The organism is Cellulomonas aerilata (genome assembly GCF_007991755.1).
GTDB classification, from domain to species: Bacteria; Actinomycetota; Actinomycetes; order Actinomycetales; family Cellulomonadaceae; genus Pengzhenrongella; species Pengzhenrongella aerilata.
In genome coordinates this window covers 1-57,345 of sequence record NZ_BJYY01000017.1, presented here as the reverse complement: position 1 = coordinate 57,345, position 57,345 = coordinate 1, and the positions used below count along the sequence as shown (strand labels likewise).

The 57,345-nt window shown below is 74.8% G+C and carries 48 protein-coding genes, 4 tRNA genes and 1 riboswitch (1 of these 53 only partly in view); of the genes, 31 read left to right on the top strand and 21 right to left on the bottom strand.

All coding sequences use genetic code 11. The annotated features are described in order from the left end of the window. The 3 genes from CAE01nite_RS13980 to CAE01nite_RS13970 all read left to right on the top strand — a co-directional run. Positions 1-660, top strand: partial view of a hypothetical protein gene (locus tag CAE01nite_RS13980; protein ID WP_146905795.1) — the end only. 828 nt of this gene lie to the left of the window's left edge; only the last 660 of its 1,488 coding nucleotides appear in the window; its start codon lies off the left edge, out of view; its stop codon occupies positions 658-660. A 117-nt stretch (positions 661-777) separates the two neighbouring features. After that, positions 778-1,767, top strand: a complete 990-nt coding sequence (locus CAE01nite_RS13975; RefSeq protein ID WP_146905792.1) for a hypothetical protein — start codon at positions 778-780, stop codon at positions 1,765-1,767. 24 nt (positions 1,768-1,791) lie between these two features. After that, the gene (locus tag CAE01nite_RS13970; protein ID WP_146905789.1) at positions 1,792-2,790 is read left to right on the top strand and encodes a glycosyltransferase family 2 protein; all 999 of its coding nucleotides are present in this window, start codon (positions 1,792-1,794) and stop codon (positions 2,788-2,790) included. 125 nt (positions 2,791-2,915) lie between these two features. On the opposite strand, the gene CAE01nite_RS13965 is transcribed toward CAE01nite_RS13970, so the two are convergent. From CAE01nite_RS13965 to CAE01nite_RS13950, 4 genes are all read right to left on the bottom strand, one after another. After that, complete coding sequence (locus CAE01nite_RS13965; RefSeq protein ID WP_146905786.1) at positions 2,916-3,881, bottom strand: hypothetical protein; 966 nt, start codon at positions 3,879-3,881, stop codon at positions 2,916-2,918. 244 nt (positions 3,882-4,125) lie between these two features. Beyond that, positions 4,126-6,078, bottom strand: coding sequence for a hypothetical protein (locus CAE01nite_RS13960; protein ID WP_146905783.1), 1,953 nt, complete (start codon positions 6,076-6,078; stop codon positions 4,126-4,128). Positions 6,079-6,430: 352 nt separating this feature from the next. Continuing rightward, positions 6,431-7,690, bottom strand: a complete 1,260-nt coding sequence (locus CAE01nite_RS13955; RefSeq protein ID WP_146905780.1) for a hypothetical protein — start codon at positions 7,688-7,690, stop codon at positions 6,431-6,433. A gap of 17 nt (positions 7,691-7,707) precedes the next feature. Next, positions 7,708-7,782, bottom strand: a riboswitch (cyclic di-GMP riboswitch). Between the two features lie 74 nt (positions 7,783-7,856). Beyond that, positions 7,857-9,449 (bottom strand): lipopolysaccharide biosynthesis protein, encoded by a 1,593-nt coding sequence (locus CAE01nite_RS13950; RefSeq protein WP_186816590.1) that lies wholly within the window; start codon positions 9,447-9,449, stop codon positions 7,857-7,859. Between the two features lie 452 nt (positions 9,450-9,901). On the opposite strand from CAE01nite_RS13950, the gene CAE01nite_RS13945 reads away from it, so the two are divergent. The 3 genes from CAE01nite_RS13945 to CAE01nite_RS13935 all read left to right on the top strand — a co-directional run bounded on the left by CAE01nite_RS13945 (position 9,902) and on the right by CAE01nite_RS13935 (position 13,313). Continuing rightward, on the top strand, positions 9,902-10,969 hold the full coding sequence (locus CAE01nite_RS13945) for an NAD-dependent epimerase/dehydratase family protein (RefSeq protein WP_222595935.1): 1,068 nt from the start codon (positions 9,902-9,904) through the stop codon (positions 10,967-10,969). Between the two features lie 101 nt (positions 10,970-11,070). After that, positions 11,071-12,120: an NAD-dependent epimerase/dehydratase family protein gene (locus tag CAE01nite_RS13940; RefSeq protein WP_222595934.1), complete on the top strand. Its 1,050-nt coding sequence runs from the start codon at positions 11,071-11,073 to the stop codon at positions 12,118-12,120. A 212-nt stretch (positions 12,121-12,332) separates the two neighbouring features. Then, a complete protein-coding gene (locus CAE01nite_RS13935; protein ID WP_146905769.1) occupies positions 12,333-13,313 on the top strand; it encodes a glycosyltransferase in 981 nt (326 codons plus the stop codon). Positions 13,314-13,396: 83 nt separating this feature from the next. Here the strand turns inward: CAE01nite_RS13935 and CAE01nite_RS13930 are convergent, their stop codons facing one another. The 7 genes from CAE01nite_RS13930 to CAE01nite_RS18635 form a co-directional block, all read right to left on the bottom strand. Further along, positions 13,397-14,275, bottom strand: coding sequence for a hypothetical protein (locus CAE01nite_RS13930; protein WP_146905766.1), 879 nt, complete (start codon positions 14,273-14,275; stop codon positions 13,397-13,399). Between the two features lie 223 nt (positions 14,276-14,498). Then, positions 14,499-15,716, bottom strand: coding sequence for a CDP-glycerol glycerophosphotransferase family protein (locus CAE01nite_RS13925; protein ID WP_146905763.1), 1,218 nt, complete (start codon positions 15,714-15,716; stop codon positions 14,499-14,501). 317 nt (positions 15,717-16,033) lie between these two features. Continuing rightward, positions 16,034-16,801: an IspD/TarI family cytidylyltransferase gene (locus tag CAE01nite_RS13920; protein ID WP_146905760.1), complete on the bottom strand. Its 768-nt coding sequence runs from the start codon at positions 16,799-16,801 to the stop codon at positions 16,034-16,036. 270 nt (positions 16,802-17,071) lie between these two features. After that, positions 17,072-17,911 carry an alpha/beta fold hydrolase gene (locus tag CAE01nite_RS13915; RefSeq protein ID WP_146905757.1) on the bottom strand — a complete coding sequence of 280 codons (840 nt, stop codon included), beginning with the start codon at positions 17,909-17,911 and terminating at the stop codon, positions 17,072-17,074. Between the two features lie 17 nt (positions 17,912-17,928). Beyond that, the gene (locus CAE01nite_RS13910; RefSeq protein WP_146905754.1) at positions 17,929-18,996 is read right to left on the bottom strand and encodes an ATP-dependent DNA ligase; all 1,068 of its coding nucleotides are present in this window, start codon (positions 18,994-18,996) and stop codon (positions 17,929-17,931) included. 110 nt (positions 18,997-19,106) lie between these two features. Further along, positions 19,107-20,222: a glycosyltransferase gene (locus CAE01nite_RS13905; RefSeq protein WP_146905751.1), complete on the bottom strand. Its 1,116-nt coding sequence runs from the start codon at positions 20,220-20,222 to the stop codon at positions 19,107-19,109. Between the two features lie 108 nt (positions 20,223-20,330). After that, positions 20,331-21,209, bottom strand: coding sequence for a DUF2599 domain-containing protein (locus CAE01nite_RS18635; protein ID WP_246131220.1), 879 nt, complete (start codon positions 21,207-21,209; stop codon positions 20,331-20,333). A 319-nt stretch (positions 21,210-21,528) separates the two neighbouring features. Between CAE01nite_RS18635 and CAE01nite_RS18225 the strand changes: the two genes are divergently transcribed. From CAE01nite_RS18225 to purM, 8 genes are all read left to right on the top strand, one after another. After that, the gene (locus CAE01nite_RS18225; RefSeq protein ID WP_186816589.1) at positions 21,529-23,403 is read left to right on the top strand and encodes a hypothetical protein; all 1,875 of its coding nucleotides are present in this window, start codon (positions 21,529-21,531) and stop codon (positions 23,401-23,403) included. Positions 23,404-23,500: 97 nt separating this feature from the next. Then, positions 23,501-25,855: a phosphoribosylformylglycinamidine synthase subunit PurL gene (gene purL, locus CAE01nite_RS13890; protein ID WP_146905749.1), complete on the top strand. Its 2,355-nt coding sequence runs from the start codon at positions 23,501-23,503 to the stop codon at positions 25,853-25,855. Positions 25,856-25,925: 70 nt separating this feature from the next. Next, on the top strand, positions 25,926-27,023 hold the full coding sequence (rsgA, locus tag CAE01nite_RS13885; RefSeq protein ID WP_246131219.1) for a ribosome small subunit-dependent GTPase A: 1,098 nt from the start codon (positions 25,926-25,928) through the stop codon (positions 27,021-27,023). 150 nt (positions 27,024-27,173) lie between these two features. After that, positions 27,174-29,333, top strand: a complete 2,160-nt coding sequence (locus CAE01nite_RS13880) for a putative bifunctional diguanylate cyclase/phosphodiesterase (RefSeq protein WP_146905746.1) — start codon at positions 27,174-27,176, stop codon at positions 29,331-29,333. 9 nt (positions 29,334-29,342) lie between these two features. Further along, a complete protein-coding gene (locus tag CAE01nite_RS13875) occupies positions 29,343-29,723 on the top strand; it encodes a sterol carrier family protein (RefSeq protein ID WP_146905743.1) in 381 nt (126 codons plus the stop codon). A gap of 42 nt (positions 29,724-29,765) precedes the next feature. Further along, the gene (locus CAE01nite_RS13870) at positions 29,766-30,254 is read left to right on the top strand and encodes a hypothetical protein (protein WP_146905740.1); all 489 of its coding nucleotides are present in this window, start codon (positions 29,766-29,768) and stop codon (positions 30,252-30,254) included. 91 nt (positions 30,255-30,345) lie between these two features. Next, entirely contained in the window at positions 30,346-31,893 is a 1,548-nt protein-coding gene (gene purF, locus CAE01nite_RS13865; RefSeq protein ID WP_146905737.1) for an amidophosphoribosyltransferase, read from the top strand. 20 nt (positions 31,894-31,913) lie between these two features. After that, positions 31,914-33,053, top strand: coding sequence for a phosphoribosylformylglycinamidine cyclo-ligase (purM, locus tag CAE01nite_RS13860; RefSeq protein ID WP_146905734.1), 1,140 nt, complete (start codon positions 31,914-31,916; stop codon positions 33,051-33,053). A gap of 101 nt (positions 33,054-33,154) precedes the next feature. Here purM and CAE01nite_RS13855 read toward each other — a convergent pair whose 3' ends face one another. Then, entirely contained in the window at positions 33,155-33,361 is a 207-nt protein-coding gene (locus tag CAE01nite_RS13855) for a DUF3073 domain-containing protein (RefSeq protein ID WP_146905732.1), read from the bottom strand. A 484-nt stretch (positions 33,362-33,845) separates the two neighbouring features. Here CAE01nite_RS13855 and CAE01nite_RS13850 point away from each other — a divergent pair, with 484 nt between their 5' ends. The 4 genes from CAE01nite_RS13850 to CAE01nite_RS13835 all read left to right on the top strand — a co-directional run bounded on the left by CAE01nite_RS13850 (position 33,846) and on the right by CAE01nite_RS13835 (position 37,602). Beyond that, positions 33,846-34,052, top strand: a complete 207-nt coding sequence (locus CAE01nite_RS13850) for a BldC family transcriptional regulator (RefSeq protein WP_146905729.1) — start codon at positions 33,846-33,848, stop codon at positions 34,050-34,052. Between the two features lie 133 nt (positions 34,053-34,185). After that, a complete protein-coding gene (locus CAE01nite_RS13845) occupies positions 34,186-35,934 on the top strand; it encodes a DNA-3-methyladenine glycosylase 2 family protein (RefSeq protein WP_146905726.1) in 1,749 nt (582 codons plus the stop codon). Between the two features lie 52 nt (positions 35,935-35,986). Beyond that, complete coding sequence (locus CAE01nite_RS13840) at positions 35,987-36,619, top strand: methylated-DNA--[protein]-cysteine S-methyltransferase (protein ID WP_146905723.1); 633 nt, start codon at positions 35,987-35,989, stop codon at positions 36,617-36,619. Further along, on the top strand, positions 36,616-37,602 hold the full coding sequence (locus CAE01nite_RS13835) for a DMT family transporter (protein WP_146905720.1): 987 nt from the start codon (positions 36,616-36,618) through the stop codon (positions 37,600-37,602). Before CAE01nite_RS13840 ends, CAE01nite_RS13835 begins: the two co-directional genes overlap by 4 nt. A 41-nt stretch (positions 37,603-37,643) precedes the next feature. On the opposite strand, the gene CAE01nite_RS13830 is transcribed toward CAE01nite_RS13835, so the two are convergent. The 5 genes from CAE01nite_RS13830 to CAE01nite_RS13810 form a co-directional block, all read right to left on the bottom strand. Further along, positions 37,644-37,904, bottom strand: coding sequence for a DUF3618 domain-containing protein (locus CAE01nite_RS13830; RefSeq protein WP_146905718.1), 261 nt, complete (start codon positions 37,902-37,904; stop codon positions 37,644-37,646). After that, complete coding sequence (locus tag CAE01nite_RS13825) at positions 37,901-38,323, bottom strand: phage holin family protein (protein ID WP_146905716.1); 423 nt, start codon at positions 38,321-38,323, stop codon at positions 37,901-37,903. The genes CAE01nite_RS13830 and CAE01nite_RS13825 overlap by 4 nt, the downstream gene beginning before the upstream one ends. A 198-nt stretch (positions 38,324-38,521) precedes the next feature. Further along, positions 38,522-38,594: transfer RNA gene (locus CAE01nite_RS13820), tRNA-Phe, on the bottom strand. A 40-nt stretch (positions 38,595-38,634) separates the two neighbouring features. Beyond that, positions 38,635-38,708, bottom strand: a tRNA-Asp gene (locus tag CAE01nite_RS13815). A 38-nt stretch (positions 38,709-38,746) separates the two neighbouring features. Further along, positions 38,747-38,819, bottom strand: a tRNA-Glu gene (locus CAE01nite_RS13810). 264 nt (positions 38,820-39,083) lie between these two features. Here CAE01nite_RS13810 and CAE01nite_RS13805 point away from each other — a divergent pair. Further along, complete coding sequence (locus CAE01nite_RS13805; protein WP_146905713.1) at positions 39,084-39,446, top strand: metallopeptidase family protein; 363 nt, start codon at positions 39,084-39,086, stop codon at positions 39,444-39,446. A 47-nt stretch (positions 39,447-39,493) separates the two neighbouring features. Continuing rightward, positions 39,494-40,423: an LLM class flavin-dependent oxidoreductase gene (locus CAE01nite_RS13800; protein WP_146905710.1), complete on the top strand. Its 930-nt coding sequence runs from the start codon at positions 39,494-39,496 to the stop codon at positions 40,421-40,423. Positions 40,424-40,457: 34 nt separating this feature from the next. Here the strand turns inward: CAE01nite_RS13800 and galE are convergent, their stop codons facing one another. Further along, complete coding sequence (gene galE, locus CAE01nite_RS13795; protein WP_146905707.1) at positions 40,458-41,429, bottom strand: UDP-glucose 4-epimerase GalE; 972 nt, start codon at positions 41,427-41,429, stop codon at positions 40,458-40,460. Between the two features lie 155 nt (positions 41,430-41,584). Here galE and CAE01nite_RS13790 point away from each other — a divergent pair, with 155 nt between their 5' ends. Genes CAE01nite_RS13790 through CAE01nite_RS13765 form a run of 6 tightly spaced genes read left to right on the top strand, consistent with a single transcriptional unit; the run spans position 41,585 to position 47,057 of the window. Then, positions 41,585-42,799 (top strand): polyprenyl synthetase family protein, encoded by a 1,215-nt coding sequence (locus tag CAE01nite_RS13790; protein WP_146905704.1) that lies wholly within the window; start codon positions 41,585-41,587, stop codon positions 42,797-42,799. Next, positions 42,799-43,734 carry a phytoene/squalene synthase family protein gene (locus CAE01nite_RS13785; protein WP_146905701.1) on the top strand — a complete coding sequence of 312 codons (936 nt, stop codon included), beginning with the start codon at positions 42,799-42,801 and terminating at the stop codon, positions 43,732-43,734. The genes CAE01nite_RS13790 and CAE01nite_RS13785 overlap by 1 nt, the downstream gene beginning before the upstream one ends. Continuing rightward, positions 43,731-45,425, top strand: a complete 1,695-nt coding sequence (crtI, locus tag CAE01nite_RS13780) for a phytoene desaturase family protein (protein WP_146905698.1) — start codon at positions 43,731-43,733, stop codon at positions 45,423-45,425. Before CAE01nite_RS13785 ends, crtI begins: the two co-directional genes overlap by 4 nt. Then, on the top strand, positions 45,422-45,769 hold the full coding sequence (locus CAE01nite_RS13775) for a lycopene cyclase domain-containing protein (protein WP_146905695.1): 348 nt from the start codon (positions 45,422-45,424) through the stop codon (positions 45,767-45,769). Before crtI ends, CAE01nite_RS13775 begins: the two co-directional genes overlap by 4 nt. Next, positions 45,766-46,188 (top strand): lycopene cyclase domain-containing protein, encoded by a 423-nt coding sequence (locus CAE01nite_RS13770; RefSeq protein WP_246131217.1) that lies wholly within the window; start codon positions 45,766-45,768, stop codon positions 46,186-46,188. The genes CAE01nite_RS13775 and CAE01nite_RS13770 overlap by 4 nt, the downstream gene beginning before the upstream one ends. After that, positions 46,185-47,057 (top strand): prenyltransferase, encoded by an 873-nt coding sequence (locus tag CAE01nite_RS13765; RefSeq protein ID WP_146905693.1) that lies wholly within the window; start codon positions 46,185-46,187, stop codon positions 47,055-47,057. The genes CAE01nite_RS13770 and CAE01nite_RS13765 overlap by 4 nt, the downstream gene beginning before the upstream one ends. Positions 47,058-47,198: 141 nt before the next feature. Here the strand turns inward: CAE01nite_RS13765 and CAE01nite_RS13760 are convergent, their stop codons facing one another. Then, positions 47,199-47,477: a GlsB/YeaQ/YmgE family stress response membrane protein gene (locus CAE01nite_RS13760; RefSeq protein WP_146905690.1), complete on the bottom strand. Its 279-nt coding sequence runs from the start codon at positions 47,475-47,477 to the stop codon at positions 47,199-47,201. Between the two features lie 236 nt (positions 47,478-47,713). Between CAE01nite_RS13760 and CAE01nite_RS13755 the strand changes: the two genes are divergently transcribed. Next, positions 47,714-49,249, top strand: coding sequence for a mechanosensitive ion channel family protein (locus CAE01nite_RS13755; protein ID WP_146905687.1), 1,536 nt, complete (start codon positions 47,714-47,716; stop codon positions 49,247-49,249). Between the two features lie 72 nt (positions 49,250-49,321). Here the strand turns inward: CAE01nite_RS13755 and CAE01nite_RS13750 are convergent, their stop codons facing one another. Beyond that, positions 49,322-52,324: a PQQ-dependent sugar dehydrogenase gene (locus tag CAE01nite_RS13750; RefSeq protein ID WP_146905684.1), complete on the bottom strand. Its 3,003-nt coding sequence runs from the start codon at positions 52,322-52,324 to the stop codon at positions 49,322-49,324. Between the two features lie 144 nt (positions 52,325-52,468). Next, positions 52,469-52,541: transfer RNA gene (locus CAE01nite_RS13745), tRNA-Lys, on the bottom strand. A 238-nt stretch (positions 52,542-52,779) separates the two neighbouring features. Here CAE01nite_RS13745 and CAE01nite_RS13740 point away from each other — a divergent pair. From CAE01nite_RS13740 to CAE01nite_RS18830, 4 genes are all read left to right on the top strand, one after another. Beyond that, on the top strand, positions 52,780-53,970 hold the full coding sequence (locus CAE01nite_RS13740; protein WP_146905681.1) for an endo-1,4-beta-xylanase: 1,191 nt from the start codon (positions 52,780-52,782) through the stop codon (positions 53,968-53,970). 164 nt (positions 53,971-54,134) lie between these two features. Continuing rightward, positions 54,135-54,848, top strand: a complete 714-nt coding sequence (locus CAE01nite_RS13735; protein WP_146905678.1) for an alpha/beta hydrolase — start codon at positions 54,135-54,137, stop codon at positions 54,846-54,848. A gap of 31 nt (positions 54,849-54,879) precedes the next feature. Then, a complete protein-coding gene (locus tag CAE01nite_RS13730; protein WP_146905675.1) occupies positions 54,880-55,791 on the top strand; it encodes a cation diffusion facilitator family transporter in 912 nt (303 codons plus the stop codon). A gap of 263 nt (positions 55,792-56,054) precedes the next feature. Then, a partial coding sequence (locus CAE01nite_RS18830; RefSeq protein WP_222595933.1) for a polysaccharide deacetylase family protein occupies positions 56,055-57,345 on the top strand: 1,291 nt, incomplete at its 3' end.

Genomic DNA, 57,345 nt, shown 5'->3' with positions numbered 1-57,345 from the left:
ACCGCGGCACTCGTCCTGTCCGTCACCATCACGACCCTGCTCTGGGTGATCGTCGGGTTCCTCGTCGCAGCGGTGGTCGTCGGGCGGTTCCAGCGCGGCTTCATCGCGCTCGTCCTGGGCGCCGCGCTGTGCACCGCGCTGTTCTGGCCGTCGCTGGTGGCCCGGTACGAGCAGCAGACGACGCCGACGAGCGCGACGGGCATGAGTGACGGCGTGGTTCCGCAGACGCTCGCGTTCCGCATCCAGGTGTGGCAGAACGACTACATCCCGCTCCTGGCCGAGGCGGCGCCCCTCGGGCTGTCCGTCGGGCCGAACGACGTCGCGTTCAAGTTCACCGAGAGCCAGTACATCACCCTGATCCTGCGGGGCGGGGTGGGCCTCCTGCTGGTCACGGCCATCTCCCTGATCGTCCTGGCACGTCGGTCCTGGCGGGCCGCACGGATGGAGGACGGCTCGGTCCGGGCGGCGTCGGCGGCCGTGTTCGGCGTCCTGGTGTTCCTGCCGGTCGCCTGCCTCATCTGGCCCTACGTCACCAACGCCGGGACGCCGCAGTCGCTCTTCGCGGCGGCCGGGGCGGTGGTCGGGCTCGCCGGCAGCAGGCCGGAGCCGGCGGTGGCCCGGCAGCTCGCCATCCGGCGGCGGCTCGGCGCGAGCGCCTGAGCCGGTCGCCGTCGCGAGGCCCCCGGCCCGGCGCCGGGGGCCTCGCGCGCGCCGACCGCAGCCCGGTCGCGGCTCCACCCCACGCACCCCTTCGTGCACCAGCCTGAGGAGCGGCCCATGGTCGACACCGGAACGTCCGTCCGACCCGTCCACGACGACGGCTGGCCCACGGCCCCGCGCAGGGGCCGTCGCCTCGTCGTCACCGTGGTCGCCGCCGTCGTGGCGCTGGCGGTGCTGGCGACGGCGCTGCTGCTCGGCGTGCGCGCGTGGCGCGGCGGGGCGGAGCAGGCGGGGGTGCCGGGCCGGCTCACCTGGGCCCCGCCGACGCTCGAGGACCCGGTCACCGTGGACGTGACCGAGGACAACCGCGACCTCCAGCTCGAGCCCGACCAGGACTACATCGTCCGGATGCCGGACGAGCCGCTCGACGTGCGAGGTGGCCTGGTGATCGTCGGCGGCCGCGACGTCGTGCTCCGGGGCGGCGAGATCCGCATCACCGAGCCGGGCGAGGACACCACCGAGGTCCGTGGCCTGCTGCTCAAGGACCAGACCGGCACCGCCCACGTCGAGGGCCTGTACATCACCGGTCCGGAGCTCGCCGAGGGCATCGACCTGGACCAGCGCGTGGGCGGGACGGTCCAGCTGCAGAACATCCGCATCGACACCGTCCACGGCGCCGAGGAGAGCCACCACGCGGACGTCATCCAGTCGTGGGCCGGGCCGGCGGTGCTCCGGGTCGACCGTCTCACCGGTCGCACGAACTACCAGGGGCTCTTCCTCCTGCCCCGGCAGTTCCTCGAGGAGGACCCCGACACGGTCGACCTGCGGCACGTGAACATCGTCGGCGAGGGGGGCGCGCGCTACATGCTCTGGCGCGACGGCGGCGCGTGGGACGTCGACGTCCGGGACGTGTGGGTGGCGCCCCCGACGGACGGCGACTTCGCGGACGAGCGTGACCCGGAGGCGCTGACGTGGGCGACGGACGACGCGGAGGGCAGCTGGGCCGAGGTCCGGGTCGGCGTGCCGCCCGGCGGCGACTTCGTGCCGGACGGCCGCGCGGGGCTCGGGTACGAGTCGCCGGGCTACCTCGACGGCGACGGTGAGTAGCGTGCGGTCTGGCAGGATTCGGCCATGACCTCCCCTCTGCCGGATCCGGCGCGCCCGGACCCCGACATCTCCGTGCTCGTCCCCACCCGCAACCGGCGGGAGTCCGTCGTGGCCGTGGTCGAGGCGCTGCTCGCCGACGACGTGGCCTCCAGCGAGATCGTGGTCGTCGACGACGGCAGCACGGACGGCACCTCCGAGGCGCTGCAGGCTCTCGCCGAGCGGGACGCCCGGGTGGTGCCGCTGCGCCAGGAGCACGGCGGCAAGCGTGCGGCGGATGCCCGCGCCATGGCGCGCGCGCGAGGACGGGTCCTGGTCTTCCTGGACGACGACGTGCTGCCGGCGCCCGGTCTGCTGCGCGGGCACCTCGCCGCGCACGAGGGCCGGGACGACCAGGTCGTCGTCGGCTACATGCCGACCGCCGTCCCGGAGAACGCCACGGGCGCCGCCTTCGCGACGATCATGTACGCGCAGGAGTACGAGGGCCGCTGCCGGATCTACGAGAGCGACCCCACCGACGTCCTTCAGCACCTGTGGACCGGCAACGTGTCGATGACCCGGGCCGGCTACGAGCGGGCGGGCCTGGGCACCCTCGAGGAGTTCGGGTACCGCCACGAGGACCGCGAGACCGGGCTGGCCTGCGCGGCCGCCGGGCTGGTCGGCGTGTTCGACCGCAACCTGCGGTCGACGCACCGGCACTCGCGCACCGTGGACCAGTTCCTGCGGGACAGCTGGCGCGAGGGCGCCGGCCGCGCCGAGCTGTCGCTGCGGCACCCGGACTCCGCCGCCGAGGACGTCGACGTCTACACCGCGGGGCTGCCGGCGCCGGTGGCCGTGGTCGTGGGGGCGAGCCGTCGTCCGGCCGTGCGCCGCCTCGTGCTCGGAGCGCTGATCCCGGCGCTGCGCGCCAGCACCCGCGTGCCGGACCCGCGGGTCGCGGTCGCCGTCGCGCGGCTGGTGCGCCGCATCGTGCAGCAGCAGGGGACGCTGGACCACCTCGAGCGGGCCGGTCACCCCGCTCTCTGACAGAAGACAACGACGGGCACGGGGTAGGCGACCCCGTGCCCGTCCTCGTCCGGCGTCGTGCGGCGTGGATCAGCGGCGCCCGGAGCCGCTCGGTCCCGGGCGCCGCTGAGGGCCGTCCCGTCGGCTCAGAGGTAGCCGGGCGAGACGTACGCCGTGCCGGCGCGGGTCGCCGGCACGAAGTCGCCGGTGGACGGGGTCCCGACCTTGACGTAGCCGAAGCCGTAGGTGGTGTTGTCCGGGCGCAGCCACTGCCCCCGCGGGAGCCCGGTGATGGACGGCTTCCCCCAGACGTTCGTGATCTTCATCGGCCACGTCTTGCCGTCCCGCCACATCAGGTAGCCGCTGCCGGTCCGACCCACGATGTTGATGTTGCGCAGGTCGAACAGCTTGGGGCTCGGCGAGCCGAACTGCGTGGGCTGGAACATGAAGCCCTGGTAGGTCGTGTAGCCGGTCAGCCGGTCCACCCGCAGGGTCGCCGGTCCGCCCCACGTCTGCAGGACGTCGGCGTGGTGCCCGTTCAGGCTGCCGTACACGGTGTCGACGCGGATGTTCTGCAGCTGGACCGTGCCCCCGGCGCGCTGGTCGAGGTTGATGCCCTCCGCCAGGGTGCTGCCGGTGATCTTCAGGCCCTCGACGTGCAGCGTGCCCGTCTGGTTGACGAGGTACAGGCCGCGCTTGTCGTTGGCGACGGAGCTGGTCCGGGTGCTGCGGATCTCGCCGCCGATCAGGACGACGTTGCGACCGCCGGCGATGGTCAGGCCCCCACGGACGTCGAGCGGCGTCGTCGGCATCTTGATGATGTAGTCCCTGCCGGCGGCGAGGGACAGGTTGTGCTTCGTCGAGGAGACGGTCACCGTGGTGGGGCTGGTCAGCGCGGGCGGCCGCCACGTCAGCTTGGGCGACGTCGTGGTCGTGGCCAGGGCTGCGTCGAGGGTCCCGGCGGCAGACGGGGTCACCGCGTGGGCCGGCAGGGCGGCGGCGACGAGCATCGTCCCCAGGACTGCGGCGGCGGTGAGGCCGCCGGTCACCCGGGAGCGCAGGCTGGGCCGATGGGGTCGAGCGGCGGGCACGTTCGTGAGGCGTCGGGGCACGAGGACTCCGTGTCGTCGGAGGACCGTGCAGCGCACGGTCCACAGGGGAGGGCAGCACTTGCCCCCCGACAAGGTGCCCCCGATGGGCGCGGTCACGGTACGGGCACGATTCGGTCTCAGGCAAGACGCAAACCGCAATCACGTTGTACGTTGAGAGATTTCGCACGTCGGGGCAGCGGACGGGTTTCCCCGTCCGCTGCCCCGGTGGGCCGTGCTCCGTGCATCGCCGAGCGCGGTCGGGAGGTCAGCGGAGCGTGACGAACCCGTCGCTCGTGACGTTGCCCGTCCAGCCCACCACCACGACCTTCACGGTGTGGGTGCCGGAGGTGTCCCAGCTGCGCGTGAAGACGGCCGACCGGTTGACGGTGGTGGGCGACGCGAGGTCCACGGTCGCCTCCTTGACCCCGTCGACGTAGACGTCGGCGCGCCCGCCGGACGCCTCCAGCGACGCGATCCACGCGACGCTGCTGCCGGTGAAGCTGTGGCTCATCGAGGCGCCGCCCCGGTTGCTGCGCAGCGCCGTGCCGCCGAGGTACTGCGTGGTCCCCGTCCGCCACCAGTACTCGTACCGGGTGGTGTCGCCCTCCGGGACGAGGGTGACCGTGGCGTCGGCGGACGACGTCCCGACGTTGCCGGCGGCGTCGTGCGCCCCCACGGTCCAGGTCGAGGCCCCGGGGAAGGCGACGTGGTCGGCGGTGGTGACGTCCGGCGCGTACGCCCCCGTGACGGGCTGGAGCACGGTGGTGCCGCTGACGCCCACGTCGTCACCGACGGCCCATCGCACGGTCACCGGGACTGCGCCGGCGGCGCTGACGTCCCCGGTCCGCAGGCGCAGGACCGGCGCGGCGGTGAACGTCGGCGCCGTGGTGTCGGCGACCGTGGCGGCTGCGCAGCCGAGCGCGGTGTCCTCGCCCGAGCCGATGTCGACCGCGACGGCGCAGACCTGGTGCGTGCCGGCCGGCAGGGGCACGACGGTGTCGAAGCCGGTGAGCGGGGCGGCGCCGGGCTCGGACCCCGTGGTGCGCGCTCGGTCGGCCACGACACGGCGGGTCGTGCCGCCGACGGAGAGGTCGACGGACACCGGGCCGGTGGTGTCGCGGTCCGTGGCCCAGCCCGTGACCCGCAGACCGCCGGGGACCGGCGTCACGGCCTCCAGTGCGCCCACGGGCGGGTTGACCGCGACGACCTCGGCGAGCACGTCCCGCGCGGGGTCGGTGGCCGGGGGCGTCGTGGTGGCGTAGCCGGGGGAGGTGTAGCCCAGGCCCACGTCGGCGAGCGGGACGAACTCGCCGACCGGGGGCGCGCCGACCTTGACCAGCGGCCAGCTGGCGGTGCCCTGCGCCGTGCCCTTGGGCCACAGGAACCCGTCGCGCCAGGACGGGTTCCTCGGGGCGACGTACACCTCGGAGACGGTGAGCGGCCAGGCCTTGCCGTCGCGCCAGATCATGTACGCGCTGTCCGGGGTCCCGTGGATGTCGGTGCGGCGCAGGTCGTAGAGCTCGGGCTGCGCCGCGCCGTACTGCGTCGGCAGGAAGAACAGGCCCTGGTACTGGGTGTGGCCCGTGAGGCCGTCCACCCGCAGGATCCGCGGGCCTGCCCAGGTCTGGATGACGTCGGCGTGGTGCCCGGCCTCGTAGCCGTGCACGAGGTCGACCCGGATGTTCTGCAGCTGCACGGTGGCCTGGGCGGCGTCGATGTTGATGCCCTCCTCCAGGCCGGGGCCCGTGATGTGCAGCCCCTCCACGTGCACCGTCCCGGTCTGGCCCTTGAGGAGCAGGCCGCGTCCCGCGTGCACCGTGCCGGTGATGGCCTCGGCGGGGAGCTCGATCCGGCCGCCGATCAGCACGACGTTGCGCCCGCCGCTGACGATCAGGCCGTCCAGCCCGGTCAGCGGTGTCGCGGGCATCGAGACGACGTAGTCCTTGGTGTCGTCGAGCTTCAGGTGCCGGTTCGTGGCCGAGACCTTCACCGTGGTGGGTGCGGTCAGTGCCGGCGGCTGCCAGGTCAGCGGCGAGCGTGTGCTCGGGACCGACGACGTCGCAGGGGTGGACGGGGCGGCGTCCGTGGCGGTCGCACCCCCGGCCGGCACGCCCACGAGCGTGACGGCGGCCACCAGAGCGGCGGCGGCACGGCGCAGCGGGCGGGTCGCGGGTCGCCGAGGGGTGCCGCTGCGGTGGGACGTGAGCGTGCGGAGCATGGGAACAGTCCTCGGGTGGGCGGTGACGGCTGGGTCCAGCCGCTCACCCGACCCATCGGTCCCCGGGGTCCCGATTGAGCGCTCGACGTCCGGGGGCGGACGGCAGCGGGGGTTGTTCACACGGTCGGCAGAGCCCGTTACCGCGTCCGGGGGACGGCCGTTCGGGGGGTGCGCGTCGCCCGGTCGCTCGGTGACGAGACGGGTCACGGGTGCCGCGCGGCGAACCGGGCCGGCTCTCGGCCCGCACGGGCTCCCGACTGCCTGGGGACGCGACCGCCCGGGGACGCGACGAGGCGGCCCGCCGGAGCGAGCCGCCTCGTGGTGGAGCTGCGGCGTCGCCGCCGCCGGGGTGTCAGCGGGTGTAGCCCGGCGACGCGTAGCCCAGCCCGGCCCTGCCGACGGGGACCATGTCCCCGGTGGCCGGCTTGCCCGAGAGGACGCCGGACCAGTTGCCCATCAGGTACTGGCCGCGGCCGACCCCGACCTGCGAGGTGGAGGCCCAGACGTTCTGGGTCGTCGCGGGCCAGGTGCCGTTGTCACGCCAGAAGAGGTACGCGCTGCCGGTCGTGCCGACGATGTTGACGTTGCGCAGGTCGAACAGCTGCGGCGCCGCCGTGCCGAACTGCGTCGGGAGCAGGAACAGCCCCTGGTAGTTGGTGTAGCCGGTCAGTCCGTCGATGCGCAGGACCTTGGGGCCCGCCCACGACTGGATGACGTCCGCGTGGAGCCCCGCCTGGGTCCCGTGGACGGTGTCCACCCGGATGTTCTGCAGCTGGACGGTGGCGCCCAGGCGCTGGTCGATGTTGATGCCCTCGGCGAGGGTGCCGCCGGTGATCCGCAGCCCCTCGATGTGCACGGTGCCGGTCTGGTCCTTGAGCAGCAGGCCTCGCAGGGACTCGGAGGTGGTGCCCACCTGGGAGATCTTGACCTCGCCGCCGATCAGCACGACGTTGCGGCCGCCGCTGAGGATGAGCCCCTTGAGGCCCTCGAGCGGGGTGCTGGGCATCTTGATGATGTAGTCCTTGCCGGCCTCCAGGCGCGGCTGGCGGTTGGTGGCCGAGATGGTGATGGTGGTCGGGCTCGTCAGCGCGGGCGGCGCCCACGTCAGCGTCCTCGCCGTGGTGGTGGCGGTGTCGGCGGTCGGGGTGCCCGAGGTCACCACGGCGGTGCGGCACGGGAAGGTCTTGTCCTGGCCGGGCCCGACGTTGACCACCGTGACGCAGACCGTGTGGCTGCCGGTCGGCAGGGGCAGCACCGTCTCCCAGCCCGTGGCAGGTCCGAACTGCGGGAACACCTTCGGGACGTCGGGCCGGGCGACGCCGGTCTGGATCTGGGTCGTGGCGCCCCCGACGGTGATCTTCACCGTGAGCGCGCTCGTCGTGTCGGCATCGGCGGCCCAGCCGCGGACCTTCAGCCCGCCGGACACGGCCGTGGCCCCGTCGAAGTTGCCGTGGGGCGGGCCGGACGGGATCGTCTGGGCCTGCGCGGCGGTCGCGGTCACACCGGTGAGGAGGGCGCCGGCGACGGTGGCGGCCGCGAGGCCCGCCGTCAGGCGCCGCGCCGTGGACAGCGCGCGCGAGGCGCGGGCGTGCGGGGACAGCGTTCGGTGCATCGTCTTCTCCGTGTCGTTTCGGTGGCCTGGCGAACCGCGTGGGTCCCATGGCTTTGCGTCCCCGCCTCGCGACGGGTCTGCCCTTTCGTGGACACAGAAGTGATCGGCCGAACGGGTGGACGTGGAGGTGAAATCCGGTGTGACCTGTGCCACAACCGCTCGAGGATCAGGCCGCCTTGGTGCGTGACCTGCGCTGCAGGACCCCGCGGGCGATCCCGACCAGCTCCATGGCGACCGGGCGGGCCACCAGCATGACGACGCCCGCGTAGACGACCAGCCCGACGACGACGGCGAGGGCCACGTAGGCCACGCCCTCCAGGCCGAGCAGCGCCTCGGCCGCCACGACGGCGGCAGCGGCCAGGCCGCCGGCCAGGAACACCGCGGCGGTGGGCGCGAAGCCGCGCGCCGGCACGTGGAGCAACCGGCGCACGAGCAGGAGCCGGACCGGGACGGCCAGAGCCATCGAGATGCCGACACCGATGGCCAGCTTCACCAGGTCGTCGTGGAACATCACCGCTAGCGTCAGCTGGATGACCAGGAACACCGTGGTCACCCACAGCTCGGCGCCCGGGTGGCCCGTGGCCAGCAACGCCGACCGGTCGAAGTTCCCGACGGTTTGCAGCAGGGCCGACAGGGCCAGGATCGACGCCACCGTCGTGGTCGGGGTCCACTGGTCACCGAAGACCGCGGGCACGACGTCCTTGCTGACCAGCGACGTCAGGACCAGCGCGGGCACGAGCACCAGGGCGGTCAGCGCGCGGGTGGTCCCGACGGCGCGGGCCAGCCGCTCGGGCGCGTCCTGCAGGCGCGCGAACAGCGGGTGCGCCACCGCGCCGACCACGGACGAGAACACGTCGACGACGACCCCGACGAGGCGGCCGGCCACCGTCCAGAACCCGAGGGTCGTGGGGCCGGCGAGCGCCCCGATGATGAAGAGCTCACCCTGCGTGCGCACCTGGGTCTGCAGGTTCACCGCCAGCGCCTTGCTGCCGTACGCCGTCATCACGCGCGCCTCGGCACGGTCGAAGTACCAGCGGGGACGGAAGTCGCTGGTGACCCACAGCGCGATGAAGGACACGACCGCGCGGGTGAGCGACTGCCCGACCAGGGCCCACACGCCCGCCCCGCCGACGGCCAGCCCGATGGCGACCGCGATGGAGATCGCCGTCGCGGTCATCTGACGCATCGCGAGCTGCTTGAACCGCATCTCGCGGGACATGAGCGCCGCGGGCACGACGGACATCCCGGCGATGAAGAGGTACACCGCGAGGGCCGGGAGCACACGGCGCAGCTCGGGCACGTCGAGCAGCTCGCTCGCCGGCGGCGCGAGGGCCACCAGGCCGACGGAGAGGAGCAGCGCCATGGAGGAGCTGACGATGAAGGCGGTGTGCACCGACGCGTCCGTCAGCTTCTTCTTCTGGACGAGATAGCCGGCGAAGCCGCCGTCGGCCACGGTCTCGAGGAAGCTGATGAAGGTCATGGCGAGCGCCACGATCCCGAACGCGAGGGGAGAGAGCAGATTCCCCAGGACGATGAAGCCGACCAGGGTGCTCAGCCGCACGGACCACTTCTCGACGGCGGTCCACAGCACGCCCGACACGGCACGCTCGCGCAGTCCGTCCCCGTCCCCGTCCCGGTGCCCGTCGGTCTGCGTGCGCCCGTCCGTGTTGGACGGGTCGGGCTCCGGCGGGACGAGCGGGGCCTGGTCGGGCTCGGGTGACGCGGCAGACCCCCCGGCGGGCGACGGGCGGTTCGTCACGCCGTCACCTGCGTCGGGGAGGCGACCGGCACGGCCCGGACCTGCTCGCGCAGCCGGCACCACGGCAGACCGCCGAGCACACGGCGACGCACCTCAGAGAGCACCTGTCGTTCCCTTCGTCGTGGCACGGACGCCGTGAGCGGCGGTGCCTGGCACCGGCCCGGTGCCGGCTGCGCGGTCCCGCCGCGGCGATCCCGCGGCACCGGTGCAGCCTCCGACGGCCTCTCGTCGAGCCTCGTCCACGGGCGGGCGGTCGGCGGTCGTCCGCCGGAGTCTATCCGCTGGTACCGGACGCCCGGCGTCCGGAGCCGTCCGCCGGCGCAGGTTCACCCGCTCGAGCCGCGCCGGCCGCGCGTCCCACGGCCGGCGTGCGGCCGGCCGGGGCCGGGAGCCGTGCGCCGCGTGTCATGCTGGCGCGCCCTCATCCAGCCCGCCCTCCAGGAGCCCGCACCGTGTGGCACGAGTCCGACGTCGTCCGCGAGGACCTCCAGCGCACCTGCACGTCGCCCGCGGTCCCGTGGCAGGCGCTGCACGGCACCACGGTCCTGGTGACCGGCGCCACCGGCCTGATCGGCACGGCGCTGGTGAAGTCGCTGCTGTGGTACGAGGCCACCCACGGGGCGGGCCTGCGGGTCGTCGCCCTGGTGCGCGACCTCGGGAAGGGCGAGCGCACGTTCGCGGCCCCGCTCGCCGCGGGATCGCCCCTGTCGTTGGTCCGCGGCGACGTCGAGACCTTCGGAGCGCTCGAGCGGCAGGTCGACCACGTCGTGCACGGGGCGAGCGTCACGGCGAGCCAGGACTTCGTCGCCCGCCCGGTCGAGACCATCCGCACCGCGCTGCAGGGGACGGAGCGGGTCCTGGAGCTCGCGCGCGAGCACCGCGTCCGGTCGCTCGTGTACCTGTCGAGCATGGAGGTCTACGGCGCGCCGGACGGCAGCCGGCGGGTCACGGAGTCCACGTTCGACAGCCTCGACCCCATGCAGGTCCGCAGCTCCTACCCGGAGAGCAAGCGCATGGCGGAGGCGCTGTGCGCGGCCTACGCCGCCGAGCACGCCGTGCCGGCCAAGGTGCTGCGGCTGACCCAGACCTTCGGCCCGGGCGTCTCGCTCGGCGACACCCGGGTGTTCGCCCAGCTCGCCCGCAGCGCGGTCGAGGGCCGGGACGTCGTGCTGCACACCACGGGCGAGACGCGGCGGAGCTACCTCTACACGGCGGACGCCGTCACGGCCATCCTGACGGTCCTGCTGACGGGCGAGAGCGGCCAGGCGTACAACGCCGCGAACGAGGAGACGTACTGCTCGATCCGGGAGATGGCCGACCTCGTCGCGGCGACCGTCGGTCCCCGTCCCGTCCAGGTCCGTGTCGAGGCGGGGGACGTCCGGACGCACGGCTACGCGCCGACGCTGAAGATGGACCTGGACACCTCCAAGCTGCGGGCCCTGGGATGGCGTCCCACCGTGGGCCTGGAGGAGATGTACCGCCGCATGACCGCCGGCCACGTCGCGGGGCACGTCGCCTGACGGCGCCGCGTCCCCCGGGTCCCGAGGACGGACGAGGACCGGTGCCGGGCGTGCCATGCTGGCGACCGTCGACCGCACCACGTCGTGGAGGGAGTGCGCCTGTGTGGCCCGAGCACCACGTCGTCGCCGAGGACCTCGAGCGGATCTGCGCCGCACCGGAGGTGCCCTGGCAGTCCCTGCACGGCCGCACCGTCCTCGTCACCGGAGCGACGGGGATGATCGGGTCCGCCCTGACCCGCGCCCTGCTCTGGTACTCCCTCACGCACGACGCCGGCATCCGCGTGCTCGCCGTGGTGCGTGACGTGGCACGGGCCGAGCAGGCCTTCGCCTCGCCGCTGGCCGCCGCGGCTCCGCTGACGTTCGTCGCCGGGGACGTCCGGTCCTTCCCGACGCCGCGCGAGCCGGTGGACCACGTGGTGCACGGGGCGAGCGTGACCTCCAGCCGCGACTTCGTCACCCGCCCCGTCGAGACGATCCGCACGGCCGTCGGTGGCACCGAGCGGGTCCTCGAGCTGGCGCGGGACAAGGGGACGACCTCCGTGGCGTACCTGTCGAGCATGGAGGTGTACGGGTCGCCGGACGGCAGCCGGCGGATCACGGAGTCGACCTTCGACACCCTCGACCCGATGCAGGTCCGCAGCTCGTACCCGGAGAGCAAGCGCATGGCCGAGGCCCTCTGCGCGGCCTACGCGACCGAGTACGGCGTGCCGGCGACGGTGGTCCGCCTCGCCCAGACGTTCGGGCCCGGCTTCGCGCTCGACGACGCGCGGGTGTTCGTCCAGTTCGCGCGCAGCGCGCTCGAGGGCCGGGACATCGTCCTGCACACCGCCGGGGAGAGCGAGCAGTGCTACCTCTACACGGCTGACGCGGTGACCGCCGTCCTCACGGTCCTGCTGGCGGGTGAGGTCGGTCAGGCCTACAACGCCGGGAACGAGACCACGTACTGCTCGGTCCGGGCGATGGCCGAGCTGGTCGCGAGCCGCCTCGGGCCCGTGCCGGTCGAGGTCCGCGTGGACGCCGGGGACGCCGGCACGCGCGGCTACGCCCCCACCCGGAAGCTCCCGCTGGACACGAGCAGGCTGCGAGCTCTCGGATGGAGCCCGGCCGTCGGCCTGGAGGACATGTACCGCCGGATGGTGGCGGCCGGGTAGGTCGCCGCCCCCGCGGTGGGTGCCTCCCGCCAGCGCCGGGGGCACCATCGCTGGTAGAACCAGGGGTCGTCACTGCGGCCCTGCGCCACGACCGAGGAGGTCGCGACATCACCGACGTCCCGAACGAAAGGGCACGCATGGCCCCGCTCCATCGCTCACGCAGACCCCGCCCACCGGGGTCCGTGCGCGCAGCCTTCGCCCGGTCGTCGGCCATGTCCCTGCTGGACCGCATCTCGGCGCGTCGGTCCCGGACCACCAGGCCGGCGTTCGTCGCCACGGCCGGCGGGCACCTGATGGAGATGCGCATGATGGCCGCGATGCTCGAGCCCGAGCGGCACCAGGACGCCATCTGGATCACCCACCCCGCCCCGCAGAGCTCCAGCATGCTGAGCGGCGAGACGACCTTCCTGGTCGAGCACATCTACCCCCGCGACTGGCGGTCCGTCCTCGTCCACGCCCCCGGGCTGCTGAAGATCCTGCGGGACAACGACGTCGACCGCGTCTACAGCACCGGCGCGGCCCTGGCCCTGGCGGTGCTCCCCGCCTCGCGGCTGGTCGGCGCCCGGCCGCGGTACATCGAGTCGCTGGCCCGGGTGGGCCGGCCGTCCATGACCGGTCAGGTCCTGCGGCTGGTCCCGTGGGTCCCCGTCTACACCCAGTACGCGCACAACGCCTCGCGTCGGTGGAAGTACGAGTTCAGCCTCCTGGACGCCTTCACCACGGTCGAGGCGAGCGGGACCCGGCCCACCCGCGTCTTCGTGACGCTGGGCACCCAGCAGGACTACTTCTTCCGTCGCCTGGTCGAGCGACTGCTGCAGGTGCTGCCGCCCGAGATCGAGGTGGTGTGGCAGACCGGCGCCGGGGACGTGCCCGGGCTCCCGATCAGCACCGTCGGCGTGATCTCGCACGAGGAATTTCGTGCGACGGTGCGCTGGGCGGACGTCGTCATCGCCCATGCGGGCGTCGGCACGCTGCTGACCTGCCTGGACGGGGGGAAGGTCCCCGTGGTCGTCCCGCGTCGCGCGGCGTTCGACGAGCACGTCGACGACCACCAGGTGCAGATCGCGTCGGTGGCCGCCGCGCAGGGCCTGGCGATCTCGTGCGAGGCCGACGAGCTCACGATGGAGCACCTCGACCGGGCGGCCGCGCGTCGCGCCGTCCGCGTGACGCCGGGCGCCGGGTCCGCCGGGTAGGGCGTGTCCGGGCGCGGCCGCGGCAGTCCCGGCGGGCCCGCCCCCCGCTGACGTGCCCGCCGGCGTCGCCCGGCGCGTCGCGCCTAGGTGGCGCTGGAGCGGACCGACTTGGTGCGTCGTCCCGAGGCGCGCAGCAGCTCGCGGGCGAGGAACTTCGCCCGGTCGCGACCCCTGAGGCGGGGACGGTGCCGGTGCAGGACCTCGAGTCGCTGGGGGAGCGGCAGCGAGGCCGTGCGCTCGAGCAGGGACGGGAGTGCCGCGTCGAACGGCGCGCGGACGATGTCGTGCCAGTAGTGGTAGACGACGTCGGACGACGCCGACACGTCGGTGCCGGTGTCCAGGAAGCAGCTCACCGCGAGCTGCTCGAGGGTGAAGAAGTCCCGGTGCGCGGGGTAGAGCTGGTCGGTCAGGTGCATGGCCTCGCGGACGAGGTGGCCGTCGTGGGGGTGGATGCCCACGACGCCGGAGTTCCACATCGGCATGTCCCGGGTCAGGGTGTGCACCCCGCCGTCGAGACGCGTGCACGTCATGCCGTCCAGCTGGGCGGCGACCGCCTGGTCCGGTTCGCGCCCCTCGTCCAGGTTCCCCTCGCGCAGGTGCATGACGGTCCGGCCGGGTGCGATCCGCTCGAAGAGCCGGGCCGCCGGCCTGCGGAACCACGTGTCGGAGTCGACGAGGGCCACCGGGACCTGCAGCGACGTCAGGGCGTCGTCGAGCACCGCGATCTTGCGCCGGTGCGCGTAGCCGTCAGGTCCCGCCCACCGGGTGAGCTCGGCGGGCGTGATGGTCCTGAGCTCGGCGGGGAGGTCCGCGTAGAGGTCGGGCCGGTCGGTGTACAGCACGAGGTCGATGTCCCGGTCGGCGCCGACGGCGCGGCGCGCCGACAGGACCGCGTACGTGGTCTCGGCGATGTTTTTCGGCTGTCCGCCGTAGGACAGGAAGATCAGGGCCTTGTCGCTCATGCGCTCCCCTCGGGTCGGCGGCTCGCGTGACTGCGTCCGGCCGTGCTGTCGTGCGGTCTGCGGACGGCGTGGCGCCCCGCGCCGGCCCTCCGGGTCGTCGGGCTCGGGTCCGTCGTCCTCCGTGCCCATCCAACCAGTCGCGGACGGGCGTCCGGCGCCGCCCTGACGGGGGCGGGCACCGGGGCGCCGCCACGACGACGTGCCGGTCGGTGCACCGGCGCGCTCAGCGCGCGGCGCCGGGTACGGCGGCGGACCCGGCGAACAGCGTCCGCGCGCCGCGGGCCCGCTGGTAGTCGTCCAGCCAGGTCAGGAGGTGGTCGGTGACCGGCGGCTCGGCGTGGTACCCGATCCTCGCGAAGGCGTCGAAGGTCCGCGGCGGTGCGGCGCGCCCGTCCCGGACCTCGGCCAGGAAGGCGCTCACGGCGGCCAGGTCCGGCAGGACCGGGCCGGGCAGCACCTCGAGGAGGTCGGGCACGTTGTAGCCGCGGGTGTCGGCGTACCGGTCGAAGTCGGGGAGGAAGAACCCCACCGGGCGGTCGAAGCCGAGGAAGTCCACCCAGACGCTGGACGCGTCGCTCATCAGCGCGTCGGCAGCAGCGAGCAGCTGGGCGAGCGTCACGCCCGCCTTCGCGAGGTCGCCGTTCGTCAGGACCGTCGCGCCGAGCGCGGAGTAGTCGTCGGTGTCCATCGGGTGCGGCTTGACGAGCAGGCGCACCCCGGCGGGCACGGTGATCGCCGCGTCCACCGTGCTGCTGAGCGGCTCGCCGTCGGTGAAGGAGAAGTGCCGCCCGTCGTGGCCCTGCCGGAAGGTGGGCATCCACAGCACGATGCGCTCGCCGCCGTCGCCGAGTCCCAGCAGCCGCCGGGTCTCGGACACCTCACGCAGCCGGGCGGAGTCGACGCGGGGGTTGCCGACCACGGCGACATCCGTGGTGCGCAGCCCGAAGATCCGGGCCTTCTCCGCGGCCCACAGGTGGGTCGCGGCCACGGCCACGGTGGAGGCGCAGCGGGGCAGCGTGATCGTGGCCTTGGGGCCGTCACCGTGCCAGAGGTTCACGACGAGGCGCGACCGCGGCGGCCGGACCGCCGTCTTCATGCCGTGCGTGAAGAACACCGCCTCAGCCTGACCGACGGCGCGGATCGCCGGCAGCGTGTTGACCTGGGCGAACGCGACCTTCCCGGCGGGCACGTCCAGGTGCCGCATCTCCTCGCTCGGCTCCGGTCCGTTGTGCAGCCACAGGACGGTCCCCGGGTACCGGCGGACCAGCCCGCGCACGACCTCGACGGCGTTCCCCTCGGAGTCCGGGAAGCCGTGGACGAGGGCGACCGGCTTGGCCGGCAGCACGCGCATGGCCAGCCACGTCGCCCCAGCGACCGCCTCCTCGCGCAGCCAGTACCACCGCAGGCGTCCGAGCAGGCGGCGTCGCAGATCAGACAGCACAGGGCGATCCCTTCATCGATGTGCCGCACCACGGACGGCGTACTGCTGGCATGTGCTCCGGTGCCGATCGCGCGCGGCGGAGGCCTGCAGCGCAGTCGGGCGAGGGACGACGTGCTGCCGCCGTGGCAGGACGGTGGCTCGCGGACGCGTCGTCCTGGTGAGTGTACGGGCCGGTCACCGCCGGGACGGCGGCGGAAGGGGGGTCCGGCCGCAGGTTCACCCGGTGCCCGTTCGGGGCACCCTCCCGCGGCCGGGACGGCGAGGGCCGCACCCGGTGGCCGTGCCCGTCCCGCCTCACCGGTCGCGGCGCGGTCGGTCTACGCGGCGGCCGGGGCGCCGGGGTCCGTGCCGCCGATGACGGCGGCCAGGTGACCCGAGGCGGCGAGGATCTGGTACTGCAGGTAGTCCAGGTCCGTGGTGATCTTCACGTTGCCGCGGAAGCCCGGCACCAGGTGCATCGTCTCGCCGTAGTGGGTCAGCAGCTGGGCCTGGTCGACGAAGTCCCCGAGCAGCCCGTCCTCCTCGGAGCGGACGTTCAGCCGGAACGCCCGGCCCAGGGTGACCGTCTGCGGCGCCTGCAGGATGTGCATCTCGTCGCGCCGGGTGACCGACTCGATCGTGTGCGCCCCGTCGGTGGAGCGGGCTATGGTCTCGAAGCACGGGATGGCCGTGATCGCGTTGCCCCGGCTGCGTGCCAGGGCGATGTTGTCGGTGATCAGCGCCTGGTTGATCAGCGGACGCACGCCGTCGTGCACGAGCGCCACGGCGTCCTCGGGTGTGCCGTCCTCGAGCGCGCAGCGCATGCCGTTGAGGATCGACCCCTGCGCGCTCGCGCCGCCCGGGACGACCCGGCGCACCTTGTCCAGGCCGAACCGCCGGACGAGCTCCCAGGTGTCCTCGACGTGGGACGCCAGCGTGGCGATGTAGATGGCCCTGACCTCCGGGTGCTTCTGGAAGTGCTCCAGCGTGTGCACCAGGATCGGCTTGCCCTCGACCGGCAGGAACTGCTTGGGCTGCGCCGCGTTGGTCATCCGCGAGCCGATGCCGCCTGCGAACACGATCGCGATGGCGTCTGCGGTGCCCATCGGTACCTCTCTGGGGGACGTGCGCCCGACGAGACCGTCGCGGCGCGAAGAGCGGGACAGGTTGCAGCAGCAGCCGTCCGGTCTGCGACGAACCTAGCGGGGCGACCGGGCCCGCGACGTCCCGGGCCAGGGTGAATTCGTGCCCGACGTCAACCCCTGTCGGGTGAACACCGCCTGTCCGCAGGATGCCGGACCAGGGTCCCACACCGAGGACGCGGAGCGCCGCGCCAGCCCGGCAGCCGGTCGCGCGCGCACGTCGGCAGCGCAGGCTCAGGTCGCCCGTGCCGTCGTCCGCACGCGCCCCAGGACCACCTCGGCGACCCGGTCGGACCGCTGCTCGGGCAGCCAGTGCCCGGTGTCGAGGGCGACGATGCGCAACGGGCCGCGCACGTACCGCCCGGTCGCGCGGACCGCGGTCGGGGAGAAGAACCGGTCCCGGCGCCCGTACACGAAGCCGGCCGGCACGTGGACGATCCCGGCGGTGAGGTCCCGGCCGAACGGGATGGCGCGGTACCAGTTCAGCGCGGCCGTCATGGCGCCCGGACCGAGCAGGCGGCGGACGTAGTGCTCGACGCGGTCCTCGTCCAGCCCCGTGGACAGCAGCGCCTGCCGGAGCCGGGCGCCACCGTTCGCGGTGAGCAGGCGCTCGGGCAGCCACGGCAGCTGGAAGCCGGCCATGTAGGCGGAGCGCAGCGGCTGGCTGCTGCGCGGGATGCTGCGCGTCATGGCGGCCGGGTGGGGTGTGGACACGGCGGTCACCGACAGGGTCCGGTCCGCGCGCCGGCTGGCGAACGTCCAGGCGACCGCACCGCCCCAGTCGTGCCCGACGACGTGGGCGCGCTGCACACCGGCCGCGTCGAGGAGCGCGACGACGTCGTCGACGACCTCCCGCAGCGTGTAGGCGGCCCGGCCCTGCGGGCGCGCCCGGGGGGAGTACCCGCGCTGGTCCGGCACGAGGACCCGCAGCCCCTGGGCGGCGAGCAGCCGGGCGACGTCGTCGAACGCGGACCCGTCCTGCGGGAAGCCGTGCAGGCAGACGACGGCCGGGCCGTCGACCGGTCCGTGGTCCCGGACGTCGAACGTCAGCCCGTCGCGCGTGAAGGTGTCCACGCGGACATCCTGGGACGTCACCCGCCGGACAGCACGTCCGCGAGGTGGAACCGCACCGGGACCTCGAGCTGGGCGTAGGTGCAGCTCGCCGGGTCGCGATCCGGGCGCCACCGGACGAACTGGGTGGTGTGCCGGAACCGCACCCCCTCCATGTGGTCGTAGCGCACCTCGGCCACCCGCTCGGGCCGCAGCGGCGTGAAGCTCAGGTCCTTGCTGCGGTTCCAGCGGCTGGTCTCGGCCTCGCGCGGGGTGCGCGTGCCGGACGCCTGTGCCTGCGCCGTCCACGGGTGGTCGCCGGCGTCGGTGACCAGGGGCTGCAGCTCGGCGAACAGCTCCTTGCGTCGGGCCATCGGGAAGGAGCTGGTCACGCCCACCGACACCAGCGTCCCCGCCTGGTCGTGCAACCCCAGCAGGAGGGAGCCGATCGCGTCGTCGGCCGACTTGTGCACGCGGTAGCCCGCCACCACGCAGTCGGCCGTGCGCTCGTGCTTGATCTTCGCCATGACGCGCTTGTCGGGCTGGTAGGCGAGCGCGGGGTCCTTGGCGACGACGCCGTCCAGCCCGGCACCCTCGAAGACCTCGAACCACTGCTGCGCGACCGCCAGGTCGTCGGTGACCGGCGTGAGGTACACACCGGGGCCGCCGCCTCGCACCGCCTGCTCGAGGAGTGCGCGACGCTCCCCGTAGGGGCGTCCCGTGAGGTCCTCGTCGTCCAGGGCCAGGAGGTCGAACACCACCAGGACGGCGGGGGTGTCGCGGGCCAGCATCCGCACGCGGGAGTCCGCAGGGTGGATCCGCTGCAGGAGGGCCTCGAAGTCCAGACCGGTCGAGTCGGTGCCGGCGACGATGATCTCGCCGTCGACGACGCAGCGCTCGGGCAGCTCGGCCCGGACCGCGTCCACGACCTCGGGGAAGTACCGGGTGATCGGCTTGGTGTTGCGGCTGCCGATCTCGACCTCGGCTCCGTCACGGAACACGATCGCCCGGAAGCCGTCCCACTTGGGCTCGTAGCGCTGCCCGGCCGGGATCTGCGGGACCGACTTGGCCAGCATGGGCAGGACGGGTGGCATGACGGGCAGGCGCATGGGAGCCAGTGTGGTGCGGGCCCTCGGGCACGCACCACCGACCCGCCGCCCGGGAGCGTGGCGTCCGTCGCCTCAGCCGCCCGCGCCGGGCCTCGCCGGGTGGGACGTCGTCACCCGAGGGCTGCGTCGTAGAGGTCCTCCAGCAGCGCGGTCTGCGTCGTCAGGTCGAAGTCCTGCTCCAGGCGACGGCGAGCCCCGGTGCCGAGCCGTCGCGAGAGCGTCTCGTCGTCGAGGACGGCGGCGAGGTTCGCGGCCAGGGCGCTGACGCAGCTCTCCGGGCTGAGCAGACCTGTCATCCCGTCGGTGACGAACTCGGGGATGCCGGCGTGCCGGGTCGCGACGATCGGCCGCTCCTGCGCCGCCGCCTCCAGCAGGGTCATCGGCAGGCCCTCGGTGTCGCCGTCGGGGGCGGTCTTCGACGGCACGCAGATCACCCGGGCCGAGCGCATGTACCCCGGGACCTCGTCGGCCGAGGCGGCACCGACGAAGCGCGCGTCGACGCCCAGCTCGTCCGCCGTCCTCCGCAGCCGCTCCTCCAGCGGGCCGAAGCCGACCACGGTGACCGGGGTGCCGCGCAGGTGCGACGGGAGGGCGGCCACCGCACGGAGGAGGTCCTCGACCCCCTTCTTCTCGACCAGCCGACCGAGGAACAGGACGCCCGCGTCCGGCGCGGTGGAGGCGACGGGCGGCGACACCGTCGCGCCGATGTGGTGCACGACGACCTTCTCGGGCGGCGCACCCAGGGCGACGAGGCGGTCGGCGATGTGGCCGGAGACGGCGATCAGCGTGGTGCTGTAGGCGAACACGTCCTGGAGGCGCTGCCGGTACAGCCGCGTCCACGACGAGTCCCCGGTCGCGTACGCGGTGACGTCGACGCCGTGGAAGGTGGCGACCAGGGGGACGCCTGCCGCCCGGGCGATCGGCTGCACCTCGATCGCCCCGAAGCCGAAGTGCGCGTGGACGAGGTCGACGCCGCGACGCCGCAGCTGCCGGGCATACCGACGCGTGACCGCTCCGGTTCGCGTCACCCGGCGGGCGCGGGTGTTGTACAGCCGTTCGGGCAGCAGCACGATGTCGGGCCGGTCGATCCCGTCGTGGACCCGCGTCCACCCGACCCGGACCGGGGTCCAGCGGGACAGCGCAGCCGTCTGGTTCTTGATGAACGTCTCGGACCGGGGGAGCCACTCGTTCTTCCAGACGGCGACCGTCCGTGCCGGGACCGTCATGCCGACCTCCGCTCTGCTGTGCTCGGACCGGTCGGCCGATCTCCGTCGGCGAGACGCGCCGCGGGGCGAGCGTAGGTCACCACCCCGGGGCCCACGGTCGCACCGGCGTCAGGTCGCGTTGCACGACGCCGCGAGGGTCATGATCAGGCCGACGTCCGGCCGCCACGGCTCCAGGTTCCACGTGTCCTTGTCCGGGGCGCCGATCACGTGACAGCTCAGCTGGTCCCGCATGGTGGGGGAGTCCGCCTCGGGGACCGCCCGGACGAGCTCGGCCCACACGCCGACCTCACCGGCCATCCCGGCGGTCCGCGCCCACGGCGACGGCTCGACGGCCAGCGAGCGGCCGCCCTCCCGCTCCCCCCAGTCGGTGTCCAGCACGGCGTGCGCGGCGACGCGGACCGTGATCGTCCCGGTCCCCTGCAGGTGCACCGCGCCGCCCTCCTCGGCCGTGACCCGCGCCGGTGCGGCCCCGGGACCGAGCAGCGGGCGGCCGGCGCCCCCGAGGAACGCGCCGTCCGCTGCCAGCACCACGACCGACCCGTCGTCCTGCGGCTCGAGCGTGGCGCCCGCCGGGCCGGCGAGCACGACGTCGACGACGCCTGCGGCGTCCCCCGCGTCGAGAATCAGCACGGCCTCGGACCCGTCCGCCTCGACGCGGACCGCCGGTGCGGACCCGGCCGCCAGCACGTGCAGCACCGTCGCGCCCTCGACGTCGACCGGGGTGCCGGACGAGCGGACCGCGTCGGCGGTGGGGACCGTGGGCGCTGCCGGCGCCGGCTCGGGAGCGGCCGGCGAGGCGGCCGGCGGTGCGGGGGGCGCGGGCGGCGACACCACGCCCTCGAGCGCGCCGCAGCCGGTGAGGGCGACGGCGAGGGCGAGGGTCACGGGCAGGCCGGAGGTCGCCCGTGCCGCCCGCCCGACACGGGCGCGCGTCGTGGGGCCCGGCGTCCGGATGCGGTGCGGCGCGTCGGCACGGGTGCGGGTCACGGTGGTCCTCGGGGGTGCGTGCGTCGGACGACGTCGCCGGCGGGCCCACGTGCGGGCGTGCGCGGACGACCTGCTCATCCTGCCGGACGGCGGTGCCCGTCGACCCCGTCGAGCGAGGTCACCCACCCGGACATTCACCCGATCCACACCCCGCGCTCGCAGGCACGACGGGCGTGCCCCGCGGTGCCGACCGGTGGGCTGACCCGTTCAGGTGATGCGCGCTGACCTGCAGCGCCCGGGCCTACACCGGCACGCCGGAGCGTCGATCAGCCGTGGGACCGGGCGTCACGCCGGTCGCCGCCCCCGGAGGAGATCCACGATGACCTGCAGCACGAACACCCGCGTCGGCCGCGGTCGCCCGCCAGCCGCGGCGTCGTGGTCGCGGTCCGTCACGACGTCGTCGCGCAGGATGGTCGCGACCGGTGCCGCCATCCTCCTGGTCTCCCTGACCGCGTTCGCACGCGTGACGATGCCCGCCGCCGGAGCGGTCACCGCGCCGGAGCCCGCTGCCGCTGCCGCCGCCGACACCGCTGCCGTCGTCACGTCGACCTCCGACCCGGCGACGACGCCGTTGTCCTGGGCGCCACCCGCGCTGACCAACCCGGAGACGATCACGGTCACCCAGTCCAAGCGGGCGCTGAAGATGGACCCGGCCAAGGACTACATCGTCAAGATGCCGGCCGAGCCGCTGAAGGGCATCCGTGGGCTCATCCTGACCGGCGGGCGCAACGTCGTGCTCATCGGTGGTGAGATCCAGATCCCGATCGAGGGCTTCACCGCGCCGTACGACGCGGGTCGCGGCCTGTACCTGCAGGGCCAGACCGGCACCGTGCACGTCGAGGGCATGCGGATCACCGGTCCGGGTCTGCAGGAGGGCATCCAGCTCGACCAGCGGTTCGGCGCCGTGGTCCAGCTCGCGAACATGCGGGTGGACACCGTGCAGGGGACGCAGTCCGGCTGGCACGCCGACGTGATCCAGACGTGGGCCGGTCCCCGCCAGCTGCTGGTGGACGGACTGACGGGTCACACGACGTACCAGGGCTTCATGCTGCTCCCCAACCAGCACTTCAACGGCGCCAAGCCGGAGGTGTTCGACTTCCGCCGGGTGGACCTCCACGGGACGCCGGACAGCGCCTACATGATCTGGCGGGACAGCTCGACGTGGCCGATGAAGGTCCAGGACGTGTGGGCCGCCCCCAAGAACCCGTCGTGGCGGGACGGGTTCCTCTGGCCCAAGGGCAAGCTCCCCGGCTCGGAGGTGTGGCCGTTCGTGAAGGTCGGCACGCCGCCCACCGGCGAGTACGTCCCGGTCGGCACGGCGGGGACCTCCTACCGGTCGCCGGGATACGTCACGGACCTCCCGACCGAGCCGGTCGGCCCGGAGACGTCGCCAGCGCCGACGCCGGTCCCGACGCCGGTCCCTGTCCCGACGCCCACGCCGGTCCCCGCGCCGACTCCGACGCCCACGCCGGTGCCGACGCCCACGCCCACCCCGGTCCCGACGCCGGTTCCCACGCCCACGCCGGTCCCGACACCGACGCCCACGCCGGTTCCCACACCGACGCCCACGCCCACCCCGGTCCCGACACCGACGCCCACGCCGGTCCCGACACCCACCCCCGTCCCGACCCCGACACCGACGCCGGTCCCGACACCCACCCCCGCCCCGACCCCGGCACCGACGCCCGTCCCGGCGCCCTCGCCGACCCCGGCGCCGGCCCCCGCGCCCGTGCCGACACCGCCCCTCGCCGAGGAGCCGGACCCGTACGTCGGGCTCGCCGTCTGCTACGCGCTCGGGGGCGGCAGCGCCTACGTGCCGGTCGACGCGCTCGGGTTCGCCCTCTGGGTCCCGGAGCTGGGGGAGCTCACGGCGTCGCGTCTCGAGGACCGCAGCGGCGTCAGCGCCGGGTCCCCGGTGACGACGCTCGTCGCAGGTCGTGACGGCGTCCCCGCCGGGGCGACCGCGGTGCTGGTCGAGGTGTCCGTCACGGGGGCGTCGGCAGCGGGCGCCGTCCGGCTGTTCGGCGCCGACGCCACGGCTCCGGGTTCGGTCAGCGTCCCGGTCGGGGACACCGTGAGCACCGTGCTGGTGCCGCTCTCCGACGACGGTCGGCTGGGCTACGTCGCCGACCTCGCGGCGGACGAGGCCGTCCGCGTGATGATCGACGTCGTCGGCTACACGACCGCAGGCTGACGTCGCCGGACGGTCGCGGGCGACGGACGCCCGGCGGGATCGCCGCTGCGCGCGGGTAGCCTGGCACCGTCCCCGTGAGCCACCGGTAGGGAACCCCATGACCTCGGCGCCTGACCTCGCGCACCTCGACACCGTCGACACCGTCGGCAGAGCCGCAGCCACCCCCGAGGTGTCCCTGCCGTTCGCCGAGCTCGGCCTCAAGCCGGACGAGTACGGGCGGATCGTCGACATCCTGGGCCGTCGGCCCACCGCGAGCGAGCTCGCCATGTACTCGGTGATGTGGTCCGAGCACTGCTCGTACAAGTCGTCGAAGAACCACCTGCGCCAGTTCGGCGACAAGACGACCGAGGCGATGAAGGAGCACCTGCTCGTCGGGATCGGCGAGAACGCCGGCGTCGTGGACATCGGCGACGGCTGGGCGGTCACGTTCAAGGTCGAGTCGCACAACCACCCCAGCTTCGTCGAGCCCTACCAGGGCGCCGCGACCGGCGTCGGGGGCATCGTCCGGGACATCATCTCGATGGGTGCGCGTCCGGTCGCCGTCATGGACCAGCTGCGGTTCGGTGCGATCGACCACCCCGACACCGCCCGGGTGGTGCACGGCGTCGTCGCCGGCGTCGGCGGCTACGGCAACTCCCTGGGGCTGCCGAACATCGGTGGCGAGGTCGTCTTCGACCCGTCCTACCAGGGGAACCCGCTGGTCAACGCGCTGTGCCTGGGCGTCCTGCGGCACGAGGACATCCACCTGGCCAACGCGTCCGGCGTCGGCAACAAGGTCGTCCTGTTCGGGGCCCGCACCGGCGGCGACGGCATCGGCGGTGCGTCCATCCTCGCCTCGGAGACGTTCGACGAGACGAAGCCGAGCAAGCGCCCGAGCGTGCAGGTCGGCGACCCGTTCATGGAGAAGGTGCTCATCGAGTGCTGCCTGGAGCTGTACGCGGCGCGGGTCGTCGAGGGCATCCAGGACCTGGGCGCGGCCGGGATCTCGTGCGCGACGTCGGAGCTGGCCTCCAACGGCGACGGGGGCATGTACGTCGAGCTCGACAAGGTGCTGCTGCGCGACCCCACCCTGACGCCCGGCGAGATCCTCATGTCCGAGTCGCAGGAGCGCATGATGGCCGTCGTCCGACCCGACAAGCTCGAGGAGTTCCTCGCGATCACCTCCCGCTGGGACGTGGAGACGTCCGTCATCGGCGAGGTCACCGGCACCGGCCGCCTCGTCATCGACCATCACGGCCAGCGCATCGTCGACGTCGACCCGCGCACGGTCGCCCACGAGGGTCCGGTCTACGACCGCCCGTACGCGCGCCCGGCCTGGCAGGACGGGCTGCAGGCCGACAGCGTCAGCACCGACGAGGGCGTGACCCGCTACCGCCGTCCCGGCACGGCCGAGGAGCTGCGGGCGACCCTCCTGCGCCTGCTCGCCTCGCCGAACCTCGCCTCCAAGGCGTGGGTCACCGACCAGTACGACCGCTTCGTGCAGGGCAACACCAAGATGGCCATGCCCGACGACGGCGGGATCGTCCGCGTCGACGAGGCGTCCGGCCTGGGCGTGGCGCTGTCCACGGACGCCAACGGCCGGTACACCAAGCTCGACCCGTACACCGGGGCGCAGCTCGCGCTGGCCGAGGCGTACCGCAACGTCGCGATGACCGGCGCGCGGCCGCTGGCCGTCACGGACTGCCTGAACTTCGGCTCGCCGGAGGACCCCGACTCGATGTGGCAGCTCGTGGAGGCCATCCGCGGCCTGGCCGACGCCTGCCAGACCCTCGGCGTCCCGGTGACCGGCGGCAACGTCTCGCTCTACAACGGCACCGGCGAGCCGGGCCAGATCGACTCCTCCATCCACCCCACCCCCGTGGTGGGCGTGCTGGGCGTGCTGGACGACGTCTCCCGCGCCGTGGGCTCCGGCTGGACGACGCCCGGGCAGGGGGTCTTCCTGCTCGGCACCACGCGCGGCGAGCTGGACGGGTCCGCCTGGGCCGACGTCGAGCACGCGCACCTCGGTGGCCTGCCGCCGGCGGTCGACCTGGACGCCGAGCGCACCCTCGCCGAGGTCATGGCGGTGGCCGCACGGGACAGCCTGGTCGACGCCGCGCACGACCTTTCCGAGGGCGGCCTGGCGCAGGCGCTCGTGGAGTCCTCGCTGCGGTACGGGATGGGCGTGCAGGTGTCCCTGGACGGGGTGTGCGAGCGCGACGGCGTCACGCCGTTCGAGGCGCTGTTCGCCGAGTCGACCGCCCGCGCGGTCGTCGCCGTGCCTCGCTCGGAGGAGACCCGCTTCGCCGACCTGTGCGCCGCGCGTGGCGTGCCGGCGCTCCGGCTCGGCGTCACGGCCGACGTCGCGGCGCCCGGCGAGCCGGCCGCGGTGCGGGTCGACGGGCTGTTCACGGTGCCGCTCGACGAGGCCCGTGAGGCGTACGAGACGACGCTGCCGCGACAGTTCGGCTGATCGGCGCAGGTCCGGCCGGTCGCGGAAAATCCCTGGCCGCGGCGCCCGCGCGCTCCTAGCGTCCTGGGGCATGCCCAGCACCACCATGCGTGTCGCGCGCGTCGACCGGCACGCCGTCCACGTCCTGCCGCTCGACGCCCGGTGGTCCGGCATGGCGCCCGACGGGGTGCCCGACGCGGGGCCCGACGGGGTGCCCGGCGTGACGTCCGGGGCGCCCGGCGCGCACGCCGGTGACGAGCTGCTGCGCGTCGACCTCGACCGCGACGGGCTCGTCCCGGCGCCGGACGGCGGACGCGTCCCACCGACCGTCGGCGACGTCGTCGTGGTGGGGGAGCGCCTCGACGGGGCGCCGCACGTCACGGGCCTCGAGCCCCGCCGCACGGCCGTCGTCCGCGACTCCGCAGGGGGGTCGTCGCGGACGCAGGTGCTCGCCGCGAACGTCGACCTGGTCCTGGTCGCCGAGCACCTGGACCCGGACCCGGACCTGGGCCGGGTGGAGCGGCTGCTCACGATCGCCTGGACGTCCGGCGCGCGCCCGGTGGTCGTGCTGACCAAGGCGGACCTGGTGCCTGACCCGGACGGCATGGCCGCGGAGGTCGCGCTCGCCGCCCCCGGCAGCGACGTCCACCCGGTGAGCGCGACGACGGGGACGGGGCTGGACCCGCTGCGTGCGCTGCTCACGCCCGGGACCACGCTGGTCGTCCTGGGGCCGTCGGGTGCCGGCAAGTCGACCCTGGTCAACGCGCTCGCGGGTGCGGACGTCGTCGCGACCGGCGAGCGCCGCGCCGACGGCCGCGGCCGCCACACCACGACCCGGCGGGAGCTCGTCCGGCTGCCCGGCGGGGCGCTGCTCATCGACACCCCGGGGCTGCGCGCGGTCGGGGTCGTGGCCGACGACGCCGCGCTGGAGGCGACCTTCGCGGACGTCGCCGCGCTGGCCGCGCGCTGCCGGTTCGCCGACTGCGCGCACCGCACCGAGCCGGGCTGCGCGGTGCGCGCCGCGCTGGAGACCGGGGAGCTGCCCGAGCGGCGCTACCGGAGCTGGCTGCGGCTCGCGCGGGAGGCCGCCTGGCAGGAGCGCCGCTCGAACGCGCGGCTGGCGGCGCTGGAGAAGGCGCGCTGGAAGCAGCGGACCGTCGAGTACCACGCCTCGACGCGCGGACGGTAGCGGGCAGCCGGCGCCGCACTCGCCGCAGGGTCGCCCCGACGGGCGAGCCGACCGGGCCGCGAGCAGCACCCCTCGGCGCTAGGGTGCGGTCACGGTCCGAGCACTCGCGCGCGCTGTGCCGCGGAGGCCGTCGACGTGGCGGAGGCGCGCGTGGCCCATGGCGGTCTGACATCCGACGTCGAGGCACGCCTGGCCGTCGCGGACGCCCAGCTCGCCGGTGCCGACTACTGGGTCGTCTGCCGGCCCGTGCTGGACGCCGGGACGCTGGTGGACGTGGAGTACGTGTTCGCCAACGCCGCCGCGGAACGGGCCCTGGGCCTGGGTCCGCTCGGGGGCCGGCGCATGTTCGAGCTGGTCCCCGAGGTGCGCGACACCCTGCTGCCGATGTTCCGGGCCGTCGTGGAGTCCGGCGAGCCGCAGCACGCCACGACCCGGGACGTGGTGCGGGACCGCCGCCCCGACTCGGTCGGCGACGGGGACCGGGACGACGGCCCGGCGGAGCCGGGCTGGACGACCGTCGACGTGCGCGCGTGGCGCGAGCTCGTCGTCGTGCACTGGCAGGACGCGACCGCGGAGCAGACCCATGCCCTGGCCACGGCTCGCAGCGACGCCCGCCTGCAGGCGCTCCTCGCCAACGCCGGGGAGGTGATCGTCGTCTTCGCGCCGGACGGGCGCACCGTGCTCTACCAGAGCCCCTCCATCGAGCGGGTGCTCGGGCGCACCGCGTCGCAGGACGGGATCTCCTCGCGCGTCCACCCGGACGACCGTCCCGCCGTGGACCGCGCCTTCGCCGAGATCGCCGACCGGGGACTGGGTGCCCGCGCGGAGCTCGAGCTGCGCCTGGAGCACACCGACGGGCGCTGGCTGTGGATCCACGTCCGCGGGGAGAACCACGTGGACGAGCCGGACGTGGGCGGCATCGTCCTGAACATCTGGGACGTGACCGCGCAGCACGAGCTCGCCGACCAGCTCCGCCGGCAGGCCCTGCAGGACCCGCTGACCGGGCTGCCCAACCGCCGCCTCATCGACGCTGAGCTCGAGCGTGCGCTCGGTCGGACCGAGCGGACGCCGGGGCGCGTCGGGCTCCTCCTGTGCGACGTGGACTACTTCAAGGGCGTCAACGACGCGCTCGGTCACCCCGCCGGTGACCAGCTGCTCGTGCAGGTCGCCGAGCGGCTGCGTGCGGTCGTCCGGCCGGCGGACACGGTGGGCCGGCTCGGCGGCGACGAGTTCGTCGTGATCGCCGAGGACCTGCGCTCGCCGCACGAGCTGAGCGCGCTGACCCGGCGGCTGCAGGGCGCGCTGCGCGGCATGTACCGGGTCGGCGGTCACGACCTGCCGGTGACCGTCACGCTCGGGGCGAGCTGCTCGACCGGCGACGCGACCCCCAGCTCCCTGCTCAGCGAGGCGGACACCGCCCTGTACGAGGCGAAGCGGGCCGGGCGGGACCGCAGCCAGCTCTTCGACCGGCGCGCGCACGGCCGCAGCCGGGACCGGGTCGTCCGGCAGGCGGCGCTCAGCACGGCCGTCGACGACGGACAGCTCGTGCTGCACTACCAGCCGAAGGTCGACCTGCGCAGCGGTACGCCGGTCGCGGCCGAGGCGCTGGTGCGCTGGCAGCACCCCACCCAGGGCCTGCTCATGCCGGGAGCGTTCCTGCCGCTCGCCGAGGAGGGCGCGCTCGTCGTGGACCTCGGCCGGTGGGTGCTGGAGGCGGCGATGCGCGCCGCCGCGGCGTGGACCTGGTCCGGGACCCCCGGGACGGAGCTGCCCGCGCCGGCGGTGGACATCAACGTGTCCGGGCGGCACCTGACCCACCCGAGCATGCTGGAGCACCTCGACCGGGCGCTGAGGACGAGCGGCATCGACCCGGCGCGCGTCGAGCTCGAGCTCACCGAGACCGTGCTCCTGCAGGACCTGGAGATGGCCGGCCGCATCCTGGCCGGCGTCCGGGACCGGGGCGTCCGGATCGCGCTGGACGACTTCGGAACGGGCTACTCGTCGCTCACCTGGCTCCAGCGGCTGCCCGTCGACACCGTCAAGCTCGACCGCAGCTTCATCGCCGACCTGCTGTCGGACAGCGGCGGGTTCGGTCCGGACATCCTGGGGAGCGTGACCTCGCTGGCGCACGCCCTGGGCAAGAACGTCATCGCCGAGGGCGTGGAGACCCGCGCCCAGCACGAGTACCTCGTCGGGCTGGGGTGCGACCAGGCGCAGGGCTACTACTACGGTCGTCCCGCGCCCGAGACCCCGTTCCCGGCCGCGCGCGAGGCGGCCGGCGGAGCGGCCGACGGGGCGACGACGACCTAGCCTCGGCGCATGCCTCCACGTCGCCGCACCGACCCGGCCGACGGACGCGCCGCGCTGGCCGTCTGGCGGTCCGACCCGGCCGCCGCGCCGCGGGCCACGGTCCGCACCGCGGTGCGGTTCACGCTCGAGGAGCTCGCCGACCTCGCGCCCGGGCACGCGGTCGAGGTCCGGGTGCCGCCCGACGGCGCCGTCCAGGCGGTCCCCGGCCCGCGGCACACCCGCGGCACGCCGCCCAACGTCGTGGAGACCGACCCCGCCACCTGGCTCGCCCTGGTGACCGGGGAGCTGTCGTGGGCCGCCGCGGTCGGTGCGGGGCGGGTGGCGGCGTCCGGTGAGCGTGCCGACCTCGCCGGATACCTGCCGCTGCAGGCGGCACGGCAGCGCGACTGACCGCGGTCGGGCGGTGGCCGCCCGCGGGTAGGGTCGACTGCCGTGAGCACCGACGAGCGACCGGCCGGACCGGCGGACCCCCGACCCGCCGGGACCCCGGCGGCGGAGGCCTCCATCGCGCCGTCCCCGGAGCCCTCCGCTGCGCCGTCCCCGGAGTCCTCTGCGGCGCCGTCGCCGGAGTCCTCTGCGGCGCCGTCCCCGGAGCCCTCGGCCGCGGCGTCCCCGGAGTCCTCCGCGGCGGCGTCCGTGGTGCCGGACGACGCCACGCTGGCGGAGATCGCCGAGCCGGCGCAGCTGCGCCGCGCCCCCCGGATCGGCGCGTTCATCACCACGGGGGTCCTCGTGGGCGCGGTCGCCGGCTGGCTGCTCGCGGTGCTGGGCAGCGGGACGTCGGGCGAGGCCCGCACCGGTGCGATCCTGCTCACCGCGGCAGGGCTCGCTGCGCTCGGCGCCATCCTCGGGTCGGGGTTCGCCGCGCTCGCGGACCGGCGCAGCGTGCGGCGCCGTCCTGGCCGCAGCGCCTCGCGCTGACCCGCCGGGGACCCGCCGGCGACGTCCCCCCGGCCCCGCCCCGGCGACCCCCGGACGGGCGCCGTCACGAGCGTGTGCGACCATGGAGTACGTGGCCCTTCGCGGAGACGGACGACTGACGCACGACCTCCTACCCGGCGAGAAAGGCCCGCAGGACGCCTGCGGAGTCTTCGGCGTCTGGGCCCCCGGGGAAGAGGTCTCCAAGCTCGCGTACTTCGGTCTCTACGCGCTGCAGCACCGCGGCCAGGAGGCCGCCGGCATCGCCACGTCCAACGGTGAGCAGCTGCTCGTCTACAAGGACATGGGCCTGGTCTCGCAGGTGTTCGACGAGACCGCCCTCAACGCGCTGACCGGGCACCTCGCGATCGGCCACACGCGGTACTCCACCACCGGCGGCAGCACCTGGGAGAACGCCCAGCCCACGCTCGGCGCGACGGCGGGCGGCACGATCGCCCTCGCGCACAACGGCAACCTCACCAACACCGCCGAGCTCGTCGACCTGGTCGCCGAGCGGTACGGCGCGCAGCGCCGCGGCGAGCTGGCCCGCGGCAACACCACGGACACCGCGCTGGTCACGGCACTGCTGGCCGGCGACCCGGACCACACCCTCGAGGCCACCGCGATGGAGGTGCTGCCGCGCCTGCGGGGCGCGTTCTGCCTGGTCTTCATGGACGAGCACACCCTGTACGCCGCACGCGACCCGCAGGGCGTGCGCCCGCTCGTCCTCGGCCGGCTGGAGCGCGGCTGGGTCGTCGCCAGCGAGAGCGCCGCGCTGGACATCGTCGGCGCCTCCTTCGTGCGCGAGGTGGAGCCCGGCGAGCTCGTGGCGATCGACGCGGACGGCCTGCGGACGCAGCGCTTCGCCCCCGCCGACCGCGCCGGCTGCGTGTTCGAGTACGTCTACCTCGCCCGCCCCGACACCGCGATCGCCGGGCGGTCCGTCCACTCCGCCCGCGTCGCGATGGGTCGCCAGCTGGCCCGGGAGTTCCCGGTCGAGGCCGACCTCGTGATCCCGGTCCCCGAGTCCGGCACGCCCGCGGCCGTCGGCTACGCGGCCGAGTCCGGGATCCGCTTCTCCCAGGGCCTGACGAAGAACGCCTACGTCGGCCGGACGTTCATCCAGCCGTCGCAGACGCTGCGCCAGCTCGGCATCCGGCTCAAGCTCAACCCGCTGAAGGAGGTCATCCGGGGGCAGCGGCTCGTGGTCGTCGACGACTCGATCGTCCGCGGGAACACCCAGCGCGCGCTGATCCGGATGCTGCGTGAGGCCGGCGCCGCCGAGGTGCACGTGCGCATCTCCTCCCCGCCGGTCAAGTGGCCCTGCTTCTACGGCATCGACTTCGCCTCGCGCGCCGAGCTGATCGCCAACGGCCTGACCCCGCAGGACATCGGCGCCTCGCTCGGCGCCGACTCCCTGGGCTACATCTCCCTCGAGGGCATGATCCAGGCGACCGAGCAGCCGGCGGCGCAGCTGTGCACCGCCTGCTTCACCGGGCGGTACCCGATCGAGCTGCCGTCGGCGGACCGGCTGGGCAAGCACTTCCTGGAGCAGTCCGAGCTCCCGCTCGGCGCGCCGGAGGACGGCCTGCAGACGCTGCTCCCGGCCGCGGGTGGCGCCGGCGCGCTCGGGCACCCGTGAGCGGCGCGAGGACCTCGCCCGTGCCCGACGACGCCCCCTCCGCCGCGTCCACGGCGAGCGGCCAGGTCACCTACGCCTCCGCCGGGGTCGACACCGCCGCCGGCGACCGCGCGGTCGAGCTCATGAAGGCCGCCGTCGCCCGGACGCACGGGCCGCAGGTTCTCGGTGGCGTCGGCGGCTTCGCGGGCCTGTTCGACGCGAGCGCGCTCAAGTCCTACGACCGCCCGCTGCTGGCGTCGTCGACGGACGGCGTGGGGACCAAGGTGGCGATCGCGCAGGCGATGGACGTGCACCACACCATCGGGTTCGACCTGGTCGGCATGGTGGTCGACGACATCGTCGTGTGCGGCGCCGCGCCGCTGGTGATGACGGACTACATCGCGTGCGGCCGCGTCGTCCCGGAGCGGATCGCGGACGTCGTGCGCGGCATCGCCGCGGCGTGCGAGGTGGCGGGGGTCGCGCTCGTCGGCGGGGAGACCGCCGAGCATCCTGGCCTGCTCGGGCCGGACGAGTACGACGTCGCGGGTGCCGCGGTCGGCGTCGTGGAGGCCGCGGACCTGCTCGGCCCGGAGAAGGTGCGCGACGGCGACGTCGTGCTGGCCGTCGCGTCGTCCGGGCTGCACTCCAACGGCTACTCGCTGGTGCGCAAGGTCGTGCAGGTCGCCGGCTGGACGCTCGACCGGCACGTCCCCGACCTGGGTCGGACGCTCGGGGAGGAGCTGCTCGAGCCGACCCGCGTCTACGCCGCCGACCTGCTCGCGCTCGCGCGGGACGCGGGCGCCGGGGTGCACGCGTACAGCCACATCACCGGCGGCGGGCTCGCCGCGAACCTCGCACGGGTGCTGCCGGTCGGGCTCGCCGCGACCGTCGACCGGGGCAGCTGGACGGTCCCGCCGGTGTTCGACCTGGTGCGTGGCCTGGGGCAGGTGCCGTGGGACGACCTGGAGAGCACCCTGAACCTCGGGGTGGGCATGGTTGCCGTGACGTCGCCCGAGGGCGCCGACGCGGCTGTCGCGCACCTCGCCGGCCGTGGGCTGGCCGCCTGGCGGCTGGGGACCGTCACGGCGGACGACGGCGCGGCCGGGCCGGGCGTCGTCCGGGGGTCCAAGGGCGTCCGGGGCGGTGCCGTCCGGATGACGGGGACGTACCGCACCACGTAGCACGCGCACCGCCGCGTACGGCGGTGCGCGTGGTCACGTGCGAGGTGTGCGTGCCGGGAGCCCGACGCACCGGACCGCGCCGAGGCGGTCCGGCGGGTGGGTCAGCGCTCCTCGACCCAGCGCGGGAAGTCGTCCGCGTCGGTGTCGTCGGTGGAGTCGACGGCGGACCGACGGCTCTCGGTCACGACGTCTCGGTGGCCGTGCGACGTGAGCTCCTGCTCGAGAGCCCTGTAGTTCGTCTCGGGGCTGAAGTACTTCAGCTCCCGGGCGACCTTCGTCTGCTTAGCCTTCTGACGGCCGCGCCCCATGGCATCGACCCCCTCTTACGTGGATGCGGGGCGGCAACGTGCAGAACACGCGCGGCCCCGGGGTGCTGAAAATCGTCTCTTAGGCCCCCAACGGTACATGGTCATTCGCTATTCCGACCACTCGCGGGGTGTGCCGTGGACGACCCTCGGGCGGTGCGCCGGGCAGCGACTCGCGCGGGCTCCGCCGAGCCGTCAGGTGCGCGGCCTTAACGGATCCGGCGCAGAGCCGGTTCAGCCCTCGATTCTGCCCTCAGCGAACATGCGGACGCCGCCCGGGTGTCCGAGATGGGGCGAGATGGAGCGTTTTGCCCGGTAGCGGCCATTTCCGGGCTCTGGACGGCCCCGCGGACGGCCTGATCGGCGCGCACCGGCAAGCCGCACCGACATGTCGTCTCCCGGGACGTGGGGTAGACCTGGTGTACCTCGCCTGAGGGCACCACCTGGACCCCTCCGGTGGCAGGCCGAGGCCCTGCGGAGGCGCGCGATGTCCGTTCAGCACACCGGGCCGGATTCCCTGCTGACACCGTCCGAGGTCGCGTCCTTGTTCCGCGTCGATCCGAAGACCGTGACGCGATGGGCCAAGGCGGGCAAGCTCTCGGCGGTGCGGACGCTGGGCGGTCACCGCCGGTACCTCGAGTCCGAGGTCCGCGACCTGCTCGCCGGGGTGCCGAGGCAGCGCCCGGAGGACTGAGCCTGCCGGAGGCATGAGGGTCCGGCGGCCTGAGCGTCCGGCGGGTCGCCGGTCGCGGTGCGTCCACCCCCGGCTCGTCCGGGCCACCGCCGTGTCCGAAAGCCGCTAGCCGGGACGCCCCACGAGGCCGAGGATGGCAGGTGTGAGCCTCCCTCCCGCGCCGTCCACGAACCGCGACGCCCACGCGACGGCCGCGCCGTGGCAGGACGAGCGCACGGCGTACCGGGCCATCAGCGGCCGTGACCCCCGCTTCGACGGCCGCCTGTACGTCGGCGTGCTGTCGACCGGGATCTACTGCCGCCCGTCGTGCCCGGCGCGGACCCCCCGCCCGGAGAACTGCCGGTACTACGCGGCCGCGGCGGCGGCCGTCGCCGCAGGGTTCCGGGCGTGCCGACGGTGCCGGCCGGACGCGCTGCCCGGCACGCGGCAGTGGGACGGCCGCGCCGACCTGGCCGCCCGTGCGCTGCGGGCGATCGCGGACGGCGTCGTCGACGAGCACGGGGTCGCCGGGCTCGCCTCGCGGCTGCACGTCAGCGACCGGCACCTGCACCGGGTGCTCGTCACCGAGGTGGGCGCGTCCCCGCTCCAGCTGGCCCGCACGCGCCGCGCGCAGCTGGCCCGCGTGCTGCTGGACCAGACGTCGCTGCCCATGCCGGACGTCGCGTTCGCCGCCGGGTTCGCCAGCGTGCGGCAGTTCAACGACGTGATGCGTGAGGAGTTCGGCGCCGCGCCCTCCGCCCTGCGCGCGGTCGGGCGGCGCGCGGGTGCGGGGCCCGGGCGGCCCGGGCGTCCGGGGCAGACCCGGCAGGGCCGCGGCGGGGCGGGCCCCGGGCCGGCGGTCGACGACGACCGGGCCGCCGGTGACGAGCGCGTGCCGGTCGAGGGCGCCGAGCTCACCCTGCGCCTGCGGCACGCGCTGCCGTACGACGCCGCCGGGTGGTTCGACCACGTCGCGCACCGCGCCGTACCCGGCCTGGAACGGGTCGACGCCCGCAGGGACGGTGGTCCGCGCCGGGTCACCCGGCTGGTCGCCGCCCCGGGCGGGCCCGTGCTGGTCGAGGTCGGCGTCTCGGACGACGGCGGGCAGGTCCACGCCGCGCTGCGCCTGGCCCGGCTCGACGACCTCGGCGGCGTCGTCGCCCGCCTGCGCCGCTGGCTCGACCTGGACGCGGACCCGTCCGCCGTCGACGCCGCGCTGGCCGACGACGCGCTGCTGGGACCGCTCGTCGCCGCCCGCCCCGGGCTGCGGGTGCCGGGCACCGTCGACCCGTTCGAGCTCGCCGTGCGGGCCGTGCTCGGTCAGCAGGTGTCCACGACCGGGGCCCGGACGCTGGCCGGCAGGCTGGTCGCCGAGCTCGGCGCCGACGGGCCCGTGGCGTCGGACGGGCTGCGGGTGTTCCCCACCCCGCAGGCGATGGCGGACGCCGGTCCGGACCGGTTGCGCACCCTCGGGCTCACCGGGGCCCGCGCGGCGACGCTCGCAGCCCTCGCCGCCGCCGTCGCCGACGGGCTGCCCCTGGACCCCGCGGCCGACCGCTCGGAGGTCCGCGCGGCGCTGCTCGCGCTGCCCGGTGTCGGCCCGTGGACGGCCGACTACGTCGCCCTGCGCGCCCTGGGCGACCCTGACGTGTTCCCCGCCGGCGACCTCGTCCTGCGGCGTGCTCTGGCCGAGCTGCCCGGCGGGACCGGGACGGGGGTGACCGTCCCGGCGGCTGCCGCGCACGCCCGCGCCTGGAGCCCGTGGCGCGGGTACGCCGCCCAGCACCTGTGGACGGCGTGGGCGGCGCGGGGCGCCGCCACCCGGGCGCGCCGCGACCCGACCCCGGCCGCGCGCCGCGACGCCCCGTCCGCCGCCACGACGGTCGGGCCCCGCACGAGATGATGAGACCGAGCACCGTGCGGCACGTCCGCCGTGCCTACCCCTGGAGAGCCCGATGAGCACCGCACCCCTGCTGGCGACGACCGTGCCCGCCCCCGCGGGCGACCTGACCTTCGTGCTGACGCCGGAGGACGGCGTCGTGCGCGTCGCCGGCTTCAGCCCGCTGACGGACGTCGTGGCCCGCATCCCCGCGACCCTGTCCGCGCGCGACGTCGAGTTCGTCGCGCCGGAGGACGTCGCCGACCACCCGACGCTCGAGACCGCGGTCCGCGCCGTCCAGCGGTACGCCGCCGGGGACCTCGGCGCGCTCGACGCCGTCCCGGTCGAGCAGCCCGGTGGCCCGTTCTTCCAGCAGGCGTGGGCTGCCATGCGGGCGATCCCGGCGGGCCGCACCGCCACCTACACCGAGCTCGCGGCCGCCGCCGGCAGCCCGCTGGCCGTGCGGGCCGCGGGCAGTGCGTGCGCGCGCAACCTGGTGGCCCCCTTCGTGCCCTGCCACCGGGTGCTGCGCACCGGCGGGCTGCTCGGCGGCTACTACTTCGGGCTGGACGTGAAGCGCGCGCTGCTGACCCACGAAGGGGCGCCGGAGGTCGCGGTGCTCGCCGACCGGCCCGCCGAGGCGCGCCCGGTCGACGCCGCGGACGCGGCCGACGTGGCCGCCGCGTCGGGGCTCGGCGTGCCCGCGTGACCCGGGCGTCGGCCCGCACGCTGGTCGGGGGCTGGGCCGCGTCCTACGCGCTGCTGGCCGTGCTGTGGGGCTGCAGCTTCCTGTTCATCGCCACCGCGCTGCGGTCCTTCACGCCGACCCAGGTGGCCTTCGGGCGGATCGTCGTCGGGCTCGCGCTGCTGGGCGCGCTGCTGCTCGCGCGACGGGAGCTGCCGCGGCTGCGGCGCGGTCTCCTGCGCGACCTGGCGATCGTGGCCGCGGCGATGACCGCCGTGCCGTTCGTGCTGTTCGCCCTCGCCGAGCAGCGGGTCAGCTCGGTCCTCGCCGGCCTGGTGAACGCGACGACCCCGCTGTTCACCGCCGTGTTCGTCGGGCTGCTCGTGCCCGCCGAGCGTCCGGACCGCGTGCAGGCGTCGGGTCTCGCGATCGGCTTCGCGGGCATCGCCGTGCTGCTCGGCGCGTGGGACACCACGTCGATCGACGTCCCCGGCGGGCTCATGCTGCTGGGCGCGACGCTGTGCTACGGCGTCGGCAACGCCTGGAGCCGGCGGCGGCTCACCGGCAGCGGGCTGTCGCCGGTCGCGCTGCCGGCCGTCCAGCTGACCCTGGGCTCGGTCATGCTGGCGCCCTTCGTCCTGGCCACCCCGGTCCCGGTCGACGTCGACGCCGGGGCGGCGGCGGCCCTGCTCGCTCTCGGGCTGGGCGGCACCGGAGCGGCGTACGTCCTGTACTGGCGGGTGCTCGAGCAGGCCGGCGCGACCGTGACGGCGAGCGTCACGTACGTCATCCCGCTGGTGTCGACCACGCTCGGCGTCGTCGTGCTGCACGAGACCCTGCACTGGTACGAGCCGGTGGGCGGCGTGGTCGTGCTCGCCGGCGTCGCGCTGACCCAGTGGGGCGTGGGACGCCGACGGCGAGCACTCGCGGCGGCCTCGGCGGCGGGCACGGTCCCGCCCGGGGCGACGACGGGGCCCACGAGCGTGAGCGCGCCCACGCGCGGCTGACGCCCGCCGGCAGGTGCGCGGCGGGCGTCAGGGCAGCGCGGTCAGATCTTGCGGACCAGGGCCGTCAGCAGGCCCACCGCGGCCGCGGCGCCCACGCCGACGATGATCCGGGCGCGGTTGCGGTCCTCGGGACGCGTGTCGGGGTCGGTCCCGGCGTCCTTGACGACCTGCTTGGCCTTCTCCACGAGCTCGTTCGCCTTGGCCTTGGGGTCCAGGCGGTCGGTCAGCTCGTCGATCGTCGAGGCCAGCTCCGCGCGGTTGCGGGCGATCTGCGCCTCGATGTCCTCGGGATTGGCGGTCATGAGCGGAACCCTTCCTTGACGGCCTGCACGTCCTGCTTGACGTTCTCGGCGGTGCGCTCCGGCTTCGGCGGGACGCCCTTGTCGAGCGACTTCTTGCCGAGCAGGGCCAGCACACCCGCGACGACCAGGAGGACGACGGCGACGATGAGCGCGGCGAGCCACGCGTCCAGCACGAGGGACAGCGCCAGGATCACCGTGGTGATCAGCACCCCGAACGCGAAGAAGCCGAACAGCGCGGCGCCGGCGAGCAGCCCGGCGCCGATCGCGCCGGCCTTCGCCTTGCGGGAGAGCTCGGCCTTGGCCAGCTCGATCTCGGACCGGACGAGCCGGGACGTCTGCTCGGAGAGGCGGCTGAAGAGCTCACCCATCGACGGACGTCCGCCCGAACCCGGGGACGTCCACTGCGAGGCGGTCGACATGCCATCACTTCCCTACGTCAGGTGTCACAAGGGCCCCAGTGTGTCGGGAACCGCGATTCTGCGCGAGGCGTTCGCGCTGGCCGGAGCCATGGTGGCACGTGGAGGAGGGCGTCCCGGTGCACCGGGTGCGCGACATGCGCGCGACGGTCCGGGCACGGATCAGCCCCGCCCGGAGGAGCCGGACGGGGCTGAGGGAGGTGGCCACGAGCGGGGTCGAACCGCTGACCTTCCGATTTTCAGTCGGACGCTCTACCAACTGAGCTACATGGCCGAACCGACAACGCCCGGCCATAGGGCCGGGCGGATGTCAGCGACCCCGACGGGACTCGAACCCGCGACCTCCGCCGTGACAGGGCGGCGCGCTAACCAACTGCGCTACGGGGCCTCGGTGAGGAGACCGGTACTGCACGTGCACACGAGACGTACCCCCAACGGGATTCGAACCCGTGCTACCGCCGTGAAAGGGCGGGGTCCTAGGCCGCTAGACGATGGGGGCGGGTCAACGCCCTTGACGTCGAGCGCCGGAAGACCTCGGAAAGCATAGGACAGATCCCGGGGATCACCAAAGCGGCCCCCGGACGGCCCAGTCGCCAGCCTGTGGCAGGCCTGCCACAGGCCTGTCGCCGGCCCGTCGGGGGCCCCTGGCGGGGGGCCGTCGCGGGCCTGCCTGACGCGTGCTGGAGAGGTGACCGACAGTCGACCGACGGCCGACGGCCGACCGGCAGCCGATCGGCGCGGGCCCGCCGCCGGCCGGGGGAGGATGGCGGGCGTGGTCGACATGTCGCGCGAGGAGTTCGAGGACGCCGTCCGGGACGCCCTGGACGAGATCCCCGAGGAGCTCGCCGACCAGATGGACAACGTGGTGGTCCTGGTGGAGGACGACCCGCCCGAGGACGACCCCGAGCTGCTCGGTCTCTACGAGGGCGTGCCGCTCACCGAGCGCGGGGAGTTCTGGGCCGCCGGCGCCCTGCCGGACCGCATCACGATCTTCCGCCGGCCGACCCTCGCGCTGTGCGACTCTCGCGACGAGGTCGTCGACGAGGTCGCCGTGACGGTGGTCCACGAGATCGCGCACCACTTCGGCATCGACGACGACCGCCTGCACGAGCTCGGCTGGGGCTGACGGCGCGGCGTCCGGGCGCCCCGGCGTCCGGCCCTACGGTGTCGGGCATGACGAGGGACGGGCTCCGCTTCGGGATCGTGCTGCTGCCGCAGGACCGCTGGGCCCAGGCCCGGGCGAGGTGGCAGCGCGCCGAGGAGTACGGCTTCGACCACGCCTGGACCTACGACCACCTCGCCTGGCGCACGCTCGTGGACGAGCCCTGGTTCGCGACCGTCCCGCTGCTGGCCGCCGCGGCCACCGCGACGGAGCGCATCCGGCTCGGGACGTGGGTCGCCAGCCCCAACTTCCGTCACCCCGTGCCGTTCGCCAAGGACGTCATGGGGCTGGACGACATCAGCGGCGGTCGGCTGCTGCTCGGCCTGGGAGCGGGCGGGACCGGGTGGGACGCCACCGTGCTGGGCCCGCCGCCCGCCCCGGCCGAGCGGACCCGGCGGTTCGCCGAGTTCACCGAGCTGATGGACCGGCTGCTCACCCAGCCGGTGACCCACCACGCCGGCGAGTTCTACACCGCGGACGGCGCCCGGACGATCCCCGGCTGCGTGCAGCGGCCCCGCGTGCCCTTCGTGCTGGCCGCCAACGGGCCGCGGGCGATGCGTCTGGCCGCCCGCCACGGTCAGGCGTGGGTCACGTTCGGGCCCAACCTGCCGGCCGAGGCGACGGCGGAGCTCTCCCCTGCCGCGGCGCAGGAGCTGTGGTGGCAGGGGCTGGCGGCGATGGTCGAGCAGTTCGGCGTCCAGGCGCGCGCCGAGGGGCGGGACCCGGCGTCCGTCGAGCGGCACCTGAGCCTGGACGGTGCGCCGGTGTTCTCGCTGACGTCGTGGGACGTGCTGCAGGAGGGCGTCGAACGGGCCGCCTCGCTGGGGTTCACCGACGTCGTCGTGCACTGGCCCCGCGCCGAGGGCGTCTACGCGGGCAGCGAGACGGTGCTCGACCGCCTGGCCGGCGAGCTGGACCGGCTCCGTGCGACGGCGCGCTGACGCCGCCTGACGGGCGACGGTGCGCCGTCGCCCGTCAGGCCGAGGTCCGGGCCCGGGTGCGGGCCTCCCACGCCGACGCGGCCATCTCGCGCAGCGTGTAGCGCATCTGCCACTCCAGGTCGCGCGTCGCCAGCTCGCCGGAGGCGACGATCCGGTCCGGGTCGCCGGCGCGCCGCGGTCCGACCTCCGGCTCGAACGCGATGCCGGTGACGTCAGCCATCGTCTCCATGATCTGCCGGACCGACGCGCCCTGGCCGCTGCCCAGGTTGTAGACGTGCTCCAGCGGGCGTCCGTCGGTCAGCGCCCGGGCCGCGGCGACGTGCGAGTGGGCCAGGTCGGCGACGTGCACGTAGTCGCGCACGCACGTGCCGTCCGGCGTGGCGTAGTCCGTCCCGTTGATGCGCGGCGTCCGTCCGGCCAGCAGCGCCTCGATGACCAGCGGGAAGAGGTTGTGCGGGCTCGTGTCGTAGAGCTCGGGGGAGCCGGACCCGACCACGTTGAAGTAGCGCAGCGAGGTGTGCCGCAAGCCCGTGGCGACCCCCTGGTCGCGCAGCAGCCACTCGCCGACGAGCTTGCTCTCCCCGTACGGGGACTCGGGCGCGGTGGGCGTGTCCTCCGTGACGAGGTCCGTGCGGGGCGTGCCGTACGTGGCCGCGCTGGAGGAGAAGACGATCGCCGGCACGCCGGTGTCGGCCATGGCCTCGAGCAGGCTCGCGGTGCCGGTGACGTTCTGCGCGTAGGTGTGCAGCGGACGCTGGACGCTCACGCCGGCGTACTTGAACCCGGCGAGGTGCACGACGCCGGTGACCTCGTGCTCGGCCAGCACCTGCCGCAGCAGCGGGGTGTCGAGGATCGAGCCCCGCACCAGCGGGACGCCGGCGGGCACGAACTCCTCGTGCCCGCTGGACAGGTCGTCCAGCACGACGGTCCGCAGGCCGACGTCGCCGAAGGCCTTCACGACGTGCGAGCCGATGTACCCGGCGCCGCCGGTCACCATCCAGGTCATGGGTCCGACCCTACCGACCCCTACCGACGCGGTGCCGGGCCGGTCGCGCCGGGGCCGGCCACCCGGCGGTCGACGGCGCCGGCGTGGGACGCTCGGTGCGACGCCACGTCGAGATGCTCAGTATGCTGAGTATTCGCTCGAGAGAGGACACCCCCGTGCCCCGAGGTGCCCGTGCGACGGTCTCCACGGACCGCGTCGCACCCGTGCGCAGCGCGCCCGGCGACGTGTCCCCGGTCGACCGGCGCGCGACGGACGACGGCGCCGTGCCCGCGCCCGGGCGTGCCACCCCTCCTCGCGAGGCCCGGCCGGGGCGTGACCTGGCGGCCGAGGTCGGCGCCGGGCTGGACCGCACGGCACGGGTGCTCGCGGCGCACCTGGCCGGCGAGAGCGCCGACGGCCGCCGCCTGCACCCGGCGTTCGGCACCCTCTGGGCCGGCCTGTCCGACCAGGTCGGCGGCAAGCTCCTGCGTCCCCGGCTCACCCTGGCCGCCTACCTCGGCCTGGGCGGACGCGACGTCGACGGCGCAGCGCACGTGGCCGCCGCCCAGGAGCTCGTCCACACCGCGATGGTCGTGCACGACGACCTCCTCGACCACGACGAGGTGCGACGCGGCCGGCCGACCCTGACCGGCACCTACCGCGCCCGGCTCAGCGGCGACGGCGTCGTCGGCCGCGTCGCGGAGGACCAGGTGCTCGCCGCCGGGCTGCTCGGCGGGGACCTCGCCCTGGTCACCGCGTTCGGGCTGGTCGCGCGTGCGCCGCTGCCCGCCGACGTGCGCGTGCGGGTGGTGGACCTGCTCGTGCGCGGGGTGACCACGTCCGTGGGCGGTGAGCTGCTCGACGTCACCGCCGGGCTGCGTCCGCCGACCGACGTCGACGCCCTGCTCATCGCCGAGCTCAAGACCGCCGCGTACACGTGCGCGGTGCCCCTGCGCGCCGGTGCGGTGCTGGCGGGCGCGGACGAGCGGACGGTGGCCGCGCTCGACCGCTTCGGCACGGTGCTCGGGACCGCCTTCCAGCTCGTCGACGACGACCTCGGCGTGTTCGGGGACCCCGCCCGCACCGGCAAGTCCGCCCTGTCGGACCTGCGCGCCGGCAAGCGCACCGAGCTGTTGCGGCTGAGCTACCTGCGCGCGGACGACGCCGGACGCGCGGTCCTGGACGACGTCGTCGGCGACCCCGAGCTCGACGACGCCGGCGCGGCGCGGGTGCGCGAGGTGATGGTCGCGTGCGGCGCCCGGGGCGAGCTCGCCGGTGCCGCCGCCCGGGCGGCCGAGGCTGCGCGCCGGGTCGCGCTCGAGGACCTGCCCGCCGACCTGGCGACGTACCTGTGCGACCTCGTGGACGAGATGGCCGGGAGGCAGCACTGATGGCGGCGACCACCGGGGCCCGGCTCTACGACCTCACCGCGGCACGTGCGAGCCGTGCGGTGCTGCAGGGCTACTCCACCTCCTTCGGCCTCGGCACGCGGCTGCTCGGCCCCCGGGCACGGACGGACATCGAGGCGGTGTACGCCCTGGTGCGGATCGCCGACGAGATCGTCGACACCCGGGGCGGCGACGACGCCGGGCCGATGCTCGACGAGCTCGAGCAGCAGGTGGCGCGGGCCCTGACGTCCGGCTGGTCGACGAACCTCGTCGTCCACGCGTTCGCCCGCACCGCCCGCCGGGTGGGGATCGGCCCGGCGGAGATCGACCCGTTCTTCGCCTCGATGCGGATGGACCTCACCGTCCGCGTGCACGACCAGGAGTCCTACGAGCGGTACGTGCACGGGTCGGCGGAGGTCGTCGGGCTGATGTGCCTGGCGGTGTTCCTCAACGCCGACCGGCGGCCGGGGGAGCCGGTCCGCCGGGCCCCGGCGGACGTGGCCGACGGCGCGCGGGCGCTGGGGGCGGCCTTCCAGAAGGTCAACTTCCTGCGCGACCTCGGCGAGGACCACGACGGCCTGGGCCGCAGCTACTTCCCCGGTGTCACCCCGCAGGACCTGGACCAGCCCACCCTCGACCGCCTGCTGGCCGAGATCGACGGCGACGTCGCCCGCGCCCGGGCGGCCATGCCGGGGCTGCCGCGCCGGGCCCGGGTCGCCGTCGGCGCGACCCTCGGGCTCTACGACCGGCTCGCCGCCGAGCTGGCCGTCACGCCGCCGGCGGAGCTCCTGGCCCGGCGCGTCCGGGTGGGCACGCCCGCCAAGGTCGCCGTGCTCGCGCGCTCCGTGCTCACCGAGGCGCGCGGGCGACCCGCCCCGCTGCCGGCCGGCGAGCGGACGCCGCCGCCCGCTCGCCCCACCACGCGGGTCCGGGCGTGAGCGGGGACGGGCCGGGGCTGGTCGGCGCGCGCGTCGTCGTGGTCGGCGGCGGCATCGGCGGGCTCGCGACCGCGGCGCTGCTCGCGCGCGGCGGCGCCCAGGTCACCCTGCTCGAGCGGCACGACCGGGTCGGCGGTCGGGCCGGGCTGCTCGAGATCGACGGCTTCCGGTTCGACACGGGGCCGTCCTGGTACTTCATGCCCGAGGTGTTCGCGCACTTCTTCGCCCTCCTCGGCGAGCGCATCGAGGACCACCTCGACCTCGTGCGGCTCGACCCGTCGTACCGCGTGTTCTTCGAGTCGCCGGACGGCTCGGCGCCGGACGTGCTCGACGTGGGCGCCGACCCCGCGGCGAACTGGGCCGCGTTCGACCGGCTCGAGCCAGGGGCCGGGGAGCGGATGCGTGAGTACGCGGCGCAGTCCAGCGAGGCGTACCGGATGGCGCTCGACCACTTCCTCTACACCACCTTCGCGCGACCCGACCGGGCCGTCTCCGGGGAGGTGCTGCGCCGCGGCGCCACCCTCGCGGGCCTGCTCACGCGCACCCTCGCCGACCGGGTCGAGCGGACGGTGGCCGACCCGCGGCTGCGCCAGGTCCTCGGCTACCACGCCGTCTTCCTCGGGTCCTCGCCGTACCGCGTGCCCGCGCTGTACTCGCTGATGAGCCACCTCGACCTCGTCGACGGCGTCCGCTTCCCGCGCGGCGGCATGTACACGGTGATCGAGGCGATCGAGCGGCTGGCCCGCAAGCACGGCGTCGACATCCGCACCGGCGCCGAGGTCGTGGCCGTCGAGGTGGAGCCGGCCGGCCGCTCGCGGCGGCACCCCCGGCGCACGGGTCGTGCGCGCGGCGTGCGGCTGAGCACCGGTGAGGTCATCACCGCGGACGTCGTCGTCTCCGGCGCCGACCGGCACCACACCGAGACGGTGCTGCTGCCCCCAGAGCACTCCGGGGACGCGGCGGCGGCCTGGGAGCGGCGGGGGCCGGGGATCTCGGCGCTGCTGGTGCTCGCCGGGGTCCGGGGGCCGCTGCCCGAGCTGGCCCACCACTCGCTGTTCTTCACGCGCGACTGGCCGGGCAACTTCCGCGACGTCCTGGGGGACGACACCGCCAGCACGGTGGCCTCGCTGCGGGTGCCCGAGGTCGCCTCCATGTACGTCTCGCGGACCAGCGCGACCGACCCGGGGTCCGCGCCGCCCGGGCACGAGAACGTCTTCGTGCTCGTCCCGTTCCCGGCCGACCCCGCGCTGGGCGCCCCGGACGACCGCGCCGCGCTCGAGGCCCACGCGGACCGCTACCTCGACCAGGCCGGTGCCTGGGCCGGCATCCCGGACCTGCGCGCGCGTGTGGTGACCCGCCGGGTCGTGGGTCCGGCGGACTTCGCGGCCGACCTCTCCGCCTGGCGCGGGACCGCGCTGGGGATGGAGCACACCCTGCGGCAGAGCGCGATGTTCCGGCCCGGTCACGTGGACCCGCGCGTGCCGAACCTCCTGCACGTCGGCGGTGGCACGATCCCCGGTGTGGGACTGCCGATGTGCCTGATCAGCGCCGAGCTCGTCGCCAAGCGGCTGCTCGGCGACACGTCCGCGCGCCGGCTGCCCGCGCCGCTGCGCCGGGGGTTCCTGGCGGCGGCGCGCCGACCCGAGCGGTGGGCGGCCGGCGCCGGCGCCACCCCCTCGGTCGACCGGTGACGGGGCTCGCCTACCTCGGTGCGCTCGCGGTCGCGCTGGGCGGCCTCGCCACGCTCGACCGGCGTTACCGCCTGGCCCTCTGGGACGACGCGCGGCGGGCCGCGGTGTGCGTGGGCTGCGGGGTCGTCCTCTTCCTGCTCTGGGACGTCGCCGGGCTCGCGCTGGGGATCTTCGCGCGTGGGGAGAGCCCGCACATGACCGGGCTGCTGATCGCACCGGACCTGCCGGTCGAGGAGGTCGTCTTCCTCACCCTGCTGAGCTACAACGCGCTGCTCGCGTGGCGCGGGTTCGACCGGCTCGCCCGGTGGCACGCGGACCGGCCCGACCGGGCGGTGCGGCGGTGACGAACGCCGTGCTCAACGTGTCGGTCCTGCTCGTGCTGGGCGCCGTCGTCGCGCCCGTGCTGCGCCGGCTGCGGCCGCTCCCGCTGGCGTGCGGTGCGCTGCTCCTGGTCGCGCTCACCGTGGTGTTCGACACCCTGATGATCGCCGCGGACCTGTACGTCTTCGACCCCGACCGGATTCTCGGGGTCTACGTCTGGGGCGCCCCGGTCGAGGACTTCGCGTACGCCCTGGCGGCGTCGGCGCTCATGCCCGCGCTGTGGACGTGGCTGGGCGCACGCCGCCGGCCGGTCCGACGCGGTGGGCCCGGCCGTCGGTCCGGCGCGCCCGTCGCCGACGGCGCCGAGCCCGGCGCCCAGCCCGGTGCCGTCCCTGGTGGCGACCCCACCGCCGACCGGGCGCGCCGCGGTGAGGAGGCATGAGGGAGGTCCTGGCGGCGTCCCGCCCGTTCTCCTGGATCAACACGGCCTACCCGTTCGCGGCGGGCTACCTGCTCGCGACCGGGGCGCGGGTCGACGTCGCGCTCGTCGTCGGCACGCTGTACTTCCTCGGCCCGTACAACCTGCTGATGTACGGGATCAACGACGTGTTCGACTACGAGTCCGACCTGCGCAACCCGCGCAAGGGCGGCATCGAGGGCGCGCTCGCGGACCCCGCCGTCGCCCGGACCGTGCACCGCCGGATCCTCGTCGCGTGCGCGGTGACCAACGTGCCGGTCCTGGTGTGGCTGCTGCTGCTCGGGGACGGCGCCGCCGCTGCCACGCTCGCCGTCGTCGTCTCTCTGGTCGTGGCGTACTCCGCGCCCCGGCTGCGCTTCAAGGAGCGCCCGGTCGTCGACTCGGTGACGTCGGCCATGCACTTCGTCGGGCCGCTGCTGTACGCGCTCGTGCTCACCGGCACGGACCTGGGCGAGCGGACCGCGTGGCCCGTGCTGCTCGCCTTCGTCGCGTGGGGCATGGCGTCGCACGCGTTCGGCGCGGTGCAGGACGTGCGCGCGGACCGCGAAGGCGGTCTCGCCTCCGTCGCCACCGTGCTCGGGGCGCACCGGACCGTGGTCGGTTCGACGGTCGCCTACGTCCTGGCCGCGGTGCTGCTCCTGGCGGTGCCGTGGCCGGGGTCGGCCGCCGCGCTGCTGCCGCTGCTGTACGCGGTCAACGCCGCCCGCTTCTGGTCCGTGCGCGACGCGGACTGCGAGCGGGCGCACGCGGGCTGGCGGGTCTTCCTCGTCCTCAACCTCGTCACCGGCGGCGCTGTGAGCATGCTGCTCATCGCCGTCGCCCGGCTCGCCTGACCGCCGCCCGGCTCGGCTGACCGTCGCCCGGCTCGGCTGACCGCCGCCCGGCTCGGCTGACCGCCGGCGCCACGCGGCCCGGACGCAGCGGTGCCCGGCAGCCGTGGGCTGCCGGGCACCGGTGGTCGTGCAGAGCCGCGATCAGACGCGGCGGCGGTTCCCCAGGACGCGCGCCGCGATGCTGACGCCGATGACCGCGAGGACGATCTGGATGATGAGCTCGATCCAGTCGATGCCGGGCGTGTCCGCGCCGGAGTTCTGGATGGCGTTCCAGATCGCGGTGCCGAGCAGGGCGGCGATGATCCCGACGATGATCGTGACCACGATGGAGATGTTCTGCTTGCCGGGAGCGAAGAGCCGGCCGAGCAAGCCGATGATCGCGCCGATGATGATGGCGGTGATGATCCCCGTGACGGTCATGGAAGTCCCTCTCGTAGAATGCGGGGCCGGTTTTGACCTCTCGCACGGAAGATAGACCGCACGACTGCGGCCCGCACGTCGAGATGTCCGGGCGGTCGTCGATGTCGCCCGATCGTGGATCGCGGCGTGGCGCGCACGACTCGCCGTCCGGACCTCGACCTGGGGTCGAAGTCTGCCGGCCGCGGGACCTGCGGGAGGCCTCTACCGGTCGCCGCGCGCGGGCCTAGCCTGACGGGATGCGGAGCGCAGCCGAGGGCACCGGGACGGCCGACGTCGTCGCGCCGCTGCTGATCGTGGCGGGCGCCGTCGTGGCGGCGTTCGTGGTCGCGGCGATCGTCTCGGCCGTGGTCCGGTCGGCCGCACGCCGGTCCTCCCTCGCCCTCGACGTGCTCAAGCGGGCCCGGCGACCGCTGCGGGCGTCCCTCGTGGTGGTGGCGGTCTGGATCGCGCTGCGTGCGACCACCGAGCCGGTCGGGTGGCGTGACGCCGCGGACCACGCGCTGGTCATCGGGCTCATCGTGTCGATCGCGTGGCTGGTGGGCGCGCTGGCCTTCGTCGCGGAGGACGCCGCGCTGGCCCGGTACCGCATCGACGTCCCCGACAACCGGCACGCACGCCGGATCCGCACGCAGATCACCGTGCTGCGGCGGGTCACCGTCGCCGTGCTCGCGCTGTGCGCCCTGGCCGCCGTCCTGATGACGTTCCCCGCGGCGCGCGCCGCCGGGACCAGCTTGTTCGCGTCGGCCGGCGTGCTGTCCGTCGTCGCCGGCCTCGCGGCCCAGAGCACCCTGGCGAATGTGTTCGCCGGGCTGCAGCTCGCCTTCACCGACGCGATCCGGGTCGACGACGTCGCTGTCGTCGAGGGGGAGTGGGGCCGGATCGAGGAGATCACGATGACCTACATCGTGGTGCACCTGTGGGACGACCGGCGGCTCCTCCTGCCCTCGACGTACTTCACGACGACCCCGTTCCAGAACTGGACGCGGCGCCAGGCCGATCTGCTCGGCACCGTCGAGCTGGACCTGGACTGGTCCGTGCCGGTCGACGAGATGCGCCAGACGCTGACCGCGCTGCTGGAGGCGTCGGACCTGTGGGACGGCCGGGTCGGGGTCCTGCAGGTCACCGAGGCGACCGGCGGCTACGTGCGGGTCCGCGCGCTGGCCAGCGCCCGGGACGCCCCGACGCTGTTCGACCTGCGCTGCTACGTCCGCGAGGAGCTCGTCGACTGGCTGCAGCGCACCCGGCCGGGTGCCCTCCCACGCGCCCGCGTCGAGGGGTCCCTGGTCGAGGCCGACGGGGCGGGCGCGCCGCCACGCCTGCCCGCCGCCAGGCCGGCGCGCGGCAGTGGCACCGCCCCCCTGGCGCCGGCGTCGGCCGACGACGGCGTGCTGGGGGCGCACATGCCGGTCACCCTCGAGGTCACCGCGGTGCGCCCGGCCGAGGACGACGAGGACGACCTCGCCGACCTGCGGGCCATCGACGGCGCGACCGTGCCCGTCCGACGGTCGGCGCGCGACGCGGTCCGGGGTGACCCCGCCGACGTCGGCGAGCGGACCGCCCGGATCGGCGGGACCGACGACGCCCGGCTGTTCACCGGCACGATGGACGCGGTCGAGCGCGCGCAGCGCTTCGCCGGTCCGGGGCGCGAGGTCATCCAGGAGCGCAAGCGCACCGCGGGACGGGACGACCCCCCGGCGCTGGACCCGGTCGTGGACGGCGAGCGGCGCGACCGGCGCCGCGACGTGCCGCGCGAGGACGGCGACGGCGTCTGAGGCGTCGCGCCCGCGGAGGCCTCGCCGTGCGTGCGGACCACCCCGCCGGTCGGTGGCGCGCCGGGCGCGGACCTAGAGCAGGCGCACCTCGAGGAACGCCAGCTTGTTGTTGACCGCGCCGCTCGCGCTGGTCACGGTGAGCCGGCCGTCGCGGACGGTGACCTCGGCGGTCCCCTCGACCCACCGCTGCGCCGACGTCGGCGTGCCCGCGACCACGAGCACCGACTCGGCCGCGATCCGGTAGACCGAGTCGAACGTGGTCGGCTCCCCGGCGACGAGCCGCACCCGGTACGTGCCGGCCGGCAGCGCGAGCTCCCAGCGCACGCCCGGCGGGGCGCCGCGCTGCACGTGGATGAAGGTGTCGTAGCGCTGGTCGGGGGAGGTGGGCGCGTCGCGGTCACGCGCCCCGGCGGACATGTCGGCGCTCCAGCCGAAGCTCAGCCCCGACGCCCGCCGCCCGAACACCGCCCCGGTGTCCGGGGACAGACCGACGGGCACCGGGCGCCCGGCCGGCTGCATGTTGACGGCGTACTCGGGGCGCAGCCGGTCGGTCGGGACGATCTCGGACGGCTGCGACGCGCTCGACCACCGCAGCTGCACCGAGGCCGAGCCGGTCGCCTCGAAGTACTCGAGGACGATGGGCGCGGGTACGCCGGCGAGCAGCGCGACCGTCCCGCTGTCCACACGCGCGCTGTGCCGGTTCCACTGGTCGATGACGAGCCGGTCGCCGACCCACAGCCGCACGCCGTCGTCGGACGTGGTCGAGAACGTGTACCGCTGGCTGTGCCGGGGCAGGACGGTCCCGCTCCACCGGATCGAGAAGGTGTCCGGGCCGATGGCCGGGTCGGGGGAGCCCGTGTGCCAGGTGCCGTCGACCGTGCGGTCGAGACGCGTGACCGAGGAGCCGGTCAGGTCGGCGGTGTCGAAGATCTCGGCCTGCAGGCCGCGCAGCGACAGGGCCGCGGTCAGGGTCACGGGGGACGGCCCGGCGGGGACGGGCGTGGTCCACGTGCGCGTCGGCGACGTCACGCCGTCCGACCAGCGGTCGAACCCCAGGGCGCGACCGCCGGCGTCGGTCTGCGCCGGGACGCCCAGCCTGAGCGGGAACCCGGCCCAGGACGTGACCGTGGTCGGCCCGGAGATCGTCCGGCCGTCGACGGTGAGCGTCCGTCCGGCCGGCGCGGTGGCCAGCCTGACCTCGACGGTGCGGGGCAGGAAGTCCCGCACGACGGTGGTGGACACGCCTCCGAGGTCGGTCGCGGTGAGGGTGATCCGCAGGTGGCTGCTCGCCGCGGCGGCCAGGTCCTCCGGGCCGGGTCCGGTGAGCGGGACGTCGTTGCCGGTCACCGGGCCCAGGAACGGGTGCGTGTGCGACCCGTGCACCCGCACGACCGTCCAGGTGAGCCGGGACGCGGGCAGCGTCCCGTCCTGGGCGTCGGTCGCCGTCCCGGCGAGGCGGTACGGAGCGCCGACGGTGAACGTGGCGCCGGCTGCGGGGGACGTGATGGTCACCGTGGGCGCGGTGTTGCCCGAGCTCACCCGGACGGTCGCGGGGGCCGAGACCGAGCCGGCGGGGTCGCGCACGCGCAGGGTGGCCGTCCACGTCCCGGCCCGGTAGGTGTGCGAGACGGTGGCCGACGTCGTGGTCACGTCGGCGGTGCCGTCGCCGAAGCTCCACAGGTAGGTCAGCGCGCCGCCGTCGGGGTCGCTGCTGCCGGACCCGCTCAGGGTCGTGAACAGCGGTGCCGGCCCGCTGGCCGGGGCGGCGGACACGACGGCGGTCGGGGGCCGGTTCGCGGTGCCCGTCGGGGCGATCTGCCGCACCTGGCCGCCGTCCGCCATGGTCGTGTAGTACAGGGCCTGCCCGGAGGCGGCGGGGCCGAACTCGAGATGGACGACGCCGCCGACGCCGGTGGCGACGTCGGTCCGGGCCCCGCCGCGCAGCATCATGATCCGGCCGCAGACGTAGTCGGCGAACAGGTACCCGCCCTCGTACGCCGCGGGCCAGGCGCCGTCGGGCACGAACGCGCCCCCGGTGATCGAGCCGCAGCCGTCCCCGCGCCCGTAGTCGTAGAGCGGGTCGGTCATGCCGGCGGGCGTCGCGGGTCCGCAGGAGGTCGCCGAGCCGGTCTGCGCGCAGCGGCCCTCACGGACGTTCCAGCCGTAGTCGGCCCCGCGCACGCCGCGGTTGATCTCCTCGCGCACGTTCTGGCCGACGTCGTTGACGTAGAAGTCGGTGCCCGCCGCGTCGGGGTCGAAGGCGAACCGGAACGGGTTGCGCAGGCCCCACGCGAAGGTCTCGCGGCACACCGTGCCGGGGGCGCCCGGTGCCAGCCGGCAGCTCACCGTGCCCGCACCGGTGAACGGGTTGTCGGCCGGGGCGGCGCCGGTCCGGCGGTCGACGCGCAGGACCTTGCCGCCGAGCACGTGGCGGTCGCGGGCCGCGTCGTTGAGCCCGCCGCAGCCGCTGTCGCCGCGGTGGTCGCAGGCGCCGTCGCCCGTGGTGACGTACAGGTACCCGTCCTTGCCGACGTGCACGTCGCCGGCGTTGTGGTTGCCCGACGGGGTGGCGATGCCGTCCAGCAGGACCGTCTCGCCGGCGGGGTCGACGGTGTGGTCGTCCCGGAGCACGAAGCGCGAGACCCGGTTCGTCGGGGCGCCCGCAGGGGTGCCGCCGGTGGTGCGTGCCGGGCACGCGGCGTCCGTCCCGCGCGCGGTGTAGAAGAGGTAGACGGCGCGGGTCGCCGGGTCGGGGTCGGTGGCCACGCCCAGCAGCCCCCGCTCGCCGTTCGCGCAGACCCGACCGGACAGGTCCAGGGCCGGCGCGGCGAGCAGCGTGCCCGACGCCGTCCGCACCCGCAGCCGTCCGCCCTGCTCCGTGACCAGCATGCGACCGTCGGGCATGAACGCGATCGCCGTCGGGGCGCGGACGGCGGCGACGAGAGTGTCGCCGAACCCGGGCGGCACGGTCGCCGCCCGCGCCGGTGACGAGGCGACGACGCCCAGGCCCGCCGACAGCAGCGCGAGCACGACGACGAGCACGAGCCGGCGGGCGCTGCCCGACGTGTGGACCATGGCGACCCGCCCCTCGACGCTGCGCGTGCGGACCCCGACGACGATCCTCCACAGCGGGCCGACACGCCAGGAGGACGTCGTCGAACCGGCGCACGGCGCGGGCCGGGCGCACGGCGGCGTGACGGTGGACCACAGGGTGCTCGGTGGGCCCCGTGGGGCTCGAACCCACAACCGACGGATTAAAAGTCCGCAGCTCTACCGATTGAGCTAGAGGCCCGGGGGCAGCGGGCCGGGGTCCGGGACCCGGTGGAGCGCCACGGCTCCCGGCGGCCCGCGACCGCCCGACCACAGGCTACGCGGGCGCGCGGGTCGCCGGGCGCGGACGGGCACAGCACCGGGTCCCGCCCGCCTGGCGCGCGGCGCCGAGGTGCCTTAGCGTGGGCGGTCCGGACGCTCGAAAACGTTATCGACCGTTTGTCGAGCGAGCAAAGACGCTCCACGGAAGGCACTCGCGCATGCGCACAGCACCGCTGCACACCCGCCCCCTCACCCGCCTCGTCCTCGGGCTCACGGCCGTCCCGCTGCTGGTCGGCTCCGCCGTCCTGCCGGCCTCGGCAGCTCCCGCGCTCAAGGACAACCGACCGCCTGGCGCCGAGCGGATCGTCAACACCGAGACGCTCCGGTGGAACGCGCCCCGCGACTTCCACATCGGCACCGCCGTCGCCGGTGGGGGCCACCACGTCGACCAGCCGTACCCGGACCCCTTCTTCAACGACGAGGAGTACCGGTACGTCCTGGCCAAGGAGTTCAACTCGCTGTCGCCGGAGAACCAGGCGAAGTGGGAGTTCATCCACCCCGAGCAGGACGTCTACAACTTCGAGGCGATGGACGCCATCGCCAAGTTCGCCAAGCGCAACCGCCAGGAGGTGCGCGGGCACACGCTGTTCTGGCACAGCCAGAACCCGGCGTGGCTGGAGCAGGGCAACTTCTCCAAGGAGGAGCTGCGGGCGATCCTCAAGGACCACATCCAGACCGTCGTCGGCCGCTACAAGGGCCAGGTCTACCAGTGGGACGTCGCCAACGAGATCTTCACCGACGGCCCCAACCCCGTGCTGCGGACCGGACCGACCGCCCAGGGCGGCAACATCTGGCTGCGTGAGCTCGGCCCGGAGATCATCGCCGACGCGTTCCGCTGGGCGCACGAGGCCGACCCCGAGGCGACGCTGATGTTCAACGACTACGGCGTCGAGAACATCAACCCCAAGAGCACGGCGTACTACAACCTCATCCAGGAGCTGCTGGCGCAGGGCGTCCCGGTGGACGGCTTCGCCATCCAGGGTCACCTGAGCACCCGCTTCGGCTTCCCGGGCGGCCTGCAGGAGAACCTGCAGCGCTTCAGCGACCTCGGGCTGGAGACGGCGATCACGGAGATCGACGTCCGCATGGACGTGCCCGTCGGCCAGCAGCCGACGGCCGAGCAGGAGACCCGCCAGGCGAGCGACTACGACCGTGCGCTCGAGGCGTGCCTGGCGGTGGAGGGCTGCAACTCCTTCACCGTGTGGGGCGCGACGGACAAGTACTCCTGGGTGCCGGTGTTCTTCTCCGGGGAGGGCTTCGCGACCGTCATGACGGACGACTTCGACCGCAAGCCGGCCTACTTCCAGATGCGCGACAGCCTCGCGCAGGCGAAGCAGGACCGTCGCTGACCTCGACCCGTCGATCCCGAGCGGCTGCGACCGGACGTCGGTCGCAGCCGCTCGGCATGTCCGGGCCGGGTCGGGCCGCGCTGCGCGTGGCTGCGGGCCCGGTTGCCGACCGGCCGGTCGCGGCCGAGCCTCGAGGGACGGACCCGCCCGGAGAGGAACGCCCCATGGCCCAGCACGAGGCAGCCGGGCCCGCCGGCGCAGGCCCGGGTCGCCTGACGAGCCGGCCAGGCCCGGCGCGGACACCGTCGCCGCCTCCCCGCTCGACGACGGAGGGGCTGGTCCGGCTGCCGCTCCCCAGCCGGCAGCCGCCGCTGCTGCTCGTCCCGGGCGCGGCCGAGGGGCCGCGCCCGCTCGTCGTCTTCTTCCACGGCGCCGGTGGCCACGGCCAGGGGTCGCTCGGGTCCGTCGAGGCGGTGGCGGCCGAGCGCGGCCTGCTGGTGCTGCTCCCGACGTCGGCCGGAGCCACCTGGGACCTGGTCACCGGTCCTCCGGGGCAGGATGTCGCCGCCCTGGACCTCGCACTGGCCGAGGTGTTCTCCGCGTACGACGTCGACCGGGTCGCCTTCGCGGGGTTCTCCGACGGCGGCTCGTACGCGCTGTCCATCGGGCTCGCGAACGGCGACCTCGGCGAGGCGGTGCTCGCGTTCTCGCCCGGCTTCGCCGCGCCGCCGTCGCAGGTCGGTGCGCCACGGGTCTTCGTCGCGCACGGTGACGCGGACGCCGTGCTGCCGGTCGCCCGGTGCGGCAGGCGGGTGGCCCGCACCCTGGACGGAGCCGGCTACGACGTGCGCTACGAGGAGTTCGCCGGCGGGCACGTGGTCCCACCGAGGCTGGTCGACGCCGCCGTCGACTGGTGGCTGGCGGACGCGGGCGGTTGACGCGCCCCGACCGCTCGCTAGCGTCGCGGACATGGGGCACGGGCACCACCACGGCACCGCGGCCGGTCGGCACCGGCGGCGGCTCGTCGTCGTGCTCGCGGTCACGGTGTCGGTCGTCGTGCTGCAGGTCGTCGGCGGCCTGCTCTCCGGCTCGCTGGCCCTGCTCGCCGACGCGGGCCACCTCCTCACCGACGCCACGGGCATCGGCATCGCGCTCGGGGCGACCGCCCTGGCGGCACGCCCACCCACCAAGGCCCGGACGTACGGCCTGCAGCGCGCGGAGGTGCTCGCGGCGCTCGCCAACGCGCTGCTGCTCGGCGCGCTCGCGGTCTGGGTCGTCGTCGAGGCGGTGCGGCGCTGGGGCGATCCCCCTCCGGTCAGCGCCGGGCTCATGCTGGTCGTGGCGAGCGTCGGCGGGGTGGCCAACCTGGTCTGCCTCCTGGTGCTCCGGGACGCGCAGCGGGAGAGCCTGAACGTCCGCGGCGCCTACCTGGAGGTCCTGGGGGACCTGCTCGGGTCCGCCGCCGTCGTCGTCGCGGGCGTCGTCGTCGCCACCACCGGGTACACCCGGGCCGACGCGGTCGCGTCCGTGCTCATCGGGGTGCTCGTCCTGCCTCGCGCATGGGCGCTGCTGCGCACGGTCGTCGACGTGCTGCTCGAGGCGACGCCGCGGGACGTCGACCTGGACGACGTGCGCGCGCACATGCTCGGGGTCCACGGGGTCGTCGACGTGCACGACCTGCACGCGTGGACGATCACCAGCGGGGTGCCGGCGCTGTCGGCGCACGTGGTGGTGGACGACGAGTGCATCGCGACCGGCCGCTCGGGGCAGGTGCTGGACGCGCTGGGGAGGTGCCTGGCCGGCCACTTCGACCTGGAGCACTGCACGTTCCAGCTCGAGCCGGTCGGCCACCGCGTGCACGAGCTCAGCCAGCACGACTGACGGCCGCTGCTGACAGCCCGGTGGGCGCTGCGGGACGTGGCCGCGGGCGGCAGGCGACCCGGCCGAGCGGGGGCTTCCGGCAGGCGGCGAGGGTACCGATGTCGACATCGTTCTCGGCACGAGGGCCCCGATCGTGTACAGACGTCACCCGGTCGGCTTACGGTGTGCCACCCGCACCACCTGGATCCATCGCAAAGGGGCGATCGATGACACGGTCACGTCCGCATCGGACGGTCTGGGGAACAGGTCTCCTGTCCCTGGCCATGGCAGGGGGGCTGGCGTCGACGGCGTCCGGCGCCGTGCCGACCGCAGTGCCCACGGCCGCCGGTGACCCGGTCACCGTGGTGAGCAACGACTTCGAGGACGGCAGCTGGGCGCCGTGGCAGGCCAGCGGTGGCCCGTCCCTGTCGGTGGTGGAGGTGGACGGCGACAAGGCGCTCCTGGTGAGCGATCGCGCCACGGACTTCGACGGCATCCAGACGCCGCCCGGCACCCTCGAGCCGGGAGGCCGGTACACCTTCTCGATGCAGGCGCGCCTCGCCGCGGGCACCGCCGGCTCGGCGGCCGTGCGCTTCGTCGTGACCCCGCCCGGATTCACCTGGGTGGGCAACACCGAGGGCGTCACCGCCGACGCGTGGTCGACGGTCGAGGGGACCTTCACGGTCCCGTCGGACGCACCTGCGGGAGAGGTGAAGGCCTACATCGGGACCGCCGACCTCGGCGCCCCCTACAGCTACCTCGTCGACGACCTCCTGATCACCCGCGCGCCGGCGCAGGAGCCGACCCCGCCCGACGTCGAGGTGGTCCCGGGTGGTGCGGTGGACCCGACGGCGGAGCCGTTGGCGGCGGCGCGGGGGACGGGGGACGTGGCGGCGCTGACGTTCGACGACGGCCCGAACCCGGGGGAGACGGACGCGCTGCTGGACTTCCTGGCGGAGAAGGACCTGACGGCGGTGTTCTGCGTGATCGGGCAGAACATCACCGCCCCGGGTGGGGCGGAGCTGTTGCGGCGGATCGTGGCCGAGGGTCACACGCTGTGCAACCACACGACGAGCTACGCCGACATGGGCAGCTGGACGCCGGAGCAGGTGCGGGCGGACCTGGTGGCGAACCTGGCGATCATCCGTGAGGCGCTGGGCGACCCGGACCACCCGGTGCCGTACTTCCGGGCGCCGAACGGCAGCTGGGGTCAGACCGGTCCGGTCGCGGCGTCGTTGGGGATGCAGCCGCTGGGGCTGGGCAACATCATCTTCGACTGGGACGGCAACGACCTGTCCGAGGAGACGCTGACCACGAAGCTGCGGGCGGCGTTCGTGCCGGGTGCGGTCGTGCTGGTGCACGACGGAGGTGGCAACCGGGAGAACGGGATCAAGGCGGTCCGCACGGTCGTCACCGAGAAGCTGGCCGAGGGGTGGACGTTCACCCTGCCGCAGGGCGGCGCGGCCGAGGAGCCTGACGTCGAGGTGGTCCCGGGTGGTGCGGTGGACCCGACGGCGGAGCCGTTGGCGGCGGCGCGGGGGACGGGGGACGTGGCGGCGCTGACGTTCGACGACG

Excerpts from the sequence above, each read along its gene's own strand:
- CAE01nite_RS13975 (WP_146905792.1), top strand. The coding sequence starts at position 778 with ATGGTCGACACCGGAACGTCCGTCCGACCCGTCCACGACGACGGCTGG.
- CAE01nite_RS13970 (WP_146905789.1), top strand. The coding sequence starts at position 1,792 with ATGACCTCCCCTCTGCCGGATCCGGCGCGCCCGGACCCCGACATCTCC.
- CAE01nite_RS13960 (WP_146905783.1), bottom strand. The coding sequence starts at position 6,078 with ATGCTCCGCACGCTCACGTCCCACCGCAGCGGCACCCCTCGGCGACCC.
- CAE01nite_RS13955 (WP_146905780.1), bottom strand. The coding sequence starts at position 7,690 with ATGCACCGAACGCTGTCCCCGCACGCCCGCGCCTCGCGCGCGCTGTCC.
- CAE01nite_RS13935 (WP_146905769.1), top strand. The coding sequence starts at position 12,333 with ATGTCCCTGCTGGACCGCATCTCGGCGCGTCGGTCCCGGACCACCAGG.
- CAE01nite_RS13930 (WP_146905766.1), bottom strand. The coding sequence starts at position 14,275 with ATGAGCGACAAGGCCCTGATCTTCCTGTCCTACGGCGGACAGCCGAAA.
- CAE01nite_RS13920 (WP_146905760.1), bottom strand. The coding sequence starts at position 16,801 with ATGGGCACCGCAGACGCCATCGCGATCGTGTTCGCAGGCGGCATCGGC.
- CAE01nite_RS13910 (WP_146905754.1), bottom strand. The coding sequence starts at position 18,996 with ATGCGCCTGCCCGTCATGCCACCCGTCCTGCCCATGCTGGCCAAGTCG.
- CAE01nite_RS13905 (WP_146905751.1), bottom strand. The coding sequence starts at position 20,222 with ATGACGGTCCCGGCACGGACGGTCGCCGTCTGGAAGAACGAGTGGCTC.
- CAE01nite_RS18225 (WP_186816589.1), top strand. The coding sequence starts at position 21,529 with ATGACCTGCAGCACGAACACCCGCGTCGGCCGCGGTCGCCCGCCAGCC.
- purL (WP_146905749.1), top strand. The coding sequence starts at position 23,501 with ATGACCTCGGCGCCTGACCTCGCGCACCTCGACACCGTCGACACCGTC.
- rsgA (WP_246131219.1), top strand. The coding sequence starts at position 25,926 with ATGCCCAGCACCACCATGCGTGTCGCGCGCGTCGACCGGCACGCCGTC.
- CAE01nite_RS13875 (WP_146905743.1), top strand. The coding sequence starts at position 29,343 with ATGCCTCCACGTCGCCGCACCGACCCGGCCGACGGACGCGCCGCGCTG.
- CAE01nite_RS13855 (WP_146905732.1), bottom strand. The coding sequence starts at position 33,361 with ATGGGGCGCGGCCGTCAGAAGGCTAAGCAGACGAAGGTCGCCCGGGAG.
- CAE01nite_RS13850 (WP_146905729.1), top strand. The coding sequence starts at position 33,846 with ATGTCCGTTCAGCACACCGGGCCGGATTCCCTGCTGACACCGTCCGAG.
- CAE01nite_RS13845 (WP_146905726.1), top strand. The coding sequence starts at position 34,186 with ATGGCAGGTGTGAGCCTCCCTCCCGCGCCGTCCACGAACCGCGACGCC.
- CAE01nite_RS13840 (WP_146905723.1), top strand. The coding sequence starts at position 35,987 with ATGAGCACCGCACCCCTGCTGGCGACGACCGTGCCCGCCCCCGCGGGC.
- CAE01nite_RS13830 (WP_146905718.1), bottom strand. The coding sequence starts at position 37,904 with ATGACCGCCAATCCCGAGGACATCGAGGCGCAGATCGCCCGCAACCGC.
- CAE01nite_RS13825 (WP_146905716.1), bottom strand. The coding sequence starts at position 38,323 with ATGTCGACCGCCTCGCAGTGGACGTCCCCGGGTTCGGGCGGACGTCCG.
- CAE01nite_RS13805 (WP_146905713.1), top strand. The coding sequence starts at position 39,084 with ATGGCGGGCGTGGTCGACATGTCGCGCGAGGAGTTCGAGGACGCCGTC.
- CAE01nite_RS13800 (WP_146905710.1), top strand. The coding sequence starts at position 39,494 with ATGACGAGGGACGGGCTCCGCTTCGGGATCGTGCTGCTGCCGCAGGAC.
- galE (WP_146905707.1), bottom strand. The coding sequence starts at position 41,429 with ATGACCTGGATGGTGACCGGCGGCGCCGGGTACATCGGCTCGCACGTC.
- CAE01nite_RS13785 (WP_146905701.1), top strand. The coding sequence starts at position 42,799 with ATGGCGGCGACCACCGGGGCCCGGCTCTACGACCTCACCGCGGCACGT.
- CAE01nite_RS13765 (WP_146905693.1), top strand. The coding sequence starts at position 46,185 with ATGAGGGAGGTCCTGGCGGCGTCCCGCCCGTTCTCCTGGATCAACACG.
- CAE01nite_RS13760 (WP_146905690.1), bottom strand. The coding sequence starts at position 47,477 with ATGACCGTCACGGGGATCATCACCGCCATCATCATCGGCGCGATCATC.
- CAE01nite_RS13755 (WP_146905687.1), top strand. The coding sequence starts at position 47,714 with ATGCGGAGCGCAGCCGAGGGCACCGGGACGGCCGACGTCGTCGCGCCG.
- CAE01nite_RS13750 (WP_146905684.1), bottom strand. The coding sequence starts at position 52,324 with ATGGTCCACACGTCGGGCAGCGCCCGCCGGCTCGTGCTCGTCGTCGTG.
- CAE01nite_RS13740 (WP_146905681.1), top strand. The coding sequence starts at position 52,780 with ATGCGCACAGCACCGCTGCACACCCGCCCCCTCACCCGCCTCGTCCTC.
- CAE01nite_RS13735 (WP_146905678.1), top strand. The coding sequence starts at position 54,135 with ATGGCCCAGCACGAGGCAGCCGGGCCCGCCGGCGCAGGCCCGGGTCGC.
- CAE01nite_RS13730 (WP_146905675.1), top strand. The coding sequence starts at position 54,880 with ATGGGGCACGGGCACCACCACGGCACCGCGGCCGGTCGGCACCGGCGG.